This is a genomic window from Streptosporangium sp. NPDC004379 (assembly GCF_042873875.1).
Taxonomy (GTDB): Bacteria; Actinomycetota; Actinomycetes; order Streptosporangiales; family Streptosporangiaceae; genus Streptosporangium.
In genome coordinates this window covers 54,496-112,166 of the sequence record NZ_JBIAMC010000003.1, presented here as the reverse complement: position 1 = coordinate 112,166, position 57,671 = coordinate 54,496, and the positions used below count along the sequence as shown (strand labels likewise).

Below are 57,671 nucleotides of genomic sequence, written 5' to 3'. Positions count from 1 at the left end.
GCCTGGAGTACTTCGTCAACGAGGGCGACGACCTGTGGGACGCCCCCGACGACGACCTCGTGTCCTTCGGCACCGGGGAGCTGGAACGGCTCGGCCTGGTCACGCCCGGCGCGGTCCGCCAGGGCTACGTGGTGCGGATGCCGAAGGCGTATCCGGTCTACGACGCCGGTTACGCGGACCACGTCGAGACGATCAGGAAGTATCTCGACGTGGAGTGGCCGGAGGTCCACCCGGTGGGCCGCAACGGCATGCACCGCTACAACAACCAGGACCACTCCATGCTCACCGCGATGCTGGCCGTGGAGAACGTCGCCGACGGCGCCCGGCACGACGTGTGGGAGGTCAACGTCGACGCCGAGTACCACGAGGAGCGCTCCGGCCCCGGCTCCTCCCGCGGCGGCGGCCCCGCGGGCACCGGCCGTTCCGCCCCCGTCCTGGTGGAGGCGGCGGCCCCGCGCCCGTGAGCCGCCCCGCCCCGTGAACCACCGGACCCCTGCAAACCCCCTTACATCCGACCGGAGTTCGCATCCATGACACAGCGTTCCACGGTTCCCGACGTCAGTGTGGTCGTCATCACCTACGACGACGCGCCCCGGCTGCCGCGAGCCGTACGATCCGTCCTCAGCCAGACCCTCAAGAACCTCGAAGTGATCATCGTGGACGACTGCTCCGGTGATGACACCCCGGCGGTGGCCGCGGCGCTCGCCCGGGAGGATCCGAGGGTCCGGTATGTCCGGCTGCCGGTCAACAGCGGCGGCTGCGGCGCCCCCCGCAACGCGGGCACGGACGCCGCGGCGGCACCGTACGTGATGTTCCTCGACAGCGACGACGAACTGCCCCGCCACGCCTGCAAGAGCCTGCTGCTGGAGGCCGAGGCGACCGGCGCCGACTTCGTCATGGGCACCGTGGAGCGCGTCGACGAGGCGACCGGGAACACCACCCTCTGGTACCCCCAGCTCTTCGCCGAACGCCGGGTCGTGCACGGCGTCCGCGCCGAGCCGGAGCTGCTGTTCAACTGCCTGGCCACCAACAAGCTGTACCGGCGGGCGTTCCTGGAGGCGACCGGCATCCGCTTCCCCACCGGCATCCACCACGAGGACATCGTCTGGTCCACGGAGCTGTTCTGCCACAGCAAGCTGTTCGCCGTCGTCCCCTGGCCGGTCTACCGGTGGCTGCTCGCCGCCGCCCCCGCGACGACGTCGATCTCCTCCCGGCGGCACGAGCTGGAGAACGTGCGGCAGCGGGTCACGGCGGCCGAGCTCACCGACCGGGTGCTGGCCGTCACCGGCTCCCTCGACCTGAAGGAGGACAAGGACTTCCGTTTCCTCTCCCACGACCTGCGCCTCTACCTGGGCGACCTGCCCCGGCGCGACCCGGAGTGGATCGCCGCGTTCGCCGGGATCGTCGTCCCGTACGTGGACACGCTGGAACCGTCGGCCGTACGGCGGGCGAGCCGGGCCGAGCGGGTGTGCGTGCAGCTGCTGCGCGAGGGCCGCCATGAGGAGGCCGCCGTCGCCGCCGTCGAGCTGGGCGGCAGGCAGATCCCGCCCCGGACCGTCACCGGGCACGGCGGCCGCGTCTTCTGGGGGGAGACGGTCCCCGCGACCGAGCGGGGCCGCGAGGAGCTGGACGTCACCGAGTCGCACCTGGGTGAGCAGCCGCTGGCCTCCGCGCTGCTCAGGCACGAGCTCACCGGCCTGGAGGCGTCCGGCGACCGGGTACGGCTCCGCCTGCGGACCTACGACCCGGGCCGGGTGCTCGACGGCCGCGCGCTGACCGCCCGGCTGCGGATCGGCGGCCGGAAACGGACGATCGCCGCGCTCCCCGCCGAACCCGTGCCGGACGCGTCCGTGTCGGCCGATCCCGTGTCGACCGGGTCTGTGCCGGCCGCGTCTGCGCCGACGGCCGCGCCGTCCGGTGAGCCCGTGTCCGCCGTACCCACCGCGTCCGCCGGACCCGTACCGGGCCGGGTGCGGGAGTGGGAGGTCGTGATCGACCTGTCCGCGCTGGACTGGCCGGAGGAGGCGGTCAAGGCCCAGTCGGTCGAGCTGTCGCTCGGCGAGGGCGGGCGATCCTGCTCCCGGCCCGTGCTGGCCTTCCCCGACCTGTCGTTCACCTCCACCGGCACCCTGTCCGCCGGCCGGCTGGTGCTGGAGGCGTCGGCCGACGTCCCGTTCCGCCTGACCGCGCGCCGGATCGGCCCGGTCCCCCGGCGAGGACGGCTCGCGCGGGCGGCCGAGCTGTGGCGGGACCTCCCGCGGCGGCTGGCCACCCCACGCGACCTGGGCCGCTTCTACCGGCTCGCCGCCGCGCTGACGCCGGTGGACCGGCGGCTGGCGGTGTTCGAGTCGGCGGAGGGCGGCGCGTACACCGGCAACCCCCGCTACGTCTACGAGGAGCTGCGGCGGCGCGGCACCGGGATCAAGGTCGTCTGGTCGCACACCGGCGACACCGCGGGCTTCCCCCGCGACGCCGTCCTGGTCAGGCGCAACACCTTCCGCTACGCGTGGCTCCTGGCCCGCGCCCGCTACTGGGTGGACAGCCACAACCTCCCGTACTGCTACCGCAAGCGGCGGGCCACCCGGTACCTGCAGACCTGGCACGGCCAGGTGTTCAAGAAGATGGGGCTGGACGACCCCCGCCTGCGCGCCCAGCCGGCCATGGCCAGGAGGTACGCCGAGGCGGTGGCGCGCTGGGACGTCCTGCTCACCCCGAGCCCGGACTTCCGCCGCGACTTCGGCGACGCCAGCGGGTTCACCGGCGAGACGCTGCGCGCCGGGTATCCCCGCACCGACGTGCTCGTCCGGCACGACGAGCCCGAGCAGCGCGAGCGGGCGCGGCGGACACGGGAGTTCTTCGAGGTCCCCGAGGACAGGCGGGTGATCCTCTACGCGCCCACCTACCGCGACGAACGGCGCTTCAGCGGGGAGTCGATCCGGCTGGATCCGCAGGTCCTGGCCGCCGAGCTGGGCCGCGACTGGGTGATCCTGGTGCGCGCCCACCCCTTCGACCGCTTCACCGTGCCGGACCCGCTCGGGCACCTCGTCCGGGACGCCTCGTCCTATCCCGAGGTCAACGACCTGATGCTGGCCTCCGACGTCCTGGTGACCGACTACTCCTCGATCATGTTCGACTACGCCTGCCTGGGGCGGCCGATCCTCTACTACGCCGACGACTACGAGAACTACGCGACGGACCGTCGGGGCGTCTGCTTCGACCTGGAGCGCCTCGCCCCGGGGCCGCTGCTGCGCAACCCCGGCGAACTCGTCGCCGCGCTGAACCGGCTCGACACGGTCACCGAGCGGTACGGCGAGCGCTACGCGGACTTCCGTGCCCGCTGGTGCGCCCTGGATGACGGGCGGGCCGCCCGCGCGGTCGTGGACGCGTTCTTCCCCGAGAGCACCCGATCCCCGGAGGCCGCCCGATGAGCCGCGCCTCCTCCGCAGGCCGCGCGCCTTCCGCGGGCCGCCCGACGAGCACCGCGCACTCCCCGGAGGCAGACCGATGAGCACGACGAGCACCGCACGACCGCGCCGCGTCTTCTTCGTCAGCACCGACGGGGACTCCATGGGCGGCTCCCAGCGGGTCCTGCACACCCTGGCCCAGGGACTCGCCGAGCGCGGGCACGCGGTGACGCTGGTCAGCGTCAACCCCTCCCGGCAGCCGCAGTCCTACGTCGCCGACCCCGCCTACCGGCACGTCACGCTGTACGGCACGCCCGCCCCGGAGGCGCCCGCCCGCCGGCTGCCGTTCCCCCGGCGCGGCGGGGCCAGGCCCCGGCGCTCCCCGGACGAGGTGGCCGCCGCGAAGGCGAAGCTGGCCGGACTGGCCGAGGAGGTCACCGGCGGCTACATGGTCGTCGCCTCGCCGTGGGCCGCCCACTGGATCTCCGACGTGCCCATGCCGCACCTCGCCATGATCGGCCAGTACCACCAGACCTACGAGGACGCGGCCGGCACCCCGCACCTCCGGCTGATCAGGAAGCACTACGCCCACTACGACAAGTCCCTCTTCCTGTGCGAGGAGTACGCCGCGGCGTTCACCCGCCACCGGCTCGCCAACTGCGGGGTCATGCCCAACCCGGTCGGCGTCTTCCCCCGCGAGCCGGCTCCGCTGGACGCTCCGAGGATCGTCTCGGCGGGACGGCTGGTCAGGCCGAAGCGGATCGACCTGCTGATCGACGCCTTCGCCGCCGCGGCCCCGTCCGCCGCCGAGCCGTGGGAGCTGCGGATCGTCGGCGACGGGCCGGTGCGGGCCGCCCTGGAGGAGCAGGCCCGCGCCACCGGCCTCGGCGACCGGATCGTCTTCCGCGGCCAGGTGGCGGACGTCGAGGCCGAGTATCTCGACGCGTCCGTCGTCACGCTGACCAGCGACGCCGAGAGCTGGGGTCTGGTGCTGGCGGAGGGCGCCGCCTGCGGCCTGCCCGCCGTGGCCTGCGACGTCTCGGCCGGGGTGCGCGCGCTCGTGGCCGACGGGGACAACGGTCTCCTGACCGGGCCCGGTGACGTGCGGGGCTTCGCCGCCGCGCTGGAACGCCTGATGTCGGACGGGGAGCTGCGCCGGAAGATGGGCGCCCGGGGCCGGCAGCGGATGCGGGAGTATCTCCTGCCGCGCGTCCTGGACCGGTGGGAGGCGCTGTTCGACGAGATCGACCGCTGACGGAGGAGGCGGACCGGGCGGACGCCGAAGACACGACCCGCCCCGGCGACGGGGGAACCGAGCCTCGCGAATGCCATTCCCCAACCGCGGATCATGCCGATATTACGATGCTGGACGGGTATTCAGCTTGGCATGTGCGGAAGGTATGGTGAGGGCTTGTGACGACGTTCCGGATCAGCGAGGCCGCGGCACTGCTCGGGGTCAGCTCCGACACCGTCCGCCGGTGGGTGGACGCGGGCCGGCTGCGGGCCGAGCGGGACGAGCACGGCCACCGGCAGGTGAACGGCACCGATCTGGCCGCCTTCGCCCGCGATCAGGTCGAGGCGGTCGAGGGCGGCCGTTCGTCGGCGCGCAACCGCTTCCGCGGGATCGTCACCGAGGTGATCCGCGACGCGGTGATGGCGCAGGTGGAGATCGCCGCCGGGCCGTTCCGGGTGGTGTCGCTGATGAGCCGCCAGGCCGCGGACGACCTGGGCCTGGAGGCGGGGGTGGTGGCGGTCGCCGTGATCAAATCCACCAACGTCGTCGTGGAGATCCCCGGTCACGAGCGCGTGGCCGGTCACCTGTGAGGAGCCCCCCTTTGGTGTTCAGGCCGGTGTTCAGGCGTCTTCCCCGATGGGCGATCGCCCTGCCCGTCGCACTCGCGCTGGCGGGTCTGTCCGGTTGCGGCTCCGGCCGGCCGGCCGCGTCCACCGCACCGGCTTCGCCGGCTCCGGCCGCCGGTGACGGGGCCGGGGAGGTGACGGTGTTCGCGGCGGCCTCGCTGACCGGGACGTTCACCGAGCTCGGCAGGACCTTCGAGGCCGCGCACCCGGGTACGACGGTGAGGTTCAACTTCGGCTCCAGCGCCACGCTGGCGCAGCAGATCGTCCAGGGGGCGCCGGCGGACGTGTTCGCCGCGGCGAGCCCGGCCACGATGAAGACGGTCACCGACGCGTCGCTGGCCGGCTCGCCGACCACGTTCGTGCGCAACAGGCTGCAGATCGCCGTGCCGAAGGACAACCCGGCCGAGGTGGACGACCTCGCGGACCTCGCCGACGCGAAGGTGAAGGTCGCGCTCTGCGCCGAGCAGGTGCCCTGCGGCGCCGCGGCGGTCAAGGCGCTGGACGCCGCCGGGCTCAAGGTCACCCCCGTCACCCTGGAACAGGACGTCAAGGCCACCCTCACCAAGGTCGGACTGGGTGAGGTGGACGCGGCGCTGGTCTACCGGACCGACGTGATCGCCTCGGCGGGCAAGGTGACCGGGATCGACTTCCCGGAGGCGGACAAGGCGATCAACGACTATCCGATCGCGACGCTCACCAGAGCGCCGGCCGGTGGTCCGGCCAAGGAGTTCGTTGACCTGGTGCTGTCGCAGCAGGGCAGGGACGTCCTGACCAGGGCCGGTTTCGAGGCGCCCTGATTCGCATGGCCGCCACCGAGCACCTCGGGCCGGTGGAGCCGCACCGCGGCTCCACCGGCCGCCCGGCGACGTCGTCCCGCCGGATCTCCGGCCGCCCGCCGTGGATGCTCCTCCTGCCCGCGCTGCTCGGGCTGGCGTTCCTGGTGCTGCCGCTGGCCGGACTGCTGGTCCGCGCCCCGTGGTCCACGCTGGGCCGGCGCCTGGCCGAGCCGCACGTGCTGGAGGCGCTGCGGCTGTCGCTGGTGTGCGCCACCGTCGCCACCGTCTTCTGCCTGCTGCTCGGGGTGCCGCTGGCCTGGTTGCTTGCCCGGGTGGACTTCCCCGGCCGGCGTCTGGTCCGGGCCCTGGTCACCGTGCCGCTGGTGCTGCCCCCGGTGGTGGGCGGCGTGGCGCTGCTGCTGGTGCTGGGCCGCCGTGGGCCGGCCGGGCAGTGGCTGGAGAGCGCCTTCGGGATCACGCTGCCCTTCACCACCGCCGGGGTGATCGTGGCCGAGGCGTTCGTGGCGATGCCGTTCCTGGTCATCAGCGTCGAGGGGGCGCTGCGCGGCGCCGACCGGCGCTTCGAGGAGGCCGCCGCGACGCTGGGGGCCTCACGCTGGACCGTGTTCCGGCGGGTGACGCTGCCGATGGTCATGCCGGGCGTGGTGGCGGGGGCGGTGCTGTGCTGGGCGCGGGCACTCGGGGAGTTCGGCGCGACGATCACGTTCGCGGGCAACTTCCCCGGCACCACCCGCACCATGCCGCTGGCCGTCTATCTCGCCCTGGAGACCGAGCCGGAGGCGGCGATCGTGCTCAGCCTGGTCCTGCTGGCCGTCTCCGTCGTCATCCTGGCCAGTCTGCGCGACCGGTGGGTGAGCGCGTCATGAGCCTGCGAGCCCGCCTGGTCGTCACCCGGCCCGCCTTCACCCTGGACCTGACGCTGGAGGTCGCGCCGGGCGAGGTGGTCGCGCTGCTCGGCCCGAACGGCGCGGGCAAGACCACCGCGTTGCGCGCCCTCGCCGGGCTCACCGGGCTGTCGCGGGGCGAGATCGTCCTCGACGGCCGGGCGCTGCACACCCTGCCCGCCGAGAGCCGCCCGGTGGGCGTGGTCTTCCAGGACTACCTGCTCTTCCCGCACCTGACGGCGCTGGACAACGTCGCCTTCGGGCCCCGCTGCCAGGGCGTGCCCAAAGCCGAGGCCCGCCGCGCCGCCACGGCCCTGCTGGAACGGGTCGGCCTCGCCGATCACGCCGCCGCCAGGCCCCGGCAGCTGTCGGGCGGGCAGGCCCAGCGCGTCGCACTGGCCCGCGCGCTGGCCGTACGGCCGCGCCTGCTGCTGCTGGACGAGCCGCTGGCCGCCCTCGACGCCCACACGCGGCTGGAGATCCGCTCCCGGCTGCGCCGCCACCTGGCCGACTTCGACGGCGCCACCGTCCTGGTCACCCACGACCCCCTCGACGCGATGGTGCTGGCCGACCGCCTGATCGTCATCGAGAACGGCGTGCTCGTCCAGCAGGGCGCCCCGGCCGAGGTCGCCCGCCGCCCGCGCACCGACTACGTCGCCCGCCTGGTCGGGCTCAACCTGTACCGGGGCGTGGCCGAAGCGGGCCGGGTCAGGGTCGGCGAGTTGCCGTTGCACACCTCGGAGCAGCTGGACGGGCCGGCGTTCGTCGCCTTCCCGCCCACCGCCGTCGCCCTGTACCGGAGCCGCCCCGACGGGAGCCCGCGCAACCTGTGGCAGGCCGTGGTCGGCGGCATCGAACGGCACGGCGACAACGTCCGCGTCCACCTCGACGGCCCCGTCACGGCCTTCGCCGACATCACCCCCGCCGCCGTCGCCGACCTCGACCTGACCCCCGGCCGGCGGGTCTGGGCCTCGGTCAAGGCCACCGAGACCCACGCCTACCCGGCATGAGCACCCGATCGGGCGACGGCCCACGACCGCGACGCCGTCCGCTCCGGCGGCGCCGCGGGCTCACCGGGGTGACAGCAGGGCCCGTACCTCCCGCAGGAGCGTGGGGAGCAGCAGCACCCCGGCGATGATCGGCGTCACCATGAACCGGAAGTCCTGGGCGGTGTTGGTGAGGAGCACGCAGAGCTGCTGGGCGCAGATCACCGCCGCCACGGCGGCCACCGTCCGGTTCCCGGTGCGCCGACGGGCCAGCGCGGCCGCCGCGTAGCAGAGGTGGCACCAGAGGGCCCCCCGCCACAGCAGCCATTCCAGCCGGTGGGCCCCGGCCGCGTCCAGGGCGGTCAGCGCGGCGGTCCGCAGCCCCTCGGAGAGCGGCCGGGCGCGCATGACCGCGGCGACCGGCGTGCCCTCCCACGCGGGTGGGAGCACCGGGTCGCGCAGCGAGAACCGGTAGAGCTCCCCGCCGGGGTCGCCGGCGGTCGAGCCGATCCGCCAGGCGAGCGCGGCGCGGCAGAGCCGGGCGTCCAGGATGACGCCCGGCGCGCGGACCAGCAGGTCGCGCCAGAGGTCCATGACCTCCGAGACGTGCCGCTCGGCCTCCCGGCCGTCGAAGTCCGGGTCGAAGTAGACGCGTGTCACGGTGTGGCAGGTCGCCCCGCGCAGCCAGGTCTCGATCGGGGCGATCCTGGTCAGCAGTTCCCGCTGCCCGCGGTCGAACAGCCCCGGACGCTCTGCGTAGGCCACGGCGAGGTCGCCGAAGACCGTCTGGTACGCGAAGACACGCGGCGGCGGGGCGATGCCGAGGGCCGGGTAGCCGGTGACCGTCAGCAGCGGTGGCACCGCCACCGCGACGGCCGCGACCGCCGCGGTCCACCGGCGCGCGACCGGCAGCAGCGGGACCAGCAGGGCGGCGGCGATCAGCGTCACGACGAAGCCGTTGTTGCGGAACAGGCCCGCCCCGAGGAGCTCCGCGCCCAGGGCTGCCAGGCGGGGGTCCCAGGCCCGGCCGCGCGGGCGCCGGCCGTCGGGGGCCGTGCCGCCGTCGGGGGCCGCGCCGCCGTCCGGGACCGTGCCACCGTCCGGGGCCATGCCGCTTTCCGGGACCGTGCCGCCGTTCGGGGCTCCGTCTCCCTTTCGGGACGCCGCGCGCGGGCGGGCCGCGATCCTGGCGGCGGTCCCGGCGGCGAGCAGGACGCAGATCGTGAACGGCACGTCCTTCCACATGGTCACGGTGAAGGCCCCGAGCGGCGGGAGCAGCGCCGCGCAGCCGACCGCCGCGACCAGCCACCGGCGGCGCGGGCCGTACGGCCGGAGGGCGCCGGCGAGGTGGGTCAGCGCGGCGGACATGGCGGTCGTCTGCAGGAGGGTCACCGGAGAAAGATCACCGGCGACCCGCAGGGACAGCCGGAGCAGGGCGTCGTAGGCGACCGAGTGGGTGGCGATCCAGGGCCCGGTGGTGACGTGCCGGACGTAGGAGACGGTGTCGGGGCTCATCAGCCCGGGATGGAGGGCGAGCCACCAGCCGAGCAGCACGAGCTGGCCGGTCGCGTAGCAGGCGAGCGGGAACCACAGGTCCCGGGCCGGCGCGCCGCCCCCGCCGGCCCCGCGGCCGTCCGGCCCGCTCTCCCCGGCCGGACGCGGCCCCGCCGTAGTGATCGTCATCGTCTTCCCAGCGCGTCGGGGCGGGGGGCCGTGCCCATCATCGGGTACGCCGGGGGCGAGTTCGGGCCGTTATACCCGGCCGTGACCGCATGAGTTGTCAAGTTTGCCGTTCGGCGGGGAAGGGCTCGTCCGCCCGTCGCCTCCCGGCATATCCGCCCACCGAATCACCACAAAGCACGTATTCGATGACATAAATCAAGGCTTTTCACAGGACATCGTGACGCATAGACCCCAGAAGCCATCGGGAGCCTCGATAAGATTCCCATTCAACCGACGTCAATTTGACCCGGAGCTCCCCTCATGAAGTCTCCTGCCCGCATGTTGCTGGCCACGTCATGTGCGCTGGCCCTGACCTCCGTTCCGGCCGTCGCCTGGAGCGCGGCACAGAGCGGTTCCACCATCACGATGAGCCCGGCGAGCACGCCGAAGCCCTCGCCGAAGCCGAAGTCGACGGCCAAGCCGAAGCCCGCCCCGGTGGACTGCGCCAAGGTCAAGTGCATCGCGCTGACCTTCGACGACGGCCCCGGAAAGTACGCCGACAAGCTGCTCGACACCCTCAAGAAGTACGACTCCAAGGCGACCTTCATGCTGGAGGGCCAGTACGCGAAGTCCCGTCCGGCGTTCGTCAAGCGGATGGTCGCCGAGGGCCATGACATCGGCAACCACAGCTACACCCACCCGCACCTGCGCGACCTGTCCGAGGACCGGATCCGCGAGGAGCTGAACAAGACCGTCGAGGTCGTCAAGAAGGCCTCCGGCAAGGCGCCGACCATGATCCGCCCGCCGTACGGCGAGCTGGACAACCGGGTGGTCGAGATCGCCAAGGAGATGCAGCTCCCGGTCGTGCTGTGGAACGGCGGCTCCCGCGACTGGGCCACCAAGAACGAGAAGGCCATCTACGACGAGGTGCTCAAGAACGCCAAGCGCGACGGCGTCATCCTGATGCACGACTGGGTCCCGCAGACCGTCACGGTGATGCCCAAGCTGCTCGACGCGCTGAAGAAGCAGGGCTACCACATGGTGGGGGTCTCCTCCATGCGCGGCGTGAAGGACCTGAAGCCCGGTGACATCTACCCGGCCGGCAGCGAGAAGGACGCCGACCTCTCGTCCGACGCGCCGCTCGGCGACAGCGGCGAGTACGCCGAGTCGCCCGCCGACGGCCTCTGAGACCACCTCCGGGCCACCCGCCTGCCCAGCCGCTGCATGGGCACCTCCACGTAGCGGTAGCTGAGCAGGCTCAGCACCACCGCCGCGGCGATCGTCGCCACCGACACCGCCGCCTGCACCGCCGGCTGCATGGCCCGGACGTCCCCGAGGACGGCCGAGACGGCCTTCAGCAGGGGGTGGTGCAGCAGGTAGAGCGAATAGCTGATCAGGCCCAGCTTGACCAGCGAGCGGGGGAGGCGGCGTTCGCGCAGGGCCATCGCGCCCGCGAACGTCGCCCCCGCGAGCGCGATCGTGGTGAACCACACGCCGGGCTGGACCCACCACCAGCCCGCCTGCGGCGACCACACCGGGGCCAGCGCCACCGGTACGGTGGCCGCGGCCACCGGCCAGAGCGGGCCGGTGCCCTGCTCCCAGCGGCGGATCGCGGTCCCGGTGAACATCACGGCCAGGATCGCCGCCCCCAGCCACGGCACGAAGCCGCTGAAGATCGTCAGCAGCACGGCCGTCACACCGAGCACCCAGGCGGCGATCGTCCGGAATCTGCCGCTGATCAGGCAGAACATCCCCACGGCGAACACCGCGCCGGCCGCGTAGGCGGGCCAGGGGCCCTTCAGCAGCGGCCCCGTGAGCACCAGCCCGGCCGCCACCGCCACGACGCCGAACCCTATGGCCAGGGACCCGCTCCGGCGGTGCAGGCCGCCGGTGAACAGCGCGGTGACCAGGAGGTAGAAGACCATCTCGTAGGAGAGCGTCCACATGGTGTCGGCCAGGCCACCCATGTGGAGCACGTCCAGCAGCATCGTGGCGTGCCCGAGCACGCCCGCCAGGTCGCGCGGCACCTCCTCGCGGACCGGCAGCCACACCGCCATGACCAGGACGATGGCCGTGACCAGCAGATAGACCGGGTAGAGCCGGAACCCCCTGCCGATCCAGAACGCCCGGACGTCACCCCGGCCCTCCAGCGACACCGGGATGATGTAGCCGCTGACCAGGAAGAAGACCAGGACGCCGTACATCCCGAGGTTGAACCAGTAAGGTCGCAGGGCGGGCATGAACCACGGCAGCAGGTGCTCCAGCAGAACCGCGACGGCGGCCAGGCCGCGCAGCGCGTCCAGCCATGCGAGCCGGGCGCCCGAGGCGGGTCGCGGGGGCGGGGGAAGGGCGGCGCTCGTAGACACCCATCCCAACTTACCGGCTCACCAGGCGTAGAAGGATAAAACCCGCAATTCCCAGGTATGACCTGCGATGTTCACGAATTCCCGGTGACTTCTTCCCCGCCCGGAGTGGTGACCGTTCCCGGGGTGCCCGGCGGCCGTCCCCGGGCCGGACCTGCCGGGAGCCGGTGATCCGGCGACCGGGCGACGGGCCCGACAGGCAGACGGACACCGACGGACGGGCGGATACCGGCGGCAGACGGATAGCGGGCCCGCCAAGTACCGGTGCGTGACGGATTCCGCGATCCGCCGATCTCCGTAACTTTGTGACCTGCAAGGACAACCGCAGGAAACACGGAGGAGAACGAGATGAACGACATCGCCAAGCTGGTCGAGCGCTACCTGGCCACCTGGAACATGACCGACGCCGCCGAGCGCCGCGCGGAGATCGACACCGTCTGGGCCGAGGAGGCCCGCTACGTCGACCCGCTCGCCGACGTCACCGGCCGCGACGCGATCGACGCCGTCATCACCGCCGTCCAGGGGCAGTTCCCCGGCCTGGTCTTCACCCTCGCCGGCGACGTCGACGCCCACCACGACGTGGCCCGCTTCACCTGGCACCTCGGCCCCGAGGGCGGCGAGGCCATCGTGGTCGGCTTCGACGTCGCGGTCCTGACGGCGGACGGCCGCATCCGGGAGGTCCACGGCTTCCTCGACCGGGTCCCCGCCGTCTGACCCGGCCCGCCGGATCCACCGGTTCGGGGGCACCGCCCAATGGCCGCCGGCACCCCGCCCACGGGCCCGGCACACCCCCGCCGGACCCCCTCACGCCCCCGCCGGACCTCCCCCCCGCGCTCCCGCCGGACCTCCCGGACGCCCCCGCGCTCCCGTCTCCCACGTAGAAAGGCACACCCGCCATGACCACCATCGGCGCCCCCACCACCGCCACCGACACCGCCGGCCTCCTGCGACTGGCGATGCGTCTGGACGCCGTCGTCACCGGCGTCAACGGCCTGGCCTATCTGGCCCTGGCCGGCCCGATCAACGACCTGCTCGGCCTGCCGGTCGGCCTGCAGCGCGGCATCGGGGCCTTCCTCGCCGTCTACGGTGTGGCGGTCTGGCTCGCCGCCGTCCCCGCCCGGATCTCCCGGACCGCCGCCGGAGCCGTCATCGCCGTCAACCTCGTGTGGACCGTCGTGAGCGTCGCGGAACTGGCCATGGGCGGTCTCGGCGTCACCACGCTCGGCGCCGTCTGGGTCCTGATGCAGGCCGCGGTCGTCGGCGGCTTCGCCGCCCTGCAGTTCCTCGGCCTCCGCAGGGCACGGTGAGCGACCGAGTGGACGGCCGGGCTCCCCTCACCCGGCCGCCCACCCCACGGGCACCCCGTGGACGGGTACGGCGCGGCCCCGCGGAGCAACGCTCCTCCGCGGGGCCGCGCCGTGTCCGCCTACTCCCACTCGATGGTGCCCGGCGGCTTGCTCGTCACGTCGAGGACGACGCGGTTGACCTCGCGGACCTCGTTGGTGATCCGCGTGGAGATCCGGGCGAGCACGTCGTAGGGGACGCGGGACCAGTCGGCGGTCATGGCGTCCTCACTGGAGACCGGGCGCAGCACGATCGGGTGACCGTAGGTGCGGCCGTCGCCCTGGACTCCCACCGAGCGGACGTCGGCCAGCAGCACCACCGGGCACTGCCAGATCTCCCGGTCGAGCCCGGCGCGGGAGAGCTCCTCGCGGGCGATGGCGTCCGCCTCGCGGAGGGTCTCCAGGCGCTCGCGGGTGACCGCGCCGACGATCCGGATGCCGAGCCCCGGCCCGGGGAACGGCTGGCGCCAGACCATCGCCGGGGGCAGCCCCAGCTCCTCGCCGGCCCGGCGGACCTCGTCCTTGAACAGGGTGCGCAGCGGCTCCACCAGCGTGAACCGGAGATCCTCGGGGAGGCCGCCGACGTTGTGGTGGGACTTGATGTTGGCGGTGCCGGTGCCGCCGCCGGACTCGACCACGTCGGGGTAGAGGGTGCCCTGCACGAGGAAGTCGACCGGGCCGTCGGCGAGGATGGCGCGCTGCTCGTCCTCGAACACCCGGATGAACTCCCGGCCGATGATCTTCCGCTTCTCCTCGGGGTCGGTGACCCCGTCGAGCGCCTTCAGGAAGCGCTCCTGGGCGTCGACCACGCGCAGCTTGACGCCGGTCGCGTCGACGAAGTCGCGCTCGACCTGCTCGGCCTCGCCCTTGCGCAGCAGGCCATGGTCGACGAAGACGCAGGTCAGGCGGTCGCCGATGGCCCGCTGCACCATGGCGGCGGCCACCGCGGAGTCGACCCCGCCGGACAGGGCGCAGATGGCCCGGCCCTCCGGGCCGATCTGGGCGCGGACCGACTCGACGGCGTCCTCGACGATGTTGAGCATCGTCCAGGAGGGACGGCAGCCGGCCGCGTCGAGGAAGTGCTTCAGCACCGCCTGGCCGTGCTCGGAGTGGAGCACCTCGGGGTGGAACTGCACGCCGTACAGGCCCCGCTCGGGGTGCTCGAAGGCGGCGACCGGCGTCTGCGGGGTGGCGGCGGTGACGACGAACCCCTCGGGGGCGGCGGAGACGCTGTCGCCGTGGGACATCCACACGGCCTGCGCGACCGGCAGCCCGGCGAACAGCACGCCCTCCTGCCGCACCTCCAGCGGGGTGCCGCCGTACTCGGCCAGGCCGGTGCGGGCCACCGTGCCGCCGAGCTGCTGGGCCATGGCCTGGAAGCCGTAGCAGATGCCGAAGGTCGGCACCCCGGTCTCGAACAGGCCGGCGGGGACGGCGGGGGCGTTCTCGGCGTAGACCGACGAGGGACCGCCGGACAGGATGACGGCCTTCGGCTTCTTGGCCATCATCTCCTCGACCGGCATCGTGCTCGGGACGATCTCGGAGTAGACGTGGCATTCACGCACCCGTCGCGCGATCAGCTGCGCGTACTGCGCGCCGAAGTCGACGACCAGGACCGTGTCGAAATCAGACACCAAGACCCCCAAAGAAACCACAGCGGTGGGTTCAGTCTATCGGCGCTCGCCGGCACGCCCGCGCCGAGCCGGAAAAGGGGGTCCGGGGGTCCGCGGAAGCCGTACGGGGTCCGCCGGCGGTACGGAGCACGGGGCCCGCGCCGAGCCGGAGAAGGGGCTTCCGGGGTTCCGGGGACGTCCCCGGACGTCCCCGGACGTCCGAGCGTGTGGTCAGAGGATGTCGGGAAGCAGGCCCAGCGGCGGGGAGCCGAGGTCGAGCATCGCGGTGTGGAAGCGCTTGAGCGAGAACTCCGCGCCCCAGGCCGCCCGCGCCCGCTCGCGCAGGTCGAGGATCTCCAGCTTGCCCCAGGTGTAGCGGCCGTAGGTCGGGTCGAAGGTGGCCCGCGCCGCCTCCGACATCGCCGCCGGTCCGCCGATGTGGGTGTCGGCCTCGAAGCGGCGGGCGCCCTCCTCGACCGTCATCGAGCCGGTGTGCACGCCGATCGCGCAGGCCAGCCGGGTCACCCGGATCAGCGCCTCCAGCCACACGCCGATCTCGAAGCGCGGGTCGTCGGGCGCGAAGCCCTCCTCGACGCACAGTTCCTCGGCGTAGTGCGCCCAGCCCTCGGCGAACGCCATCGACATCAGCGTCCGGCGCACGTCGGAGGGCGCGTGGCGCAGCGCCCGGCCGTGGGAGAAGTGGCCGGGCGCGACCTCGTGCACGTTGATCGCGGGCAGCGTGGTCGCGCTGAAGACCTCCAGCCACTCCTCGATGTCGCGCTCCGGCCAGGTGGGGTCCGGCGGGGTGATGTGGTACCACGAGGGGCCGTCGGGCTCGCCCGGCGCGGCCCAGCTCATCATCGCCATGGCCCAGCGCCGTGACTCGGGCGCCAGGCCGACCAGGCACTCGCCGTCGTGGTAGGGCACCAGGTCCCTCTCGCGGGTGAAGGCGACCGCCCGCTCGGCGCCGGTCCGCGCGGCGTCCATCACCCCGTCGATGCCGGGGTGGTCGCGGACCAGCTCGCGCGCCGCCTCCAGCGGGGAGCGGCCCGCCGTACCGAGCTTCGCGCACGACTCGGCGAGGCGCTCCATGAGCCGGTCGCGCTCGGCGTCGGCCCGCGCGGCCAGGACGCCGAGGTCCACCGGCAGGCCGTCACCCGCGCCCATCAGCAGGGTCAGCCCCTCGGCGCCGAGCGAGGCGTCGGGGTCGCCGGAGCGGGACGCCTCCTCCACGTGCTCCACCAGCCGGGCGTGGGCCTTGAGCGCCGCCTCCCGCACGGAGGCGTCCGCGTCCTCGGGCACCCCGGCGGCCAGGCCCCGCACCGCCCCCAGCAGCGCGGAGGCGACCGGCGCGCTGAGCCGGTCGAGCGAGGCGATCGCGCCCTCGACCGCCTCGGGCCAGCGGGCGAGGTGGGCGAGTCTGGCCGCGGTCCGCTCCGCCTCGGGGGCGTACTCCCGGTCGTAGCAGGCCAGGTCGAGGTTGTTCAGGTGGGCGAGCGGGCTGCGCCGGTGCAGCTCCAGCTCGCCGAACGCCGCCCGGGTGGCCGCCTCGAAGACCTCCAGGTGGGCGGCGTCGTGGGGATCGTCCGGCGGCGCGCCCTCCCCCAGCGCGGCCAGCCCCGCGCGCACCCCCTCGGGGGAGAGGTCCTGCACCACCCCGTCGTACTCGTGCCGCCCGGCCGCCTCCCGGGCCTCGGCCACGGCCATGTCACACACCGCACGCAGGCGGGAGTCGAGTTCACTCATGCAGGCGAAGCTATCCCAGACGGCCTCCCGCGCCGAGCCCCGAATCGAAGGCCCCGCGGACCACGCCGTCTCCCGGCGACCGCCACGAGGCGCGACGCCCTGCCGTCGGCCCCGTTCCCTCCCCGGCCCCGCGCGGACGCCCGTCGGGCACCTCCGGCCTGCCGAGCAGCGCGCGGGCGACCCCGGCCCCCGCGCGGAAGCCCGTCGGCGACCCGCCGGGAAACGGGCGTACGGCGCGGCCCGTGGAAAACCGGTCGAGCGGCGTGGGACGGCGGTGGGAGGATGCCGGAATGCCCCTCCGCATCACCACATTGGCCGAACGTCCCCATTTCCGCGACGAGCTGTGGGACATGCCCACCTCCTGGCCGGAATTCATGCTCTGCGATCCGACGGGGGCGCTGTTCTACGAGGTCTGCGTCGAGAAGTACGCGGAGTTCGTGCTGGTCGCCGACGATGACGACGAGCCGGGGCGGCTCGTGGCCAAGGCGATGAGCGTGCCGTTCGCCTGGCCCCGCGACGAGCTGCCGGACGGCGGGTGGGACGCCGTGATGCTGTGGGCCTGGCACACCCGGATGACCGGCGCGGAGCCCGGCACGGTGTCCGCCCTGGAGATCACCGTCCGCCCCGACCGCCTGGGGACGGGCCTGTCGCCGCTGATGCTGGCCGCCCTGCGCGACAACGCCGCCCGCCTCGGGTTCGGCGAGCTGCTGGCCCCGGTGCGGCCCAACGCCAAGCACCTGGAGCCGCGCACCCCGATGGCGGAGTACGCCGCCCGCACCCGTCCCGACGGCCTGCCGGCCGACCCGTGGCTCCGCGTCCACGTGCGTGCGGGCGGCACGATCGTCAAGGTCGCGCCGCGCTCGATGACGGTGCCCGGCACGCTCGCCGAGTGGCGCGAGTGGACCGGCCTGCCCTTCGACGTCAGCGGCCCGGTCGAGGTGCCCGGCGCCCTCGTCCCGGTCCACTGCGACGTCGAGCAGGACCACGCCGTCTACGTCGAACCCAACGTCTGGATCCGCCACCGCCTCACCGCCCCGGCCTGAGCGCTCGCCCGCTCCACGGCCTCGGTGATCTCCGCATCGGACGGCAGAGGTCCCACCTGCGCGGATGACCTCCCGGACCACCTATCGGTGGCGTACGCTGTCGTCATGGGCGAAGCCGCGTACGAAATTCCCTTGGAGGATCTTCACGCGCATCCGGAGCGCTGGGACGATGCGATCGAGTCCGCCGTGCAGGGACGGGTGATCGCCCTCACCGGCAGGGGAGAACGACTGGCCGCCGTCGTTCCCGCCGACCAGATCGACCTCGTGGATCGTCTGCGAGAGACCATCGAGGTCCTCTCCGACACCGAGGCGGTCCAGGCGATCGTGGAGTCACAGGCGTCGATCGCCGCCGGAGAAGGCGTCCGGGGTGCTGACGCGATCCGCGCGCTTCTCGATCACCGGTGAACGACCAGCCAGAGCCGGCGTCCTTCGAACCGGTGCTGGGCACCGCGGCCCGCCGAGCCATCTCCGACAAGCTTCCACCCGATGTCGCGGCGGGCGCGGTGGAGTTCATCACCGGCGCATTGATGAGAAACCCCTATCGCGTCGGCAAAGAACTCCACGAACCGCTCACCGGCGTGTACAGCGCCAGGATCATGCGAGACTGGCGCGTCCTGTACAAGATCCGTGATGACCTGAACCCACGGGAAGTCCATGTCCTGGACATTCGCCACCGTGGGGACGCCTACCGGCGTCGCTGAGCACTCAACTCACCCAGACCTGCGACGAGTCGCCGAACAGCGGATGGGACGGCGTGATCCTGTGGGCAGGTTCGAGCGGGACGCCGCGGTCGTCGACTTCACCTCCCATCTGCTCGCCGGACTGGCACGCACCGAGGACATCGCGGTGTTGCATCAGGTCCTGACCGAGGCCCTGCCCTGGAGCACGTTCCTGCCTCCGGAAGACATGGACTCGATGCTCACCGAACTGGTGGACACGGCGCGTGGAACGGCGGTTCCGGAGAATTCCACCCCGATCGCGCTCCTGCTCACCCAGTGGCGGCACAGCGCCGAGATATACGCGGATCCGGCCCTGCTCTCCGTCCTCACCCGCGAACCCGGCGGCGACCTCGGCCCACCTGCCAAGGTCACAGACTGATCCTCAAGGCAACGGTCGTTCGCGGTTTCCGGCGAGTCAGGCCGCCCCGTCCCCCGTTCCGGTGATCCGGTCGAGAAGCGCCTCAAGGGTCTTCTCGTCCGTGGACGGGGACATGACCGTGACGCGCAGGTGGCGGACGCCGCCGATCTCGGCCGAGGTCAGGTGGAAGGAGCCGTCGGCCATCAGGCGCTCGCGGATCGCCGCCTGGTCGCCCGTGCCGTACCGGAAGCAGACGATGTTGCTCTGCGGCTCGTACGGGAAGACGAACCCGGGCCGCTCCCGGCCCAGCTCCCACAGACGGCGGGCGGCGGCGTACCGTCCCGCGACGTACTCGCCGAGTCCCCGCTCGCCCCGCCAGGCGAGGTTCAGGAAGATCTTCAGGCCCAGCGCGGCCTTGGCGCACTCCACCGTACGGCCGGCCGAGTCGAAGTCCTGGTCGCCGTAGAACAGGTAGCTCGCCCGCTGCCGGAACGCCGCGTCCAGGTCGTCCTTGCGCCGGGTCAGCACGGCCGCGGCCACCCCTGAGGTGCGCAGCATCTTGTGCGCGTCCCAGATCAGCGAGTCGGCCAGCCCGATCCCGTCGAGCAGGTGCCGGTGCCCGTCCGACAGCAGGGCCGACGCGCCGTGGGCACCGTCCACGTGGAACCAGATCCCGTTGTCCGCGCAGAACCCGCCGACGCCGCGCAGGTCGTCGTAGAGGCCGGTGCCCGTCGCGCAGGCGTTCGCCACCAGGGCCATCGGCCGCCGGCCCGCCCGCCGTACCCGGTCCAGGGCAGCGGGCAGGCGGGCGACGTCGATCCGGCCGAGCGGGTCGGCGTCCAGCGGGACGACGGCCCGCTCCCCCAGGCCGAGGATCGCGGCGGCGCGGGTCAGCGAGTAGTGGGACGCCTCGGGGACGAGCAGCGCGAGGTCGCCGGGAACCCCGCCGGCCCAGGCGTCCGGCGCGGCGGCGGCGCGGGCGGCCAGCAGCGCGGTGAGGTTGGCCAGCGACCCGCCGTGGGTGAGCACCCCGCCTCCGGACTCCCCGAAACCGGCCCTGCCGAGCATCCAGCGCACGACCTCGAACTCGACGGTCGCCGCCGCCGCGCCCATCTCATAGAACGCCATCGTGTTGTTGGTCACGCCGTGCACGAGGTCGGCGAGCGCGGCGGGGAAGTCGGGGGCGGCGACCTGGTGGCCGAGGGAGGCGGGGTGGTGCGGCCGGCTCCCCTCCGCGAGATAGGCCGCCAGGAACTCCGCGTGGCTGTCCGGAGTCATCCCGCCCTCGCGGATCCACCGCGCCAGACCGAGCCGTTCGGCCAGCTCACGCGGCGGGCGGCGGCCCAGGGCCGGTGTCAGGCCCCGCCGGCTCTCGTCCACGTGCACGGCCAGCTCCTCTACGGTCGCCGCGGCGGCCCGCACGAACTCCTCCACATCCCACGTCACACCGGAATACTGGGCCACCCGGTCCGGGATGACCAACCGCGGCCGGATACGCGGACGGTCAGAGGCCGGGCATTACCTGCCTTGAGCAAGGAAGTCTCACCCCGTTGCGGCACGACATCGCACGTTGCACAAATGTTACTTGTTTAAAGTAATTAAATCACCGTATGTTGTGCGGCATGCCACGCCAGAGAAAGGGGCCCATCGAGGGGACCCCTGCCGAGGCGGCCGTTCTCACGACCGTCCTGACGAGCGGCCCCGTCGCCCGAGCCGAGATCGCCCGCCTCACCGGACTGTCCTCACCTGCGATCACCCGTGCCGTGAAGCCGCTGCTGGACGCGGGATACCTCGAATACGACGAGGCGGCCGAACCACTGAGCCCCGACGAGGCACGCCTCGGGCGCCCCAGCCGCCCGCTGCGCATCCGGGCCCTGCACACGGGCAGCGTGGGCATCAAGATCACCGGCGACGAACTCATCGGCGTGGTCTGCGACCTGGCCGGCACCCCTCGCGTCACCAAGCGGCGCGCGCTCGCCCGGCACGTGCCGTACGAGGTCATCGCTCAGGTGGCGTCCCTCCACGGGCAGCTGCTCACGGCCGCGGAGCGGGTGGGTTTCGCGCTCCCACCGCGCCATCTGGGCATCACTCTGTCGGGAGAGGTCGACCACGAGACCGGCTACGTCCGGTACTCGCCCTTCCTGCGCTGGCATCACGTCGACCTGGGCAGGACGCTCTCGGCCGAGCTGGGCCTTCCCGTCGTGGTGGAGAACGACGTCAAGGCGCTGACCATCGCCGAGAAGTGGTTCGGCCTCGGCCGCGGTGTGGCCAACTTCGCCGTGGTTACCGTCGGCGCCGGAATCGGTTGCGCCCTGGTCGTCGACGACGCGCTGGTGCGCGGCGCGCACAGCGTGGCCGGCGAGATCGGTCACCTGCCCCTGGGCGATCGGTCGGTGCTCTGCCATTGCGGCGCCCACGGCTGTGTCGAGGCGCAGGCGTCGACCACCGCCCTGGAGATCGCCTCGCGCAGGGCGACCGGCCGGGACGATCTGACCTTCGGCGACGCGGTCGAGTTGGCCCGCGCCGGCGATCCGGCCGTCATGGCCGTGTTCGCCGACGCCGGCGCCCTCATCGGGCGGGCGCTGGCGTCGGTGGCCAATCTCCTGGGGCCTGAGCAGATCATCGTCGCCGGAGAGGGCGTGGCCACCTACGACCTGTTCGAGACGGCCATCCGCGAGGCGTTCACCGAGCACGCCTTCGGCGCCGCCCTTCGTGTCGCGGTGCACGTCAGAGACCTGCCGTTCGAGGAGTGGGCCCGCGGAGCCGCGGCGACGGCCATCGAGGCGGCGGCGTTCCCGTCATGGGCTCCGGCCACAGGTTCCCGACGCGTCAATGGAGATTCCGTTGCTTGATCATCACTGGGAGACGGCCTTCGGCGACCTGAACATCGGCCTCCGTCTCGACGACGGCACGCTGACGTGGTCGGCGAGCCGCGAGGGCGTCGTGCTGACCTCGCCGGCGCCGATCCGGCTCACCGGCGCCGACGGTGAAGACCTGCTCGCCGGCCTGTCGTTCGTCTCGACGGGCGAGCGTGCCGTACACGAGGACTACGAGCTCATCGTCGGCAAGCGGGTCGGCGGTCACCGGGTCGAGCACCGCGAGCGCACCGTCCGTTTCCGCATCGCCGCGGGCGAGCTGTCGGTCGTGCTGCGCGCCGCCGCCGACGGCGTCGCGCTCCGCCTCGTCCTGCACGGCCTGCGCGGCAGGAACATCCGCGGCGGCGACGTCCACCTCCGCCTTCCGGCCGCGGCTCGCACCTGGCCTCTGACCTACACCCCCTGGTACGAGACCATCCGGTTCTCCTCCAGCCTTGACGTGCTCGAACCCGGCGACTACGGATTTCCCTTCCTGGCCCAGATCGATTCCGGCCTCCACGTCCTGGCGACGGAGGCAGACCTGGACGGGCGGTACGGCGGCGCGCTGGCCCGCTACACCGGCGCCGGGGAGCTCGCCTTCACCCTCGCCGAGGACGTGACCCTCCTCGCCGACGAGGTGGCGAGCCCCTGGCGAGTCCTGATCGCCGGTGACCTCGCCACCATCGTCTCCTCACACCTGGTGGAGGACCTCGCCCCCGCCGCCGCCGAGCCGGCCCCCGCGTGGGCGCGCCCGGGACGGGCCGCCTGGTCGTGGTGGTCGGACTTCTTCAGCGGCGCCCACCTGGACAAGCAGATGCGCATGCTGGACTACGCGGCCGCGCGCGGCTGGGAGTACGTGCTGGTCGACTGCGGCTGGGATCCGGCATGGATGCCGGATCTGGTCTCGGCCGCGAGCACCCGCGGCATCGGGGTGTTCGTCTGGGTCGCCTGGGACCGGCTGGGCACCGACGAGCAGAGACGCCAGCTGGCCGAGTGGGCCTCCTGGGGGGTGGCCGGAATCAAGGTCGACTTCATGGAGTCCGAGGCCCAGTCGCGCTACCGGTGGTACGACTCGGTGATCGCCGAGTGCCGCCGGGTCGGCCTCATGATCAATTTTCACGGCTCGGTCATTCCCCGGGGATGGGCCCGCACCCACCCCCACGTCATGAGCTACGAGGCGGTCCGGGGCGCGGAATACTACGTCTTCTACGGCGAGCCGCTGACCGCCGAGCACAACACCATCCTTCCCTACACCCGCAACGTCGTCGGCTCGGCCGACTACACACCGGTGACCTTCTCCGCCAAGGGCCGCCAGACGACCGAGGCGCACGAACTGGCGCTGGCCGTCGTCCTGGAATCGGGCCTGCTGCACTTCGCCGACGAGATCGACGAGTACCAGGCGCGGCCCATCGCCCAGGCCGCGATCGAGCGCATCCCCGCCCACTGGGACGAGACCCGGCTGCTCGGCGGGCGGCCGGGCGAGTACGCGGTGCTGGCACGACGCTCCGGCGACGACTGGTTCATCGGCGCCGTCGCCGCGGGCCGGAGCGTGGACACCGACATCGACCTGGCCGGCCTCGGCGTCGGCCCCGGCCACCGGATCACGCTCATCGAGGACGACGCCGACGGCGGGCTGACCGAGTCACGACACCCCGACGGCGTCGGCCGGCTCCCGCTGCGCCTGCGGCCCAATGGAGGCGCGCTCTGCGTCGCGGCCCGCGGTGAGCCCACGGCCCGGCGGCGGGATCGGCCCGCCGTCCGCGTGGACTCACCACTGCTGTTCGCCCGTCCCGGCACGGACGCTCGCATCCGTGCCGAGGTCACCGGCGGAGGCGAGGTCCACCTGGAAGTGCCGCCGGACTGGCCGAGCCCCCGGCTCCTCCGACGAGAGCCCGGAGCGGACGGGACCGAGGTCTCCTGGTCGGTCCCCGTACCGGAGTCCTTCTCTCCGTCACGGCTCGCCGTACTCGCCGTGCACGCGGGACGGCCGCGCGCCGCCGAGCGCTCGGTGATCGCGCACGTGCGGGTGGCGCACCCGTTCGGGCCGGGGGAGACCGCGCTGGAACGGGTTCGCCCGACGCGTTCGAGCAACGGGTTCGGACCGGTCGAGGTCGACCGGTCCAACGGCGGCGGCGACCCCGGCGACGGCCGCCCGATGCATGTCGCGGGCCACCACTTCGAACACGGGCTGGGCGTGTGCGCGCCCGCGTCGATCACCTACGCCGTCGGCGGGACCGCGCACACCTTCGTCGCCGGCATCGGCATCGACGACGAGACACCGGGATCGGCCCCCGCGACCTGCCGGGTGCTCGCCGACGGCCGGGTGGTCGCCGAGGTGACGGTGGCCCCCGGAGAACCCGTCCGCCCGCTGGAGGCCGACATCACCGGCGCGCGACTGCTCGAACTCGTGGTCGAGCAGGCCGGCGCCGGTGAGGTCACCCCGCACATCGACTGGATCGCACCGCGCGTCCAGGCCTGAAGGTCAGATCAAGGAAGGTTCTCATGAGCACGAAGTGGACTGCGGTCTCACTCCTCGCGGCGGCCGCGCTCACGCTCTCGGCCTGCGGCGGCTCGGACACCGAGGCCGCCGACGCCGGTGGCATCCGGTTGACCTACGCCATCTTCTCCACCGACCAGCAGCCCGCCATGCAGAAGGTGGTGGACGCGTTCGAGAAGGACCACCCCGGCATCGACGTCGCCGTCCAGGTCATCCCCTGGACCGACTACTGGACCACCCTGCAGAACTCGGCCGCCGGCGGCACCGGGCCCGACGTGGCATGGATGCTGGGCTCCAAGATCGCGCCGTACGCCGACGGCGGCGTCCTGCAGCCTCTCGACGAGACGATCAGCGCCGCCGGCACGAACCTGTCGGCCTACCCCCAGCAGCTCCTGCCGCTCTTCAAGCGCGACGGCAAGACCTACGCGCTCCCCAAGGACTTCGACACCATCGGGCTCTGGTACAACAAGGCCATCTTCGACGCGGCCAAGCTGCCTCACCCGAACGCGGACTGGACCTGGGACGACGTCGTCAAGAACGCCAAGGCTCTGACGGACAAGGGCAAGGGCGTGTACGGCATCGCCGCTCCGGTGGAGGCGCAGGCCGGTTATTACAACACCATCTACCAGGCCGGCGGCCATGTCATCAGCCCGGACGGCAAGACCTCCGGTTATCAGGAGCCGGCCAGCCTCAACGGGCTGCGGTTCTGGACCGACATGATCAAGAACGGCTACTCCCCCGACCTGAAGTCGCTCAGCGACACCGAGGCCGTGGCCCAGTTCATGGGCGGCAAGATCGCCATGTACTACAGCGGATCCTTCTACGCCTACCGCTTCGCCCACGACGACTACACCTCCAAGAACGTCGACGTCACCGAGCTGCCCGCGGGCGTCAAGGAGGCGACCGTCATCAACGGCCTCGGCAACGTGGCCCTCGCCTCCTCCAAGCACCCCCGGGAGGCGGCCGAACTCGCGGTCTTCCTCTCGGGCGAGCAGGCGTCGCGGATCCAGAGCGAAACCGGCACCGTACTCGGCTCCCACTCCGGCACCCAGCAGGCGTGGGTCGACGCGGCGCCCCAGTTCAACCTGCGGGCGTTCCTCGATCAGCTGCCCAACGCCGTGGTGTACCCGGTGTCCGAGAACACCGACGCCTGGTCCAGCCGGGAGAGCGAACTGCTGACTCCGGCCTGGAACGGCGAGACCTCGGTCGAGGAGGCCGCGAAGTCCCTGGCCACAGCCATGAACGAAGCCCTGGCGCAGGAACGGCAGTAGAGACGGTTCCCCATGACGCACCTCGACACCCGGAAGCCCGGGACGGGCCGGCGGTCTCCGGACGGCAACGCGGCCCGTGAACCGGAGGTCTCCCGCCACCCCGACAACCGCTGGGCCGCTCTTCTGCTGGCCGGACCGCTGCTGGGGCTGGCGGTCTTCTACCTGTGGCCGCTGGCCCGCACCCTGGTCCTCTCCTTCTCGGAAGGCAACCCGTTCCAGGGTTACCGGATCGAGGGCCTGGGCAACTGGGCGCAGGCGCTGAAGGACCCCCACCTCCCGCGCGCCCTGGGGAACACCCTTCTCTACGCCGGGATCGTGCTCCTGGGCGTGCCGCTCGCGATGGTGACCGCCGCCCTGATGCACCAGAGCGGCCTGCGCGGCCGCGGCCTGTACCGCACGCTGTACTTCCTTCCCGTGGTGACCATGCCCGCCGCCGTCGCCATGGTGTGGCGCTACATCTACAACGGCGATTTCGGCCTCCTCAACCAGGTCCTCGGCTTCTTCGGCGGCCCGCACGAGGCATGGGTCGCCGATCCGGACACCGCCCTGTTCGCCGTGGCGGTCGTCGGCGTCTGGACCACCTTCGGCACGAACCTCGTCATCCTGGCGGCGGGGCTGGACGCCGTCCCCGCCTCGGTGGTGGAAGCGGCCGGAATCGACGGCGCGGGGCCCGTGCGGGTCTTCCGCCACATCACCGCACCGCTGCTGTCGCCGTCGGTGTTCCTGGTGTCGACCCTGTCGGTCATCGGCTCACTGCAGATGTTCGACCTGCTCTTCATCATGATGGGGCGCAACAATCCCGCGCTGCGCGATTCGAAGACCATCGTGTACCTCTTCTACGAAGAGGCGTTCGTCCGCAACGACCGGCCGCTGGGAGCGGTCATCGCCATCATCGCCCTGGCGATCACCCTCGTGGTCACCGCGGTCCAGTTCCGGCTCCAGCGGCGGTGGGTGCACTATGGCTGACCGCCGTAGGGCCGGCGCCGGGCGCCTGCTCACCCATCTGATCCTGCTCGCGGGCGCCGCCGTGATGGTGTTCCCGTTCGTATGGCAGTTCCTCACCTCGCTCAAGACGCTGAGCGAGTCGACGAGCGCGCCGCCGACGTTGCTGCCCCGGCACTGGCGCTGGGACAACTACGCGACGTTCTTCGATCTGATGCCCGTCATGTCGATGACGGCCAACAGCGTCATGACCCTGGTACTGCGGGTCGCGGGCCAGCTGCTCTTCGCATCACTGGCCGCCTTCGTCTTCGCCAGGCTGCGCTTCCGCTTCAGAAAGCCTCTGCTGTCGGCCTTCCTCATCGTCCTCATGGTCCCGCCGCAGCTGTTCGTCATCCCGCAGTACGAGGTGATCCGCCAGGCGGGGCTGCTCAACACCGTGCCCGCACTGGCACTGCCGGGGATCTTCAGCGCCTTCGGCGTGTTCCTGCTGTACCAGTTCATGCGGACGATCCCGGCCGAGGTCGATGAGGCGGCAAGACTCGACGGGGCCAACCCGTTCCAGATCTACCTGCGGATCGTCCTGCCGATGTGCAGGCCCGCGCTGGCGGCGCTGACGATCATGACGGCGCTGTTCTCCTGGAACGACCTGCTCTGGCCGCTGATCGTCAACACCAGGCCGGACATGATGACCCTGCCCGTCGGCCTGGCGACCCTGCACGGGGTCACCATGACCGACTATCCCGTGCTGATGGCGGGCTCCCTGCTGGCCATCCTTCCCATGGTGCTGTGCTTCGTGCTGCTCCAGCGGCAGTTCATCCAGGGGATCGCCATGTCGGGCAGCAAAGGCTGACGCCGCGCACCGTCGACCGCCATACGGAATCGCCACGCAGAAAGGACGCCCATGCCCCTTGTGACCTACCTGGCCGACCGGCGAATGTGGCTGTTGCGGACCCCCGGGTCCTGCTACGCCTTCGCACTGGACGCCGATGACCGACCGTGTCACGTTCACTGGGGCCCCCCGCTGACCGCCGAGCAGGCGCTCACCGTACCGCCCGCACCGCGCCGCGACACCAGTAGTTTCACCCAGCCGGGGTACGGCGAGCTGGAAGGCCCGGGTTTCGGCGCCCCCTCCCTCCGGCTGATCTACGCCGATCACGGCGAGGGCGTGGAGTGGCGCCATCTCGACCACGAGATCGACGGGGGCCGCCTGTCCGTCCGCTTCGCCGACCGCCACCACCCCCTGGAGATCACCCTCCACTACCGCGTGCACGACGACGGCGACGTGATCGAACGCTGGACGACGCTGCGCCACACCGGCGCGGACGACGCCGAGCCCATCACACTGGAGCGCTGCGACTCGGCGGCGTGGACGCTGCCACCGCGCGACGGTGTCCGGCTCAGCCACATGGTCGGCGGCTGGTCGGCGGAGAACCAGGTGCGGCGCGAGGAGCCACCGGTCGGCGAGACCGTGCTGACCAGCCGCCGCGGCACCACCGGGCACCACGCCAACCCGTGGATCATGCTCGATGACGGAACCGCCACCGAGGAGCGGGGCGAGGTGTGGAGCGCGGCCCTGGCCTGGAGCGGAAGCTGGCGAATCACCGTGCAGCGGCCTCCCTTCGACGCCGTCGGCTTCACCGGCGGCTTCGGCCACGAGGGACTGCGCCTACGGCTGGCCCCCGGGCGGTCCTGGCACACCCCGATCTTCGCCGGCGTATACGGCTCGGCGGGCTTCGGCGCCGTCAGCCGGGCCTGGCACGCCTACACCCGGCGGCACGTCCTGCCCCACCCGGACGAACTGCGGCCCGTCGTCTACAACTCCTGGGAGGCCACCGGCTTCGACGTCGACCTCGACGGCCAGGTCCGGCTCGCCGACCGCGCGGCCGCCCTCGGCGCGGAGCTGTTCGTGCTCGACGACGGCTGGTTCGGCGACCGCAGCAGCGACCGCGCCGGGCTCGGCGACTGGCAGGTCAACCCCGAACGCTTCCCCGGCGGGCTGAACAAGCTGATCGGGGCGGTACGGCAACGCGGAATGCGCTTCGGCCTGTGGGTCGAGCCCGAGATGGTCAACCCCGACAGCCGCCTCTACCGTGAGCACCCCGACTGGGTCCTGCACATGCCGCACCGGCGTCGCACCACGCTCCGCAACCAGCTCGTGCTCAACTTCGCCAGGCCCGACGTGGCCGCGTGGGCGTACGACTGGCTGGACCGGCTGTTGTCGGAGCACGGGATCGACTTCCTGAAATGGGACTTCAACCGGGCTTTCACCGAGGCCGGCTGGCCCGGCCAGGACGACCCCGACCGGCTCTGGATCGACCATGTGCGCAACGTCTACGCCATCATGGACCGGCTGCGCGCGGCTCACCCGGGTGTGCGGATCGAAGCGTGCGCCGGGGGCGGCGGCCGGACCGACCTCGGCGTCCTGAGCCGTACCGACCAGATCTGGACCTCCGACAACACCGACGCCGTGGACCGGCTGGTCATCCAGTACGGATTCAGTCAGGTCTATCCCGCCGGCACCATGGTCGCCTGGGTCACCGACAGTCCCAACCCGCTCACCGGCAGGCTGGTGCCGCTGCGCTTCCGCTTCCACGTCGCCATGGCCGGCGTCCTCGGCCTGGGCGGCGACCTGTCCGCCTGGGACGAAGCCGAACTGGCGGAGGCGGCCGAGCTGGTGGCCGAGTACAAGCGCATCCGGCCGGTGGTCCAGCACGGCGCGCTGCACCGGCTCGGCACGCCCGGCGAGTCGCTCAGCGGCGTGCAGTACGTCCACGGTGACGACATCGTGATCCTCGCCTATCGGGTCAGGACCCGTTTCGGCCACCACGCCGCCAGGCTGCGCCCCGCCGGGATGGACCCGGACGCCCGCTACCGCGACGTGGTGACGGGCCGGATCCACCACGGCGCGGTCCTCGCCTCCCACGGGTTGGAGCTGGACCTGCCGCAAGGTGATCACGCCAGCGCGCAGGTTCATCTCGTCAGACAGGATCCGTGATCGGACGGACGGGGAACAGAGCGCGCGGCCCGACCCGGCGGAGGAGCCGGAGGTCAGGTCACGCCGGCGATCGGCAGGCGGAGGGCACCGGGGGCGGCCTCGGGGACGACCGGGCTGCGCGGCGCGACCGGCGTGATCCGGGCGTACGGCGAGCCCGGCGCGGGCCGTGGGTCGGTCTCCCCCCGGTTGGGCCACAGGGCCATGGCCCGCTCGGCCTGTGCGGTGATGGTCAGCGAGGGGTTGACGCCCGGGTTGGCCGAGACGGCGGAGCCGTCCACGACGTGCAGGCCGTCGTATCCGTGGACGCGGTGGTAGGCGTCGATCACGCCGTTCTCCGCGTCGGCGCCGATGACGCAGCCGCCCAGGAAGTGCGCGGTTGCGGGGATGTCGAACAGGTCCAGCCAGGACCCTCCGGGCATGCCGCCGATCTCCTCGGCGGCCCGGCGGGCGAACTCGTGCCCGGCGGGCAGCCAGGTCGGGTTGGGCTCACCGTGGCCGCGCCCGGAGCGCAACCGGCCGCCGAACACGCCCCGGCGGGCGGACAGCGTGATCGAGTTGTCCTTGGCCTGCATGACGAGGGCGATGATCGTGCGTTCCGACCAGCGGCGGTGGTCGAACAGCCTCGGCAGCAGGTGGGGCCTGCGCAGCGCCTCGCCGAGGAACTTCCGCCAGCGCGGCGTCCCCCCGCCGCCGGTGCCACCGCCGGTGTCGCCGTCGATCAGCAGGGAGCGCAGCAGGCCCATCGCGTTGGAGCCGTCGCCGTAGCGGACCGGCTCGATGTGCGTGTGCTCGTCGGGGTGGATGGAGGAGGTGATCGCCACCCCGCGGTTGAGCTTCTCCCCCGGGCTGCCCGCCGGCCGCTCGAAGCCGAGCAGCGCCTCGGAGTTCGTCCTGGTCAGAGTGCCCAGCCGGTCCGACAGGCGGGGCAGCGCGCCGGACGCCTTGAGGCGGTGCAGCAGCCGCTGCGTGCCGTACGTCCCGGCCGCGAAGACCACCTGCCGGGCCGTGAGGGTACGGCGCCGCCACGGCGTCCCGGTCCTGGCGACCTCGACCCGGTAGCCGCCGCCGGCCAGCGGGCGGACCGAGGTGACCGTGGTCTCCGGGTGGATCCTCGCGCCGGCCTTCTCGGCCAGGTGCAGGTAGTTCTCGGTCAGCATGTTCTTGGCGCCGTGCCGGCAGCCGGTCATGCACTCGCCGCACTCGGTGCAGCCCCGGCGGCGCGGCCCGGCCCCGCCGAAGTAGGGGTCGTCCACCTCCACGCCGGGCCGGCCGAAGAAGACCCCGACCGGCGCCGGGTGGAAGGTGTGGCCCACGCCCATCCGGTCGGCGACCTTCCTGACGATCTCGTCGGCGCGGGTGACGGTCGGGTTGACCGTCACCCCGAGCATGCGCCGGGCCTGGTCGTAGTAGGGGGCGAGCTCGGTCTTCCAGTCGGTGATCGACGCCCACTGGGGGTCGCGGAAGAACGGGTCGAGCGGCTCGTAGAGGGTGTTGGCGTAGACGAGCGAGCCGCCGCCGACCCCGGCGCCCGCCAGGACCATCACGCCGGTGCCCTTCTCGCCGCGCAGCACGTGGATGCGCTGGATGCCCTTCATGCCGAGCGCCGGCGCCCACAGGAAGTCGCGGACCCGCCAGGAGGTCTTCGGCAGCGTGTTCCCGTCGAACCGCCGCCCGGCCTCCAGCACCCCGACCCGGTAGCCCTTCTCGGTCAGCCGGAGCGCCGTGACGCTGCCGCCGAACCCGGAGCCGACGACGAGCACGTCGTAGTTGAACATTCCGCGATTTCCCTTCGGGCCGTGACGGGGGACGCCCGGCGCATCGGGCGGGGACGGGGCGGGATCCCGGCGCGCGCCCGTGTGTCCGGGGCACGGGCGCGCCGGCGCGCCCGGCCGGGGCGCCCCGTTTCCGCACGCGGCCCGCCCCCCTACTTCAGGTGCAGCCGCTTCATGGCCTTGAGGAGCCCGGCCAGGGTGTCGGCGTACCTGTCGTACGTCATGCCGAGGATCGGCTCGAAGCCCATCCAGGTCGCCTGGCTGGAGATCGTCTGCGCCTCGGTGTACTTCAGCAGGCCCTCGGCGCCGTGGCGGCGGCCGAGACCGGAGGACTTCATACCGCCCATGGGTGCGTCGTAGGAGGCGTAGGCCGCGCCGTACCCCTCGTTGATGTTGACCGTCCCGGCCTTGATCCGGGCGGCCAGCGCGCGGCCGCGGGCGACGTCGCGCGTCCAGACGGAGGCGTTGAGACCGTAGGAGGTGTCGTTGGCCCGCTCGACCGCCTCGTCCTCGCCGGTGAAGCGGTAGAGCGACACGACCGGGCCGAACGTCTCCTCGCGGCACAGGGTCATGCTGTCGTCCACGTCCGCCAGGATCGTCGGCTCGTAGAACAGCGGGCCGAGGTCCGGCCGGGCCCTGCCGCCGGCCAGGACGACCGCGCCCTTGGCGACGGCGTCGTCCACGTGGGCGGTGACCGCGTCGAGCTGGCGGCGGGAGGTGAGGGAGCCCATCTGGACGCTCCAGTCGAGCCCCGCGCCCAGGCGCATGTTCTTCGCCTGGCGGACGAACCGCTCGGCGAAGGCGTCGTACACGGCGTCGTGGACGTAGAGCCGCTCGACGGAGATGCACAGCTGCCCGGCGTTGGTGAAGCAGGCGCGGACCGCGCCCTGGGCGGCGACGTCGAGGTCGGCGTCGTCGAGCACGAGCATCGGGTTCTTGCCGCCGAGCTCCAGCGAACAGCCGATCAGCCGCCGGGCCGCCGCCTCGGCGATCTTCCGGCCGCCCCGGGTGGAACCGGTGAAGGCGACGTAGTCGGCGCCGTCGAGCAGCGGGTCGCCGATCTCGGCGGGCTCGCCGAGGACGACCTGCCAGATCTCCCGGGGCATGCCGAGGGAGACCAGCAGGTCGATCGTCCACAGCGTGGACAGCGCGGTCTGGGTGTCGGGCTTGTGCACCACGGTGTTGCCCGCGAGCAGCGCCGGGACCACGTCGGTGACGCCGAGCGAGAGGGGGTAGTTCCACGGCGAGATCAGCGCGACGGTCCCCTTGGGCCGGCGCGCCTCGGTGGTCCGCGTCGCGACGGGGAAGATGCCCGCGCGGCGGCGGGTCTCCAGCAGGCCGGGGGCCCGGCGCGCGTAGTACAGCGTGCAGCCGGCGACGTCGAGGACCTCCTCGAAGGCGTGCCTGCGCGCCTTGCCGGTCTCCCACTGCACGACGTCGAGGATCTCCTCGCGCCGGTCGAGGATGGCGTCGTGCAGCCGCATGAACGGCCGGACCCGCTCGGCGGCGGGCAGCGCGGCCCAGGCGGCGCGGGCCTCGCGCGCCCGGGCGTGGGCGGCGCGGACGTCGTCGGCGGTGGAGACGGGCAGCTCGGCGAGGACCTCGCCGGTGAACGGCGCGACGATCTCCTGGGTCTTTCCGGACGAGACCACCTGCCGGGCGACGCGTTCGACCATGGTCGGGTCGAGGGTCCTGGTAGCGCCAAGGGTGACAGCCATGCTCGAAGAATATTCGGGAGCGGCCGCTCTGGCTACCGGTCGGTAAGCCTTCGAACCGGACACGGCCCGGATCCGTCGTAGGGGCATGAGGACATCCACAGGTACGGCCGGCGCCGTATCCCGCGCGGCCTCCCGCCCGGCGTTCCGCGCCGCCCTCACCCCCGCCCGCACCACCCTCACCTCCACCTTCGCCGCGGCCCTCGCCGTGGCCCTGCTCGCCTCGGGGTGCGAACAGGCGGGGCAGGACGCGGGCCGTACGGCGCCGGCCGACCTGGGCAGGATCAGGCTGGTCTCCTACGACGGCTGCGACGACATGCTGGCGGGGCTGCGGTCGGCCGCGGCGCGGAACGTCGGGCCGTGGGGCCTGGGCCCGCCGCAGATCATGTACATGGACGCGCGCTCGGACACCTCCGCGGCCCGCGCCAAGACCGCCGTCCCCGAGCACTCGACCACCAATGTCCACGAGGCCGGAGCCGACGAGCCCGACCTGGTCAAGACCGACGGCAGGCGGGTGGTCGTCGTCAACCGGGGCGTGCTGCGGGTGGTGGACGCCGCCACCAGGAAGGTCACCGGCACGCTGAAGCTGGTGGACGGCGACCAGGGCTGGGCCCCGGCCGACCTGCTGGTCAGCGGCGACCGGGCGCTGGTGCTGTTCTCCGGCGGCGGGATGGTCCCCTTCGGCGCGATGGCCAAGCGGGCGCCGATCCCCGGGCCGCGGTACGTGCTCGTGGACCTCTCGGGCAAGCCCTCGGTGACCGGCACGCTCACCGCGTCCGGGTCGCCCCTGGACGCCAGGATGACCGGCTCGACGGTGCGGATCGTGGTCCGCAGCCAGCCGGAGATCGCCTTCCCCGACCCCGGCCCCGACCTGACGGACGCCGAGCGGATCAGGCGCAACCGTGACGTCGTGGCCAAGGCCCCGGTCGGCGCGTGGCTGCCGGCGTTCGAGACGACGGACGCCGAGGGGCACGTCACCAAGGGCACGGTCGGCTGCGAGCGGGTCAGCCACCCCGACGAGTACACCGGCACGTCGATGCTGACCGTCTACAGCGTCGATCTGGCCGCGGGCGCGAAGGGCATCGCCGCACCGGACCCGATCAGCGTGGCGGCCGACGGCGACACGGTGTACGGCACCGCCTCCAGCCTGTACGTGACCAGCAACCCGCGCATGCTGTGGCCCCGGCCGGTCGAGCCGCCCGTCGAGGACGCGCCGAAGGCCACACCCGCCGCGACGGACCCGGCGACACCGGTGGTCCCGGTGAAGTCCCCGGCTCCCGGTCCGGGAACGGCGACGCCCGCGAACACCGCGCAGGCGCCCCGCGACGAGCCGACCCCCTCCGAGCCGGTCCCCGTGCCGCCCACGGTCACGGCCACGGCCGAGACCGCGTCCGGGACGGCCGCCCCTGAGACGACGGCTCCCGAGCCGACGCCGTCCCTGCCGCCGGAGGAGACCGAGATCCACCGGTTCGACATCGGCGCTCCCGGGGCGCCGCGCTACGTCGCCTCCGGGAAGGTCCCCGGACGGCTGCTCAACCAGTACTCCCTGTCGGAGTACGAGGGGCATCTGCGGGTCGCCACCACCTCGGCCGACCCTTCGGACCCGGCGGCCGGGGAGCGTGACTCCTCCAGCGCCGTGTACGTGCTGGACGCCCGGACCCTGGGGAAGGTCGGCGAGGTCGGCGGGCTGGGCCGGGGCGAGCGGATCTACTCGGTCCGCTTCGCCGGGCCGATCGGCTACGTGGTGACGTTCCGGCAGGTGGACCCGCTCTACACGCTGGACCTGCGCGACCCGAAGGCCCCCCGGGCGACCGGTGAGCTGAAGATCAGCGGCTACTCCGCCTACCTGCATCCGGCGGGCGACGGACGGCTGATCGGCATCGGGCAGGAGGCGAGCGAGAAGGGCCGCACGCTCGGCACCCAGGTGTCGCTGTTCGACGTCTCCGACCCGGCCGCCCCGCGCCTGCTGTCGCGGATGTTCGCCAAGGACTCCGGCTCCGAGGCCGAGTGGGACCCGCACGCCTTCCTCTACTGGCCCGCCACCGGCACCGCCGTCGTCCCGCTGAACTCCTGGAGCGGTGAGCGGCCCATGGGCGGCGCCCTGGTCCTGCGGATCGACGACTCCTCGGTCACCCGGACCGGCACGATCACGCACCCCCGCCCGGGGAACGATGGCAACGGCCGCTTCGCCTACGACCCGGGCATCCGCCGTTCGGTCGTGATCGGCGACGACCTGTGGACGGTCTCGGACCTGGGACTGAAGGTCAGCGCCCTGGACGGCCTCGCCGACCGGGCCTGGATCCCGTTCGGCTGACCCGGCGGCCCGCCCGGACGCCGGTCCACCGGTCCACTCGGATGCCGGGACGGACCGGCGGGCCACCGGAACCGGCCCGGTCTCCGCGTCCGGTGACCCGGCGGCCCGGTGGCATGAGGTCCCGCCGGACTTCGCCGTACCCGTTCCTACGGCGGTCCCTCGTAGCCCGCGGGTGGTCCGGCGCCCTCGTACGGCGGGACCGGTGACGGCCGGCCGTCGAGGAAGGCGAGGACGGCGGCCAGGACCGTGTCCGGACGGTCCCGGTGGAGGTTGTGCCCGGTGCCCGGCAGGTAGATCAGCCGGGATCGGGGCAGCAGGCGACGGTACTCGGCGGCCGACCGCCAGGACAGGTAGTCGCACGACCCCTTGAGGATCAGGGTGGGCGTGGTCAGCCCGGCCAGCGCCGGCCGGGGGTCGCTCCGCGCCGGGGCGCCCGCGGACTGGGGGTACTGCATCGCGTAGAAGCCGCTGCCGCGCGCCGGCCGGTCGATCCGGGCGCCTCGGCAGTGCAGCGCGGGCTCGGCGAGTTCGAGGACCCTGTCGTTGCGGGCGTCGGCCTCGGCGTCGGGCAGGAAGGCGTGGGCCGCGCCGGGACTGACCTGCAGCAGGCCGTACCCGAGGAGGGCGCGCGGGGCGAGCAGTTCGGCGTACATCCTGATCTTCCGCCCGGTGTCCAGGCGGGCACTCGCCAGGTTCCCGCTGGTGTCTGCGGGGTCGGACGCGCCCGGCGAGATGAGCACCAGCCCGGCGACCCGGTCCGGGTGGGCGGCGAGATAGCGTGCGGCGAGCCCGCCGCCGTAGGAGTGGCCGACGAGCACGACCCGGTCGAGGCCGAGGCCGAGGCGCAGCGCCTCCAGGTCGGCGACGTCGCGGGCGGCGGAGTAGCCGCGCGGGTCGGCCAGCCGGGTCGAGGTCCCGGTGCCGAGCTGGGCGTAGAGGTAGACGTCGTATCCGTGCCCGGTGAGCGGGGCGAACACCCGGGCGTTGGCCGCCAGGTCGGGCACGCCGGGCCCGCCGTGCAGCACGATGACCGGCGGGCGACGCGAGGAGGCGGTACGCGCGGGCAGCCGCAGGACCTCCAGGCGGGACCCGGTGGACACCTCGACCCGGCGGGCACCGGGCACCGTGACGGTGGCCGGGGCCGGGACGGGCGGCGGGACCAGAGCCGCCCAGGCGAACACCGCGGCCGGCAGGAGCGAGGCGGCGGCGAACATCGTCCGGCGGGCCGCGCGGCGGCGCGGCGGCGGCATCCGCCGGGCCGCGACGAGGGCCGCGGCGGCGTAGCCGGTCGCCAGGAACACCGCGAGGCCGGCGGCCGTGAAGACCGCCGGGACCGGCGTGAGGGCCGCCGCGGCGAACAGCGCGGCGAGGCCGCACACCGCGGCGAGTGCCGTCGCCCCGGCGAGCGCCGCGCAGGTCACCGTACGCGACGGGCGGCGGCTGGAGCCGTCCGGACCACCGGAACCCGCGGAACCGGCGGGGTCCCCGGGGTCGTCCGGACCGCCGGAGCCCGCGGAACCGGCGGCGCCGCCGGAGTCGCCGGAGTCGTCGGGTCCACCGGGGTCGCCGGCCCCGGCGGGACCGCTGGATCTTCGTAGGGCCACGGCGTCCAGTGGACCACCCCGGGACCGGTCTCCGGCTCCGGGATCTCCCTGAGATCCGGCCGGAACGACCCGGAATCGAGATCCGGCCAGGGCGATGTGGAACCGGGATCCGGCCGGGACGACCCGGGGTCGGGATCCGCCCGGGACGATCCGGGGTCGGGATCCGCCCGGGGGCGGTCCGGAATCCCGTATGGACGTGGCCTTTCCGGCTCTCCGCGCCGGTCCCTTATATCGACATATCGTCTTTTACAAGATCTTGTCAGGAGATAAGAACCGGTGTTGTGTGTGCGCATCACGCGTGCGCCACGTGTGACCGGCCGGCGACGGCCGTCCCCGCGCAGGAGGATCTTTGCCCCCCAGACCCTGGCTACGCGTCACCGCCCTCGCGGCCGCCGCCGTGATCGCCCTTCCCCTGCCCGCCGACGCCCAGCGGGCGCCCTCGGGGCAGACCCCCGAGATCCACGACTTCCAGGCCGAACAGCACGGCAAGCCCGACGTGGACAACCGCCGCGGCCACGTCGCGCCCCCGGCCTCGATGGCCAGATCCGCCCGGACCGCGACGATCAGGTGGAACGCCCTCGGCACCCCGGCCGTCGTCACCGCCTCCGCACCGCTCGCCGAAGGGCTGGACGCCGACCCCGAACGGGCCGCGCGGGACTACCTCAAGGCCAACGAGCCCCTCTTCGGACTGTCCGGCGAGGCCGTGGACGCCCTGGAGAAGGTCGCGGTCAACCCGATCGGGGACGGCCACGCCGTACTGCTGCGGCAGAGGTTCGGCGGCCTGCCCGCGGGCGTGGACGGGCAGGTGGCGATCGGCGTGACGGGCGGGAAGGTGGTCCACGTCACCTCCACCCTGTCACGTTCCACCGCGCCTCCCCCTGCCGCCGCCATCACCGCGCAGCGGGCACTGGAGATCGCCGCCCGGGACGGCGGGATCGACCTGGCCACGGCGACGACCAGGACGGCGACCCCGGTGGCGGTGCCCGCGCCCGACGGGACGCACAGCGCCTTCCAGGTCGTCGTCATCGGCGGCGCCGAGGGCGAGCCCGCCGGGTACACCACGCACGTGGACGCGGTCAGCGGGGAGATCCTGACCCGCGAGAACCTCGTGGACCACGCCTCCGACGACCCCGACCCGCGCTGGGCCGCCTTCACCGCGAACCCGCCGGCCGACTACTCCTCGTCCGACACCCGGGCGACCTGGTGCCACGTCGCCGGTCCCGGCTGCGACCAGGTCACCGGCGACGCCGCGACCGGCCGGGCATGGGACGTCGACCACGCGACCGGCGAGCCGACCCGCACCAGCGTCGGCAACTCGGCCAGGACCGTCGAGAACCGCGCCAGCGACAACCCGTACAGCGTCGGCACCCGGAGCAACGTGACCACGCCGGACCGCAAATATGTCTACCCGTGGACGAACCGGTGGTACACCGCGAAGTGCGACCCCGCCGCCTTCGACCAGCCGGGCGAGGCCGACCTGGAGGCCGCGATCGCGAACCTGCACGTCATGCACAACCGGATGCACGACTGGTCCTACCGTCTCGGCTTCACCGAGACCGCGTGGAACATGCAGAAGGACAACGGCTCCCGCGGTGGCCTCGGCGGCGACCCCGAGCAGGGCAACGCCCAGGCCGGCGCCCGGGTGTTCAGCGTGCGCGACAACGCCAACCAGATCACCGGCCCCGACGGGGTCGCCCCGATCACCAACATGTACCTGTGGCAGTCGATCGCCGGCGCGTTCTACTCCCCCTGCGTGGACGGCGACTACGACATGTCGGTCATCGGCCACGAGTACACCCACGCGATCTCCGGCCGCATGATCGCCGGGCCGACCGCCGGGTGGAGCGGCGCCCAACCCGGCGCCATGAACGAGAGCACCTCCGACCTGTTCGCCATGGAGTACCTCTACGAGAACGGCTTCCGCCCCGCGGGCGAGACGCCGTACGTCACCGGCGGCTACGTCACCGGCGACCAGAAGGCGGGCATCCGCAACTACGACATGTCCCGCTCGCCGCTGAACTACAGCGACATCGCCTACGACATCGTCGGCCAGCAGGTGCACGCCGACGGCGAGATCTGGTCGGCCACCCAGTTCGACGTGCGCGAGGCGTTCCTGCGCCGGTACGGCAAGGGCACCCCCGCGCAGCAGAGGGCGTGCGCCGAGGGCAGGACACCCGTGGAGAAGTGCCCGGGCAACCGCCGCTGGGCGCAGGTCTCCTTCGACGCGCTGCTGCTGATGGCCTCCGGCGCGGTCAGCTACGTCGACCACCGCGACGCACTGCTCGCCGCCGACGCCCTCCGCTTCGGTGGCAGGAACCAGGACATCATGTGGCGGGCGTTCGCCGGGCACGGTCTGGGCGAGGGCGCGGCCAGCAACGGCCAGAACGACCCCGACCCCACCCCGAGCTTCACCGACCCGGCAGGAAAGAACGGGAAGCTCCAGCTCAAGCCGCTGCTCGACGCCAAGGACGCGAAACTGCGGCTCTACGTCGGCGACTACGAGGGCCGCGCCGTACCGGTGGCCGACACCGACCCGGCGACCGAGCTGGGCGACACCGTGGAGATGACGCCGGGCGTGTACGACTTCGTGGTGACCGGCGCCGGGTACGGGCACACCCGGGTGAAGTTCGCGGTGCTGCCCGGTGTGAAGCTGCCGCTGCCGCTTCCCCTGCCGAAGAACCTCGCCTCGGCCGCGCTGGGCGCGACGACGTCCGGCGACGGGGTCAACCAGGACAAGCTGATCGACGAGACCGAGGCGACGAACTGGGCCTCGCTCACCGGCCCGGTCAAGGGCAGGGGCGTCACGGTGGACCTGACCGGGACCGCCCCCGCCACCGTCCGCCGGGTCCAGGTCAGCGCCATGCTGCGGCCCAACGTGAACGACCCGGCCGACCCCGGCGGCCAGAACCGCTTCAGCGCTCTGCGCGCCTTCGAGGTCCTGGCCTGCGACGCCACCGCCGGGGACTGCGCGTCACCGGAGTCCTACAAGGTCGTCTACACCAGCCCGCAGGACGCCTTCGCCACCCGGCTGCCGCGTCCGCGCGGCGCCGACCTGCTGATCAAGTCGTTCCGGATCCCCACGACCAAGGCGACCCACCTGATGCTGCGGGCGGTGTCCACCCAGTGCACCGGCAACCCGCTCTACGCCGGCGAGCAGGACGCCGACCCCAACTCCGCCACCGACTGCGCGACCGCGAGCCCCGCCAGGGACCAGCTCCGCGCCGCCGAGTTCCAGGCGTTCTCCCACTGACCCATCGGCTCACCGCGGCCCCTTGACCAGGCGCCTGGTCAAGGGGCCGTCGCCATCCGCGGCCCACCTCGGTGATCCGGTCCCGGCCCCGGGCCCGGACCCGGTCACGCGCTTCTCGGCACCACCGCGGGCACCACGTCGGGGGCGCCCAGGCGGACCGCGTCGGCCTCCTGGTCGGTGTCCTGCTCCTGGGACAGGCGCTCGGCCTCGACCCGCTTGGTGTAGTACTCCACCTCGCGCCGGATCTGCTCCTCGCCCCAGCCCAGCGGGCCGGCGATCAGCTCGGCGGCCTCCTGCGCGACGGCCAGGCCGCGGTGGAAGGTCTCGATCGAGATGTGCGTCCGCCGGGCCAGCACGTCGTCCAGGTGGCGGGCGCCCTCGTGGGTGGCGGCGTAGACGATCTCCGCCCGGAGGTAGTCGTCGGCGCCGGCCAGCGGCCGCGCCAGCGACGGGTCCTCCTCGATCAGCGTGAGAACCTCACCGATCATGGAACCGTACCGCTGGAGCAGGTGCTCGATCCGCGCGACGTGCAGCCCGGAGGAGGCCGCCAGCCGCTGCCGCGCGTTCCACAGCGCCTGGTAGCCCTCGGCCCCGGCCAGCGGGATCCTGTCCGTGCACGAGCGCGGGACCCGCTGGTCGAGCCCGTGGGCCACGGCGTCCACCGCGTCCTTGGCCATGACCCGGTAGGTCGTGTACTTGCCTCCGGCCACCATGACCAGCCCCGGCACCGGGTGGGCCACCACGTGCTCGCGGGAGAGCTTGGAGGTCTCCTCCGACTCCCCCGACAGCAGCGGCCGCAGCCCGGCGTAGACGCCCTCGACGTCGTCGCGGGTCAGCGGCACGGACAGCACCGCGTTGACGTGTTCCAGCACGTAGTCGATGTCCGCCCGGGAGGCCGCCGGGTGCGCCCGGTCGAGCTCCCAGCGGGTGTCGGTGGTCCCGATGATCCAGTGCCGTCCCCAGGGGATGACGAAGAGCACCGACTTCTCGGTGCGCAGGATGATCCCGGTGAGGGAGTGGATCCGGTCGCGCGGCACGAGCAGGTGGACGCCCTTGGAGGCGCGGACGTGGATCTGCCCCCGTCCGCCCACCAGCTCCTGGATGTCGTCGGTCCACACGCCGGTGGCGTTGACGACCTGCCGGGCCCGCACGTCCAGTTCGGTCCCGGCCTCCAGGTCGCGCACCCGGACCCCGGTTACCCGCTCGCCCTCGCGCAGGAAGCCGATCACCTGCGTGCGGGAGGAGACGTGCGCGCCGTAGGTGGCGGCGGTCCGCAGCGTGGTCATCACGTAGCGGGCGTCGTCCACCTGCGCGTCCCAGTACTGCACGGCGCCGGTGAACGCCGACTTGCGCAGCGCGGGCGAGAGCCGCAGCGCCCTCCTGCGCGACAGGTGGCGGTGGCCGGGCACACCCCGGGTGTACCCGAAGGAGAAGCCCAGCGAGTCGTACATCACCAGGCCGGCCCCGACGTACGGGCGCTCCCAGCCGGTGTGCGTGAGGGGGAAGAGGAACGGCACCGGGCGGACCAGGTGCGGGGCGATCCGCTGCAGCAGCAGGGCCCGCTCCTGCAGCGCCTCCCTGACGAGGTCGAAGTTGAGTTGTTCCAGGTAACGCAGGCCGCCGTGGATGAGTTTGGAGGATCTGGAGGAGGTTCCGGAGGCGAAGTCGCGGGCCTCCAGCAGGCCGACGCTCAGCCCGCGGGTGACCGCGTCGAGAGCGACGCCGGCGCCGACGACCCCGCCGCCGATCACCACCACGTCGAGTTCCCGGGCGGCCATCTGCGCCAGCGCGGTGCTCCGCTCCTCGGGACCTAGGCGTGCCGTGCTCGTTCGCACCGTCATGCTGCATCCCCCTGGGGGTTGGAATGTCACCTTGCGCGGGGTATCTACCCCACAAGACCGGAAAGCACTACCGGTGGGTAGCGTCCGGCGGGTGAGATCAGCGCCACATCCCCCTGCCACGCCCGCCGTACGGCGGGGCCGTACCGGCGGACCGGGCACGAGCCGGGACCGGGCGCGGACCGAGGTCAGGCGCGAGCCGGGACCGGGCGCGGACGCGGGCCGGGCGCGGGGTCAGGCTAGGGGCCAGGCGCAAGCCGGGCATGGGGTCAGGCGCGGATCACCTCCACGCCCGCCTCGGCGAACCGCGCCGCGGCCTCGCCGGGCAGGCTCTCGTCGGTGACGAGGACGTCGACGGCGTCGATCGGGCAGATCCGGGCGAAGGCCCGGTGGCCGACCTTGGAGGCGTCGGCCACCACGACGACCCGGGCCGCCCGGCCGATCAGGAGATCGTTGACCTCGGCCTCGCCCTCGTGGCGGGCCGACGCGCCCGCCTCGGGGTCGATCGCGTCCACGCCGAGGAACGCGATGTCGAGGGAGACCCGTTCCAGCACCCCGGACGCCAGCGGGCCGATCAGCTCGTACGACTGCGGCCTCGCCACCCCGCCGGTCAGGACGATCTTCACGTGCCGCCGCACGGTCAGCTCCGCGGCGATGTTCAGGGCGTTCGTGACGAGGGTGAAGCCGATCTCCGGGTCGGCGCGCAGGGCCAGCTCCCGGGCGACCTCGGAGGTGGTCGTGCCGCCGTTCACACCGACGACCGCGCCGGGTTCCACCAGCTCGGCCGCGGCCCGTGCGATCCGCTGCTTCTCCCCGGCGCGGCGGGCCGTCTTGTAGCGCAACGGCAGGTCGTAGCTGACGCTCTGCGCGACCGCGCCGCCACGCGTGCGGGTGAGCATCTGCTGCTGGGCGAGCTGGTCGAAGTCGCGGCGGACGGTGGCCGTGGAGACGTCGAGAGCCTCGGCGGCCCGTTCCACCGACAGGCTCCCCTCCTGCGAGAGCAGTTCGAGGATCGCGTTCCAGCGCTCATAGCGGCTCACGGTGACCAGCCTGGCACAGCCCGGCGGGAAACTCACCCCTGCGCAAACTTGCTCATTTCTGCTATAAATCAATCACAAACGAACCATGGGAGGCACGCCGTGACGGACGGGACCGCCGGGACCACGCGCACCGAGGCCGAGATCGCATCGCAGCCGGACTGCTGGCGCCGCGTCGCCGAGGTGCCCACGGGCGCGCTCCCGCGCCGGGGCGAGCGGGTGGCCGTCGTCGGCTGCGGCACCTCCTGGTTCATCGCCCAGGCGTACGCGGCCCTGCGCGAGCGGGCCGGGCACGGCGAGACCGACGCCTTCGCCGCCTCCGAGGCCCCGGCGGGGCGCTCCTACGACCGGGTGCTCGCGCTGACCCGCTCGGGCACCACCACCGAGGTGCTGGAGCTGCTGGAACGGCTGAAGGCCGCCGGCACGCCCACGACGGCGATCACCGCCGACCCCTCGACCCCGGTCATGACGCTGGCCGGCGAGGTCGTGGTGCTGGACTTCGCCGACGAGGAGTCGGTCGTGCAGACCCGCTTCGCCACCACCCAGCTCGCCCTGCTCCGCGCCCACCTCGGCGAGGACCTCTCCGCCGCGGCCGCCGACGCCGAACGGGCGCTCGCCGAGCCGCTGCCAGAGGAGCCGGTCTCCGCCGAGCAGCTCACGTTCCTGGGCCGCGGCTGGACGTACGGCCTGGCCCTGGAGGCCGCGCTGAAGATGCGCGAGGCGTGCCGGGCGTGGACCGAGTCCTACCCGGCGATGGAGTACCGGCACGGCCCGATCAGCATCGCCGGGCCCGGCCGGATCACCTGGATGCTCGGCGAGGCCCCCGGCGGCCTGCGCGGCGAGGTGGAGGCCACCGGCGGATCGTTCGTGGAGAGCGCCCTCGACCCCATGGCCGAACTCGTCAGGGTGCAGCGGGTGGCGGTGGCGCGCGCCCGCGCCGCCGGGCTCGACCCCGACCGGCCGATGCACCTGACCCGTTCCGTCGTCCTCCCCGGCTGACTCCCCGGCCGGCGCGAGAAGGGAAGGAGCCCCCGTGGCCGTGCGCCTCATGACGGCCATCGCCGTACCGCCGCGAACCGGGCAGGCCGGGAACCGGAGAGGATAGGACCATGAGCATTACTCTCGCCGACGCCCGTGTCGTGACCCCCGGAGGCGTGCACGAAGGCTGGCTCACCGTGGAGGACGGCCGCATCACCCACGTGGGCCGGGGCCCCGCCCCCGGGCCGGGGCACAGCCTCGCGGGCCGGTACGTCGTTCCGGGCTTCGTCGACATCCACTGCCACGGCGGGGCGGGCGGCTCCTTCCCGAACGGCGACCAGGACGAGGCGCGCCGGATCGCCGATCTGCACGCCCGGCACGGCACCACCACGCTGATGGCGAGCCTGGTCACCGCGAGCCTGGACGACCTGACCCGCGCCACCTCCGCCCTGGCCGACCTGTGCGAGGACGGCCTGCTCGCAGGCGTCCACTTCGAGGGCCCCTACATCTCCCGGGCGCGCTGCGGCGCGCACGACCCGGCCCTGCTGCGCGACCCCTCACCCGGGGAGCTCGCCGGGCTGCTCGCGGCAGGCAGGGGGCACGTCCGGATGCTCACCATCGCCGCGGAGCTGCCCGGCGCGCTGGACACCGTCCGGGAGGCGGCGGGCAGCGGCGTGATCGCCGCCCTCGGTCACAGCGACGCCACCTACGAGCAGACCCTCGCCGGCATCGACGCCGGCGCGAGTGTCGCGACGCACCTGTACAACGCGATGCCGCCGCTGCACCACCGGGAGCCGGGGCCGATCGCCGCACTGCTGGGGGACGAGCGCGTCACGGTCGAGCTGATCAACGACGGGGCGCACCTGCATCCGGCGATGACCCGCCTGGCCTACGACGTCGCGGGGCCCGCCCGGACCGCCCTGGTCACCGACGCGATGGCGGCGGCCGGCATGGGCGACGGCTCCTACCGGCTCGGCCCGATGAAGGTCGAGGTCACCGGCGGTGTCGCCCGGCTCGCCGAGGGCGGCTCCATCGCTGGCAGCACGCTCACCATGGACGTCGCCTTCCGCCGCGCCGTCCAGGAGGCCGGGCTGTCCATGACCGAGGCCGCCGAGGTCACCGCGCTCACCCCGGCGCGGGTGCTCGGCCTCGACGACCGCCTCGGGTCCGTCTCCGTGGGCAGGCAGGCCGACCTGGTGGTCCTCACCGGCGACCTGGAGGTCGCGGGCGTCATGAGGCGCGGAAACTGGATCACCGAACCCCGTTGACGCCCGATCCCACCGGTCCGGGCGTCCCGCCGGAAGGTCCCCGAGCCGGCGCCCGCCCCGGCCGGGGCCGGACGCGCCGCCGAAAGTCCCCGAGCCGACGTCCCCCGCCACCGGGTACGGGCGTCCCGCCGAAAGGTCCCCGATGAGCTCCCCCGCCGCCGGTTCCGGAACGATCCTCACCGTCACGCTCAACCTGGCGCTGGACGTCACCTACGTGACCGGCGGCGTCGACTGGGACGGCGTCAACCGGGTGCGGTCCGTCCACCGCAGGGCCGGCGGCAAGGGGATCAACGTGGCCAGGGTGCTGGCCGCCCTCGGATGCGACGTCCTCGTCACCGGCCTGGCCGGCGGGCCGAACGGCGGGGCCGCCGAAGCCGACCTGTCCGCGGCGGGCCTGCCCGCCGCCCTCACCCCCATCGCCGCCGAATCGCGCGCCACCCTCGCGGTCTGCGACCCGGCTCCACTCCCGTACGGCACGGCCCCGCCCGGCGCCTCCCCGGATGATCCGGCACCTGCGGGTACGGTCCCGAATGATCCGGCACGGACGGGTACGCCCCCGGACGCCCCCGGTGTTCCGCGCGGTTCCGGCTCCGTACGGGAGGACGCGGCCCCGGCCCGGACGGCCGATCCGCGCACGGCCCTGTTCAACGAGCCCGGCCCGGTGGTCACCGATGCGGAGCTGGACGACTTCCTGCGCGGTTACGACCGGCGGCTCCGAGGGGCCGCGGCCGTCGTGATCTCCGGCAGCCTGCCTCCCGGGGTCCCGGCCGCCTTCTACGCCGAACTCGCCGCACGGGCCCGCGAGCGGGGCGTCCCGGCGATCGTGGACGCCGACGGCGAGCCGCTCCGCGCCGCCCCGGCGGGCCGTCCCGCCGTCCTCAAGCCCAATGCCGAGGAGCTCGCCCGCGCCCTGTCCGCCGTGGACCCCCGGACGCGGGACGGCGTTCCAGGGGGCGGCGGGGCGCGGTACAGCGGTTCGGAGGCTCGTGGCCCGGGAACCGGTGTTCCGGAGATCGGTCTTCCGGAGATCGGGCAGGCGCCGGTCGCCGGCGCGCTGGCCGGGGCCGAGGTCCTGCGGCGCGACGGAGCGGAGTCGGTCGTGGTCTCCCTCGGCGCGGACGGGCTCCTGGCGGTGACCCCCGAGGGGGCCTGGCGGGCGGCCATGCCGTACCGGGTGGCGGGGAACCCGACCGGGGCCGGTGACGCGCTCGTCGCGGGGCTGGCGCTGGGCCTGGTGGAGGGCACGCCCTGGCCGGACCGGCTGCGCCGCGCGGCTGCCCTGGGGGCGGCCGCGGTGGCGGCGCCGGTCGCGGGCGACTTCGACGAGGAGACGTTCCGGCGGGTCCACCCCGGCATCCGGGTGGACCCGATCCGCCCATGACCCGTCCCCCGGATCCCGGGCCCTGAAGAACCCCGACCCCCCGAAGAACCGGGTCCCCGAAGAACCGGGTCCCGGCCCCCTGACGAAGGAGTGACCATGCCTGTCGCCGGCATCGGAGACATCATCGACGCCGCCCCGGCGGGCGTCGGCGCGTTCAACGTCATCCAGCTGGAGCACGCCGAGGCGATCGTCGCCGGCGCGGAGGACGCGGGCATGCCGGTCGTGCTGCAGATCAGCGAGAACTGCGTCCGCTTCCACGGAGCACTGGCCCCGATCGCGGCCGCGTCGCTCGCGGTGGCCCGCGCGGCGGCGGTCCCCGTCGCGGTGCACCTCGACCACGCCACCGACCGCGCGCTGGTGGAGGAGGCCCTGGAGCTGGGCCTGGGTTCGGTGATGTTCGACGCCTCGGCGCTGCCCGACGAGGAGAACGTGGCGGCCACCGCCGAGGTGGTCGCGCTGTGCCACGGACGCGGCGTCTGGGTGGAGGCGGAGCTCGGCGAGGTCGGCGGCAAGGACGGGGTGCACGCGCCGGGCGTCAGGACCAGGCCGCACGAGGCGGTGGACTACGTCGCCAGGACCGGCGTCGACGCGCTGGCCGTGGCGGTGGGCAGCTCCCACGCCATGACCGTCAAGGACGCCGTCCTCGACCTGGAGCTGATCGGGAGGCTGCGTGCCGCCGTACCGGTGCCGCTGGTGCTCCACGGCTCCTCGGGCGTGCCCGACGAGACCCTGCGCGCCGCCGTACGGCAGGGAATGAAGAAGATCAACATCGCCACGCACCTCAACGCGGCCTTCACCCGCGCGGTCCGCGAGCACCTGGCGGCCGACGAGAAGGTAGTGGACACCCGCAGGTACCTGGGGTCGGGCCGTACGGCCGTCGCCGCCGAGGTCACCAGGCTCCTGGGCGTCCTGGCGGGCTGAGCCCGGGTGTCCCCGGCCGGCTTTCCGGAGGGCCGGGGTCACCGGGTTCTGCAGAGGCCGGGGTCACCGGGCTCTCCGGAAGGTCTGGCGGCGGAGGCACGGCACCTCCGCGCGCCGGAAGGCCGCCTCGGGGCCCGGGCACCGGGCGGACCGATCAGGGCCAGTCCCAGCGGACGCCGACCGTGCCGGGTCCGAACGGCCCGGTCACCAGGTGGGCCGCGTGGTGCGCGTTGAGGGTCAGCTCCGTCTCCACCCGCTCGTACCCGTCCGATGCGGAAGCGTGGGCGTCCGGCCCGTGCTCTCCCGGCCCGTGCTCTCCTGACCGATGGGCTCCCGGCCCGTGGTCGTCCGGCCCGTGCTCTCCTGACCGATGGGCTCCCGGTTCGCGCTCGCCCCGGCCGGGGGTGTGACAGGTGAAGCGGCGCACGCGGGCCGGGAGCGCGGCCGGGGAGAAGGCGACCCGCAGGACGTACTGGTCGGCGGGGAGCCGGAAGATCCGCTCGTACTCGGTGGTCTCCACGCCGCTCGGGTCGGCGAGCTCGTAACGGATCACCTGGGTCTCGCCCGCCTCCAGCGCCCGGCCGAACAGCAGTTCGGCCACCACCAGCGCGGTCGCACCGTCGCGCCGGATCCGGCCGACCCGGCAGTCCTCCAGCGCCCTGATCCGCACGCGCTCCACGTCGCATCCCAGGTCGCCCCGGTAGACCATGATGAACCGGTCGGGATCGTCCCGGCGGGCCCGCACCACCTGAAGCGTCTCGCGCCGCGTGGCGCTGCGGTCGGCCCCGATCTGCAAGGTCTCGTACATCGCGGTGACGTGCAGGCGGCGGTCGTCGGCCACCCCGTCCAGGTCGTGGAGCAGCGCCGACAGGGTGTGCGCCGATCCGGCGGGCGGGGCGGCGGGCCCCCCGTCGTCCTCCGGGGACCGCGTGCCCTGCCCGCGGCCCCGGGGGCGCGGCGGGCCGAGAAGCCCCATCAGGGATCGCGGCGGCAGGGCGAGGATCTCCTCCAGCCCGCGTACGGCGCGCAGCGACTCGGGCCGCTCCGGACGACGCAGACCCTGCTGCCAGTAGCTCAGGCTCGTCATCCCGACCCGTAGCCCGCGCTCCTCCAGTCCCCGGCGGAGCCGCTCCAGGGTCAGGCCCCGCGCCTCCACCGCGGCACGCAGCGCTGCGTGGAACGGCCCCTCGCTGAGGGCGACGCGGAGCCGTGGGTCATCGGGCACAGGGGAATGTTCACAGATTTTCCGTCATACGTCATTTTCGCGCCCGTCACTCACGTTTGTCCGACGTCGCGCGTTCCACGGCCGCCACGCGGCCGTACCCCCGGCGCCGCGGCCTCAGGGCGCCGGGGGCGGGACGTCAGCTGCCCTGCGGGGCGACGACGACCTCGACGCGCTGGAACTCCTTCAGGTCGGAGTACCCGGCGGTGGCCATCGTGCGCTTGAGCGCGCCCATGAGGTTCATCGAGCCGTCGGCGACCGAGGAGGGGCCGTGCAGGATCTGCTCCAGCGTCCCGACCGTGTCGAACTTCACCCGCTTGCCCCGGGGCAGCTCGGGGTGCTGGGCCTCGGAGCCCCAGTGGAAGCCGCGTCCGGGGGCCTCGGCGGCCCGGGCCAGCGGCGAGCCGACCATGACCGCGTCCGCGCCGCAGGCGATGGCCTTGGCGATGTCACCGGAGGTGCCCATGCCGCCGTCGGCGATCACGTGGACGTAGCGGCCGCCCGACTCGTCCATGTAGTCGCGGCGGGCCGCGGCCACGTCGGAGATCGCGGTGGCCATCGGGACCGCCACGCCCAGCACGGTGCGGGTGGTGTGCGAGGCGCCGCCACCGAAGCCGACCAGCACGCCGGCCGCGCCGGTCCGCATCAGGTGCAGCGCGGCGGTGTAGGTGGCGCAGCCGCCCACGATCACCGGGACGTCGAGCTCGTAGATGAACTGCTTGAGGTTCAGCGGCTCGGCGCGTCCGGAGACGTGCTCGGCGGAGACCGTGGTGCCGCGGATCACGAAGATGTCCACGCCCGCGTCGATGACGGCCTTGTGGTACTGGACCGTTCGCTGCGGGGACAGCCGGACGGCCGTGGTCACCCCGGCCTCGCGGATCTCCGCGATGCGGCGGCCGATCAGCTCCTCCTTGATCGGCGCGTTGTAGATCTCCTGGAGCCGCCGGGTGCCGGCCTCACCCGGGAGTTCGGCGACCTCGGACAGCAGGGACGCCGGGTCGTCGTAGCGGGTCCACAGCCCTTCGAGGTCGAGTACGGCGAGGCCGCCGAGCCGGCCGACCTCGATCGCGGTCGCGGGCGAGACGACGCTGTCCATCGGGCTCACCACGACGGGCAGCTCGAACCGGTAGGCGTCGATCTGCCAGGCGATCGAGACCTCCTCCGGGTCGCGGGTACGCCGGGACGGGACGATGCCGATCTCGTCCAGCGCGTAGGCACGACGGCCGTTCTTGCCGCGCCCGATCTCCACCTGAGTCATATGCCTGTCTTTCCCATTTCGTGCGGGTGCGGCGCACCCGATCGGCGTGAGCCGTACCCGCCGTCCCGGCCCGCCCGCTCGGCGCGCCTGGTACGAGTCGGTCGTTTCGTCGTCCGCCCCGGGCCTCCGCGGCCGTACCCTCTACCGGCGGTGGTAGTTGGGGGCCTCGACCGTCATCTGGATGTCGTGGGGGTGGCTCTCCTTGAGGCCCGCCGCGGTGATCGGCATGAGCTCGCACCGGACGTGCATCTCCGCGATCGTGCGGCACCCGGAGTACCACATGCCCTGGCGAAGGCCGCCGACGAGCTGGTGGGCGACCGCGGCGACCGGGCCGCGGTAGGGGACCTGGCCCTCGATGCCCTCGGGGATGAACTTGTCCTCGCCGCCGACGTCGGCCTGGGCGTAGCGGTCCTTGCTGAAGGAGGCGCCGCCGCGCTCGCGGTTGCGGACCGCGCCGAGCGAGCCCATGCCGCGGTAGGACTTGAACTGCTTGCCGTTGATGAAGATCAGCTCGCCCGGCGACTCCTCGCAGCCCGCCAGCAGCGAGCCGAGCATGACCGTGTCGGCGCCGGCCGCGATGGCCTTGACGATGTCGCCGGAATACTGCAGACCGCCGTCGCCGATCACCGGCACCCCGGCCGGTCCGGCCGCCAGGGACGCCTCGTGGATGGCCGTCACCTGCGGGGCGCCGACGCCGGCGACCACGCGGGTGGTGCAGATGGAGCCCGGCCCGACGCCGACCTTGACCGCGTCGGCACCGGCGTCGACCAGCATCTGGGCGCCGGCGCGGGTGGCGATGTTGCCGCCGATCACCTCGACGCCGCTGTTGGCCTTGATCTTGGCGATCATGTCGGCGAGGCCCTTGGAGTGGCCGTGCGCGACGTCGACGATGATCACGTCCACCCCGGCCTCGATGAGGGCGGAGGCCCGCTTCTCGGCGTCGCCGCCGACGCCGACGGCCGCCCCCACGACGAGCCGCCCGTCGGCGTCCTTGGTGGCGAGGGGGTACTGCTCGCTCTTGGTGAAGTCCTTGACGGTGATGAGCCCGCGGAGCCGCCCGGCGGGGTCGACCAGCGGCAGCTTCTCGATCTTGTTCTTCCTGAGCAGGTCGAACGCGTCGTCCCTGGAGACGCCGACCGGCGCGGTGACCAGCGGCATGGGGGTCATGACCTCGCGCACCGGGCGGCCGTGGTCGGTCTCGAAGCGCATGTCGCGGTTGGTGACGATGCCGACGAGCACGCCGTCGGCGTCGGTCACCGGGACGCCGGAGATGCGGTAGGTGCCGCACAGACGCTCGACGTCGGCGAGGGAGTCGTCCGGCGAGCAGGTGACGGGGTTGGTCACCATCCCGGCCTCGGAGCGCTTGACGAGGTCCGCCTGCTGGGCCTGGTCCTCGATGGAGAGGTTGCGGTGCAGGATGCCGATGCCGCCCTGGCGGGCCATCGCCACCGCCATCCGGGCCTCGGTGACCGTGTCCATCGCCGCGGAGATCAGCGGGATGCTCAGCGTGATCCCGCGTGACAGGCGGGTACGGGTGTCGGCCTCACCCGGCTGGAGGTCCGAGAAGGCGGGCACGAGGAGCACGTCGTCGAACGTGAGTCCCGGTTCGGTGAACTTGGCCATCTGCAACCCTTCTGCATCGGCGCTCTCATGGCTGGGGAAAGGCGCCGGCCCCCGTACGCAAGTTTAGGGTCTGGCTTCCGAGCAGGGGACGCGGGGCGCGAAACCCGGACGCGGACGCGGGGACCCGGGACGCCGCCATGCGCGGGCGAGGTCTCCGGGTTCACGGGTTTCCGGGCGCGGGGCGCGGGCCCCGGCGGGTCCGGCGCGGACGCCGCACGATCCACCGCGGATGTCACGTCCCGGACGGCTCGGACGGTTCGGGACCTGCCCGTTGCATCGAGGTCATATGGTGGGATAGTGCTCGACGATGTCCCACGCGACCCGTTCGCGGACGACCCCGACGATCCGGCGGCGACCCTGGGGGAGCCGGGCGACGCCGAACCGCTGACCTCCGCCGAACGCGACGAGGCCATGACCGACCTGGCCGACGTGGAGGTCTTCCGTTCCCTGCTCGAACCGCACGGTGTGCTCGGGCTGGTCCTCGACTGCCCGGAGTGCGGCGAGCAGCACTACTTCGGCTGGGAGCTTCTGCGCGGCAACCTGCGCCAGATGATCGAGAAAGGCTGGCCGCAGGTGCACGAGCCCGCCTATCAGCCCGACCCGAGCGACTACGTCACCTGGGAGTACGCCAGGGGCTACGTCGACGGTGTGATCGACACCGAGGAACGCCGCTGATCGACGTCGTCGACCAGCGCCGCGAGCAGGGCGATCGCCGGATCCGCGGTGGGGACGGCCTCCCTGCGGGAGAGCGCCTCCAGCAGGGCTTCGGTCCCGGCCACGGCCGCGCCGTCGTACGAGCGGCCGTCGTCCGGCCCGCGCTCGCGCGCCGGACGGAACGGGTGGACGGTGGTCATGCCCGCGCTCGATCGAGGTGCTCACCGGCCCGGCCGGATCCGCGCCGGGGACGGCGCGGCCCTCGCCGGGCACCACTCGACGGGTTCGGGGTCAAGCCGTCGACTCCAGCTCCGCCATCGCCCGGAGGCGAGCCAGCGCCCGATGCTGGGCGACGCGAACCGCTCCTGGTGACATGCCCAGTACATTACCCGTCTCCTCGGCGGACAGGCCCGACACCACCCGCAGGATGAGCAGCTCCCGCTGGTTGTCGGGGAGCCTGGACAGCAGCCTGCGCGCGTGCTCGGCCTCGATGTAGCGCACCACGGTCTCCTCCGGGCCGGGCCCGTCGTCGGGCCCGTCCGGCAGGTCCTGCGTGGGCACGGCCGAGCGCACGGAGCTGCGCAGGGCATCGGCCACCTTGTGGGAGGCGATGCCGAAGACGAAGGACGCGAAAGGGCGTCCCATGTCGCGGTAGCGGGGCAGCGCGGAGAGCACCGCGATGCACACCTCCTGGGCCACGTCGTCCGCGATGTGATACTGACCGGAAACCCGGCCCAGACGAGCGCGGCAATAACGGACGACCATTGGCCGTAACTGTGCGATCAGACTTTCGATCGCCGTTCGGTCACCTTGAACTGCGAGGCTTGTCAGATCCTTGAGGTCATCCCTGTGGGCGCTCCCTTCAGACCTCGTCGCAAGCCTTACCCCTCTTTTGGCGTCGGCGACGCATCCCTCGGTCACGTTACGCATGATGCCCGTATCGCTCGGGCCTGTCCCCATGACCAACGGCTACGGATTGGTCACATTGACGCGCCGATAACCCGGTGTAATCAAACGACGACAGTAAGGGTCACGCGATGAAAATATATTTCATAGAGCGGCCTAATATGTCAGTGATTTCCCATAAGGGTGTTTCTCTTACCCGCTCACCGCGGTGACGCTTTGGGGCCCCTTTCGGTTTACCCGGAAACGCGTACGGCCCGCGTCCCGAACGGGACACGGGCCGTACCGGCCGATCATGAGGATCAGTGGCCGTGACCGTGGCCGTGGCCGTGACCACCGGCGGCGGCCGGGGCCTCCTCCTCGGGCTTGTCCACCACGAGGGCCTCGGTCGTCAGCAGCATGCCGGCGATGGAGGCGGCGTTCTGGACGGCCGAACGGGTGACCTTGACCGGGTCGATGACGCCCTGGGCGATCAGGTCGCCGTACTCGCCGCTCGCGGCGTTCAGGCCGTGGCCGACCGGGAGCTCGGAGACCTTGGAGGTCACGACGTAGCCCTCCATGCCGGCGTTCTCGGCGATCCAGCGGGCCGGCTCGACGAGCGCCCGGCGGACCACGTTGACGCCGGTCGCCTCGTCGCCGCTCAGGCCCAGGTCGTCAAGGGCCTTGGAGACGTGGACGAGCGCGGAGCCGCCGCCCGAGACGATGCCCTCCTCGATCGCGGCGCGCGTCGCGGAGATGGCGTCCTCCAGGCGGTGCTTCTTCTCCTTGAGCTCCACCTCGGTGGCCGCGCCGACCCGGAGCACGCACACGCCGCCGGCGAGCTTGGCCAGGCGCTCCTGCAGCTTCTCGCGGTCCCAGTCGGAGTCCGCCTGCTCGATGGCGACCTTGATCTCGCGGACGCGGTCCTCGATCGCCTGCGCCTCGCCGGCGCCGTCCACGACGGTGGTGGCGTCCTTGGTGATCACGACGCGGCGGGCCGTGCCGAGCACCTCGAGGCCGACGTGCTCCAGCTTGAGGCCGATCTCCTCGCTGACGACCTGACCGCCGGTGAGGATGGCGATGTCCTGGAGCATGGCCTTGCGGCGGTCACCGAAGCCCGGAGCCTTGACGGCGACGGAGGTGAAGGTGCCGCGGATCTTGTTGGTCACCAGGACCGCCAGGGCCTCGCCCTCGACGTCCTCGGCGATGACCAGCAGCGCCTTCTTGGTCTGCGCGACCTTCTCCAGAAGCGGCAGGAAGTCCGCGACGGAGGAGATCTTGCCCTGGGTGATCAGGATGTAGGGGTCCTCCAGGACCGCCTCCATGCGCTCCTGGTCGGTCACCATGTAGGGCGACAGGTAGCCCTTGTCGAACTGGAGGCCCTCGGTGAACTCCAGCTCCAGGCCCATGGTGTTGGACTCTTCGACGGTGATGACACCGTCCTTGCCCACCTTGTCGAACGCCTCGGCGATCAGGTCGCCGATCTTGGCGTCCTGGGCGGAGATCGTCGCCACGTGGGCGATCTCCTTCTTGTCCGCGACCGGACGGGCGGACTCGACCAGCCTGTCGCTGACGGCCTTGGCCGCGAGGTCGATGCCCCGCTTGAGGCTCAGCGGCTGGGCGCCGGCGGCGACGTTGCGCAGACCCTCGCGGACCATCGCCTGGGCCAGGACGGTCGCGGTGGTCGTGCCGTCACCGGCGATGTCGTTGGTCTTCGTCGCGACTTCCTTGGCGAGCTGCGCGCCGAGGTTCTCGTACGGCTTCTCCAGCTCCACCTCGCGGGCGATGGTGACGCCGTCGTTGGTGATGGTGGGAGCGCCGAACTTCTTGTCGATGACGACGTTGCGGCCGCGCGGGCCGAGGGTCACCTTGACGGCGTCGGCGAGGGCGTTGACACCGCGCTCCAGCGAGCGGCGGGCGTCCTCCTCGAACGACAGGATCTTGGGCATGACAGTCCTCTCTGGGGGCACACGGGAGCATCGAAGCCCCGGGCGCTCTCGCGACCCGGGGCTCGATGCGTCATCTCGGAAGCGTCGGAAGCGATGGACTACTTCTCGACGATGGCGAGCACGTCACGGGCGGAGAGCACCAGGTACTCCTCGCCGTTGTACTTCACCTCGGTGCCGCCGTACTTGCTGTAGAGGACGACGTCGCCCTCCTTGACGTCGAGCGGGATGCGCTTGTCGCCGTCCTCGTCCCAGTTGCCCGGGCCCACCGCGAGGACCCTGCCCTCCTGGGGCTTCTCCTTCGCGGTGTCGGGAATGACCAGGCCGGAGGCGGTGGTCTGCTCGGCCTCAAGCGGCTGGACCACGATGCGGTCGCCGAGCGGCTTAACGGGAACCTTGGTGGCGGTCGTCACGTCGGACCTCCCCTTCAGATTTGAATGATCTAGAAGAGGCGACCAGCGGTCTGCCGTCGCGGGTGTCAGACCAGCCTCGTCGCACTTGCGTTGGCACTCTCACCGGGAGAGTGCCAATACGGAACAGTATGCAAGGAGGCCTTGACAGTCAACACGAACCGCCCGCCGACGACCCCGGCGGCCCCGATGAGGGGACAGGAACCCCCAACGGGGGCACCATCAGAGGGAGGAGAGGCGCCGGACATTGACGGGAAGTAATGAGATGGTCACGAACAGCGAAGAGAATGACGCTACGGTGGACGACGTGACCAACACGCTCAGCAAGCAGAGGGACACCAGACGTGAGGGCGGCGATCTGATCGCCGGCTGGCCCAGCCCGCCCGCAGGCGGATGGACCGCCGACGATCTCGACCGCCTGCCCGACGAGGGCCCGAACGGCGAGCCGGACTTCTTCAAGCACGTCGAACTCGTCAACGGAGAGCTCGTCTTCATGTCCCCCCAGAAGCGCTTCCACGAGTCCGTGATCTACGGTCTCCGCACCGCTCTCAACGCGCAGGCGCCCCATCACCTCAAGGCCGTGACGCAGATGGACCTCCTGCTCGGCAAGAAGCAGCGCCCGTGCCCGGACGTCGTCATCGTCGACGCCGAGGCGGCGAAGGACCGCTCCCGCACCGCCTACACCCCCGACGAGACGCATCTCGTCATCGAGGTGGTCTCCCCCGAATCCAGATTCCGTGACCACGAGGTCAAGCCGAAGCTCTACGCCGAGACCGGCATCCCGAATTTCTGGCTGGTGGAGGACAAGGGCGGTGATCCGGTGATCCACGTCTACCAGCTGGACCCGGTCAACCACCTGTACCTGATCACCGGTATCCACCACGACCGCCTCAAGACCGGCGAGCCGTTCGACATCGACCTCGTCCTGACCTGCCTGCCCGACTGAGTGGATCGCCGCGACGGCGGCCTCCGGCCAGGCGGTAGCGTCGGGCGGTGTGGACCTCGACGCATTCCGGGAACTGCTGACGCCGCGCGGCCAGGAGGCCCTCGCCGCGGCCGCCGAGGCCGCGGGTGACGGCCCGGTGGCCGCGGTGACGCGGCTGCGCCGGACCTACGACGCGACCCTGACCTCCGCGGCGCTCACCCAGGCGGCGCTCAGGGAGCGCGCGCGGGAGAAGTTCGGCTCCGACGCCGCCGTCATGTACTTCACCCCGCACGGCCTGGAGCAGGCCACCCGCCGCGAGGTGGCCGACCACCGTGCCCGGCGCGTCCCGGCCGGCTCCCGGGTGGCCGACGCCTGCTGCGGGATCGGCGGCGACCTGCTGGCGCTGGCCAGGGCGGGCTGCGTCGTGGAGGCCGTGGACGCCGACCCGCTCACCGCCGCCGTCGCCCGGGCCAACGCCGACGCCCTGGGCCTCGGTGACAGCGTCACGGTCCGCGCCGCCGAGGCCGCCACGCTCGACCCGGCGGCCTTCGACGTGCTGTTCGCCGACCCCGCCCGCCGTACGGCGCGGGGCCGGACGTTCGACCCGATGGCCTACTCGCCGCCCTGGCCGGAGGTCCTCGGCATGGTGGCGAAGGCCCCGGCGGCCTGCCTGAAGGTCGCCCCCGGCATCCCGTACGAGTTCATCCCGGCCGGAGCCGAGGCCGAGTGGGTCTCCTGGCGCGGCGACGTCAAGGAGGCCGCGATCTGGTGCGGCGGCCTCACCCGGGACGCGGGGCGCAGGGCCACGATGCTGCCGTCCGGCACGACGCTGACGCCCGAGCCGGGCGCGGATCCCGCGCCGGTGGGCGCGGTGGGCCGCTACCTCTACGAGCCGGACGGCGCGGCCGTACGGGCTCACCTGGTGGCGGAGGTGGCCAGGCGGGTCGACGGCCGGCTGCTCGACGAGCGCATCGCCTACATCACCGGCGACGCCGAGGTGACCACGCCGTGGGCGGCGCGGTACGAGGTGCACGAGATGATGCCGTTCTCGCTCAAGCGGCTGCGGGCGGCGCTGCGCGAGCGCGGGGCGGGCGTCGTGACGGTCAAGAAGCGCGGCTCGGCGGTCGACGTGGAGCGCCTGCGCAGGGATCTGCGGCTCTCCGGCGGCGGCTCCGCGACGGTGGTCCTCACCCGGATCGGGGAGCGGCCGTTCGCCCTCATCTGCAGCCCCGCCTGACCCGCGGCCTCCGGGGCGCGGCTCCGGCCCGGAACGGCCCGGGAACGGCCCGCCACCCGCGCTCCGGATCCTCCCGGGCGCGGGCGGGGCCGTACGGT

Annotated in this window: 47 protein-coding genes (2 of these 47 only partly in view); 29 read left to right on the top strand and 18 right to left on the bottom strand. The window is 72.7% G+C overall.

The window, feature by feature from the left end:
• From ACFYSC_RS07795 to ACFYSC_RS07765, 7 genes are all read left to right on the top strand, one after another.
• Positions 1–464: the final stretch of an NAD(P)/FAD-dependent oxidoreductase gene (locus tag ACFYSC_RS07795; RefSeq protein ID WP_389958174.1), read on the top strand. The gene continues 1,027 nt to the left of window position 1, outside the view; the window shows 464 of its 1,491 coding nt (coding positions 1,028–1,491); its start codon lies beyond the left edge, outside the window; the stop codon is at positions 462–464.
• Positions 465–530: 66 nt separating this feature from the next.
• Entirely contained in the window at positions 531–3,428 is a 2,898-nt protein-coding gene (locus tag ACFYSC_RS07790; RefSeq protein ID WP_389958172.1) for a CDP-glycerol glycerophosphotransferase family protein, read from the top strand.
• A 76-nt stretch (positions 3,429–3,504) separates the two neighbouring features.
• On the top strand, positions 3,505–4,659 hold the full coding sequence (locus ACFYSC_RS07785) for a glycosyltransferase (RefSeq protein ID WP_389958169.1): 1,155 nt from the start codon (positions 3,505–3,507) through the stop codon (positions 4,657–4,659).
• Between the two features lie 158 nt (positions 4,660–4,817).
• On the top strand, positions 4,818–5,228 hold the full coding sequence (locus ACFYSC_RS07780) for a helix-turn-helix transcriptional regulator (RefSeq protein WP_362942463.1): 411 nt from the start codon (positions 4,818–4,820) through the stop codon (positions 5,226–5,228).
• An 11-nt stretch (positions 5,229–5,239) separates the two neighbouring features.
• Positions 5,240–6,061: a molybdate ABC transporter substrate-binding protein gene (modA, locus tag ACFYSC_RS07775; protein WP_389958166.1), complete on the top strand. Its 822-nt coding sequence runs from the start codon at positions 5,240–5,242 to the stop codon at positions 6,059–6,061.
• Between the two features lie 5 nt (positions 6,062–6,066).
• On the top strand, positions 6,067–6,927 hold the full coding sequence (locus tag ACFYSC_RS07770) for an ABC transporter permease (protein WP_389958164.1): 861 nt from the start codon (positions 6,067–6,069) through the stop codon (positions 6,925–6,927).
• The gene (locus tag ACFYSC_RS07765; RefSeq protein ID WP_389958161.1) at positions 6,924–7,955 is read left to right on the top strand and encodes an ABC transporter ATP-binding protein; all 1,032 of its coding nucleotides are present in this window, start codon (positions 6,924–6,926) and stop codon (positions 7,953–7,955) included. The genes ACFYSC_RS07770 and ACFYSC_RS07765 overlap by 4 nt, the downstream gene beginning before the upstream one ends.
• 60 nt (positions 7,956–8,015) lie before the next feature.
• Here the strand turns inward: ACFYSC_RS07765 and ACFYSC_RS07760 are convergent, their stop codons facing one another.
• A complete protein-coding gene (locus ACFYSC_RS07760; protein ID WP_389958158.1) occupies positions 8,016–9,614 on the bottom strand; it encodes a hypothetical protein in 1,599 nt (532 codons plus the stop codon).
• Between the two features lie 318 nt (positions 9,615–9,932).
• Between ACFYSC_RS07760 and ACFYSC_RS07755 the strand changes: the two genes are divergently transcribed.
• Complete coding sequence (locus ACFYSC_RS07755) at positions 9,933–10,781, top strand: polysaccharide deacetylase family protein (protein ID WP_389958156.1); 849 nt, start codon at positions 9,933–9,935, stop codon at positions 10,779–10,781.
• On the opposite strand, the gene ACFYSC_RS07750 is transcribed toward ACFYSC_RS07755, so the two are convergent.
• Complete coding sequence (locus ACFYSC_RS07750; RefSeq protein WP_389958153.1) at positions 10,685–11,959, bottom strand: acyltransferase family protein; 1,275 nt, start codon at positions 11,957–11,959, stop codon at positions 10,685–10,687. The two genes, ACFYSC_RS07755 and ACFYSC_RS07750, sit on opposite strands and share 97 nt — an antisense overlap.
• A gap of 345 nt (positions 11,960–12,304) precedes the next feature.
• Here ACFYSC_RS07750 and ACFYSC_RS07745 point away from each other — a divergent pair, with 345 nt between their 5' ends.
• Together ACFYSC_RS07745 and ACFYSC_RS07740 are read left to right on the top strand one after the other, a co-directional pair.
• Positions 12,305–12,670: a nuclear transport factor 2 family protein gene (locus ACFYSC_RS07745; protein WP_389958150.1), complete on the top strand. Its 366-nt coding sequence runs from the start codon at positions 12,305–12,307 to the stop codon at positions 12,668–12,670.
• A 182-nt stretch (positions 12,671–12,852) separates the two neighbouring features.
• Positions 12,853–13,263, top strand: a complete 411-nt coding sequence (locus ACFYSC_RS07740) for a hypothetical protein (RefSeq protein WP_389958147.1) — start codon at positions 12,853–12,855, stop codon at positions 13,261–13,263.
• A 119-nt stretch (positions 13,264–13,382) separates the two neighbouring features.
• Here ACFYSC_RS07740 and guaA read toward each other — a convergent pair whose 3' ends face one another.
• Both guaA and ACFYSC_RS07730 read right to left on the bottom strand, forming a co-directional pair.
• Positions 13,383–14,954 carry a glutamine-hydrolyzing GMP synthase gene (gene guaA / locus ACFYSC_RS07735; protein WP_389958144.1) on the bottom strand — a complete coding sequence of 524 codons (1,572 nt, stop codon included), beginning with the start codon at positions 14,952–14,954 and terminating at the stop codon, positions 13,383–13,385.
• Positions 14,955–15,143: 189 nt separating this feature from the next.
• Positions 15,144–16,658 carry a DUF885 family protein gene (locus ACFYSC_RS07730; RefSeq protein WP_389958142.1) on the bottom strand — a complete coding sequence of 505 codons (1,515 nt, stop codon included), beginning with the start codon at positions 16,656–16,658 and terminating at the stop codon, positions 15,144–15,146.
• A 290-nt stretch (positions 16,659–16,948) separates the two neighbouring features.
• On the opposite strand from ACFYSC_RS07730, the gene ACFYSC_RS07725 reads away from it, so the two are divergent.
• The 4 genes from ACFYSC_RS07725 to ACFYSC_RS07710 all read left to right on the top strand — a co-directional run bounded on the left by ACFYSC_RS07725 (position 16,949) and on the right by ACFYSC_RS07710 (position 18,799).
• Positions 16,949–17,701 (top strand): N-acetyltransferase, encoded by a 753-nt coding sequence (locus ACFYSC_RS07725; protein WP_389958139.1) that lies wholly within the window; start codon positions 16,949–16,951, stop codon positions 17,699–17,701.
• A 105-nt stretch (positions 17,702–17,806) separates the two neighbouring features.
• Positions 17,807–18,106, top strand: a complete 300-nt coding sequence (locus ACFYSC_RS07720) for a hypothetical protein (RefSeq protein ID WP_389958137.1) — start codon at positions 17,807–17,809, stop codon at positions 18,104–18,106.
• The gene (locus tag ACFYSC_RS07715; protein ID WP_389958135.1) at positions 18,103–18,402 is read left to right on the top strand and encodes a type II toxin-antitoxin system RelE/ParE family toxin; all 300 of its coding nucleotides are present in this window, start codon (positions 18,103–18,105) and stop codon (positions 18,400–18,402) included. The genes ACFYSC_RS07720 and ACFYSC_RS07715 overlap by 4 nt, the downstream gene beginning before the upstream one ends.
• Positions 18,403–18,463: 61 nt before the next feature.
• A complete protein-coding gene (locus ACFYSC_RS07710) occupies positions 18,464–18,799 on the top strand; it encodes a hypothetical protein (protein ID WP_389958133.1) in 336 nt (111 codons plus the stop codon).
• A gap of 36 nt (positions 18,800–18,835) precedes the next feature.
• Here the strand turns inward: ACFYSC_RS07710 and ACFYSC_RS07705 are convergent, their stop codons facing one another.
• Positions 18,836–20,224, bottom strand: coding sequence for a pyridoxal phosphate-dependent decarboxylase family protein (locus ACFYSC_RS07705; protein WP_389958130.1), 1,389 nt, complete (start codon positions 20,222–20,224; stop codon positions 18,836–18,838).
• 176 nt (positions 20,225–20,400) lie between these two features.
• Between ACFYSC_RS07705 and ACFYSC_RS07700 the strand changes: the two genes are divergently transcribed.
• Genes ACFYSC_RS07700 through ACFYSC_RS07675 form a run of 6 tightly spaced genes read left to right on the top strand, consistent with a single transcriptional unit; the run spans position 20,401 to position 29,338 of the window.
• Entirely contained in the window at positions 20,401–21,630 is a 1,230-nt protein-coding gene (locus ACFYSC_RS07700) for an ROK family protein (protein ID WP_389958127.1), read from the top strand.
• Positions 21,623–24,112 (top strand): glycoside hydrolase family 97 catalytic domain-containing protein, encoded by a 2,490-nt coding sequence (locus tag ACFYSC_RS07695; RefSeq protein WP_389958125.1) that lies wholly within the window; start codon positions 21,623–21,625, stop codon positions 24,110–24,112. Before ACFYSC_RS07700 ends, ACFYSC_RS07695 begins: the two co-directional genes overlap by 8 nt.
• Positions 24,113–24,135: 23 nt before the next feature.
• Positions 24,136–25,401: an ABC transporter substrate-binding protein gene (locus tag ACFYSC_RS07690; RefSeq protein WP_389958122.1), complete on the top strand. Its 1,266-nt coding sequence runs from the start codon at positions 24,136–24,138 to the stop codon at positions 25,399–25,401.
• A 12-nt stretch (positions 25,402–25,413) separates the two neighbouring features.
• The gene (locus ACFYSC_RS07685) at positions 25,414–26,367 is read left to right on the top strand and encodes a carbohydrate ABC transporter permease (protein WP_389958119.1); all 954 of its coding nucleotides are present in this window, start codon (positions 25,414–25,416) and stop codon (positions 26,365–26,367) included.
• Entirely contained in the window at positions 26,360–27,193 is an 834-nt protein-coding gene (locus ACFYSC_RS07680) for a carbohydrate ABC transporter permease (RefSeq protein ID WP_389958116.1), read from the top strand. Before ACFYSC_RS07685 ends, ACFYSC_RS07680 begins: the two co-directional genes overlap by 8 nt.
• Positions 27,194–27,244: 51 nt before the next feature.
• Positions 27,245–29,338 (top strand): alpha-galactosidase, encoded by a 2,094-nt coding sequence (locus tag ACFYSC_RS07675; protein ID WP_389958114.1) that lies wholly within the window; start codon positions 27,245–27,247, stop codon positions 29,336–29,338.
• 53 nt (positions 29,339–29,391) lie between these two features.
• On the opposite strand, the gene ACFYSC_RS07670 is transcribed toward ACFYSC_RS07675, so the two are convergent.
• A complete protein-coding gene (locus tag ACFYSC_RS07670) occupies positions 29,392–31,113 on the bottom strand; it encodes a GMC oxidoreductase (protein WP_389958112.1) in 1,722 nt (573 codons plus the stop codon).
• 149 nt (positions 31,114–31,262) lie between these two features.
• Positions 31,263–32,828, bottom strand: a complete 1,566-nt coding sequence (locus ACFYSC_RS07665; RefSeq protein ID WP_389958110.1) for a succinic semialdehyde dehydrogenase — start codon at positions 32,826–32,828, stop codon at positions 31,263–31,265.
• 85 nt (positions 32,829–32,913) lie between these two features.
• Between ACFYSC_RS07665 and ACFYSC_RS07660 the strand changes: the two genes are divergently transcribed.
• The gene (locus ACFYSC_RS07660) at positions 32,914–35,139 is read left to right on the top strand and encodes a beta-propeller domain-containing protein (protein ID WP_389958108.1); all 2,226 of its coding nucleotides are present in this window, start codon (positions 32,914–32,916) and stop codon (positions 35,137–35,139) included.
• A gap of 146 nt (positions 35,140–35,285) precedes the next feature.
• On the opposite strand, the gene ACFYSC_RS07655 is transcribed toward ACFYSC_RS07660, so the two are convergent.
• Positions 35,286–36,743: an alpha/beta fold hydrolase gene (locus tag ACFYSC_RS07655; RefSeq protein WP_389958105.1), complete on the bottom strand. Its 1,458-nt coding sequence runs from the start codon at positions 36,741–36,743 to the stop codon at positions 35,286–35,288.
• 349 nt (positions 36,744–37,092) lie between these two features.
• Here ACFYSC_RS07655 and ACFYSC_RS07650 point away from each other — a divergent pair, with 349 nt between their 5' ends.
• Positions 37,093–39,993 (top strand): M36 family metallopeptidase, encoded by a 2,901-nt coding sequence (locus ACFYSC_RS07650; protein WP_389958102.1) that lies wholly within the window; start codon positions 37,093–37,095, stop codon positions 39,991–39,993.
• A 104-nt stretch (positions 39,994–40,097) separates the two neighbouring features.
• Here the strand turns inward: ACFYSC_RS07650 and ACFYSC_RS07645 are convergent, their stop codons facing one another.
• Together ACFYSC_RS07645 and ACFYSC_RS07640 are read right to left on the bottom strand one after the other, a co-directional pair.
• Positions 40,098–41,834 carry a glycerol-3-phosphate dehydrogenase/oxidase gene (locus tag ACFYSC_RS07645; protein ID WP_389958099.1) on the bottom strand — a complete coding sequence of 579 codons (1,737 nt, stop codon included), beginning with the start codon at positions 41,832–41,834 and terminating at the stop codon, positions 40,098–40,100.
• A gap of 266 nt (positions 41,835–42,100) precedes the next feature.
• The gene (locus tag ACFYSC_RS07640) at positions 42,101–42,871 is read right to left on the bottom strand and encodes a DeoR/GlpR family DNA-binding transcription regulator (RefSeq protein ID WP_389958097.1); all 771 of its coding nucleotides are present in this window, start codon (positions 42,869–42,871) and stop codon (positions 42,101–42,103) included.
• A gap of 99 nt (positions 42,872–42,970) precedes the next feature.
• On the opposite strand from ACFYSC_RS07640, the gene ACFYSC_RS07635 reads away from it, so the two are divergent.
• The 4 genes from ACFYSC_RS07635 to ACFYSC_RS07620 all read left to right on the top strand — a co-directional run bounded on the left by ACFYSC_RS07635 (position 42,971) and on the right by ACFYSC_RS07620 (position 47,416).
• Entirely contained in the window at positions 42,971–43,867 is an 897-nt protein-coding gene (locus ACFYSC_RS07635) for an SIS domain-containing protein (RefSeq protein WP_389958095.1), read from the top strand.
• A gap of 110 nt (positions 43,868–43,977) precedes the next feature.
• Positions 43,978–45,114, top strand: a complete 1,137-nt coding sequence (gene nagA, locus ACFYSC_RS07630) for an N-acetylglucosamine-6-phosphate deacetylase (protein ID WP_389958093.1) — start codon at positions 43,978–43,980, stop codon at positions 45,112–45,114.
• 142 nt (positions 45,115–45,256) lie between these two features.
• Entirely contained in the window at positions 45,257–46,495 is a 1,239-nt protein-coding gene (locus tag ACFYSC_RS07625) for a PfkB family carbohydrate kinase (protein ID WP_389958090.1), read from the top strand.
• Between the two features lie 96 nt (positions 46,496–46,591).
• Complete coding sequence (locus tag ACFYSC_RS07620; RefSeq protein ID WP_389958087.1) at positions 46,592–47,416, top strand: ketose-bisphosphate aldolase; 825 nt, start codon at positions 46,592–46,594, stop codon at positions 47,414–47,416.
• 154 nt (positions 47,417–47,570) lie between these two features.
• On the opposite strand, the gene ACFYSC_RS07615 is transcribed toward ACFYSC_RS07620, so the two are convergent.
• The 3 genes from ACFYSC_RS07615 to guaB form a co-directional block, all read right to left on the bottom strand.
• Positions 47,571–48,641, bottom strand: coding sequence for a hypothetical protein (locus tag ACFYSC_RS07615; RefSeq protein WP_389958084.1), 1,071 nt, complete (start codon positions 48,639–48,641; stop codon positions 47,571–47,573).
• A 136-nt stretch (positions 48,642–48,777) separates the two neighbouring features.
• Complete coding sequence (locus tag ACFYSC_RS07610; RefSeq protein WP_389958081.1) at positions 48,778–49,896, bottom strand: GuaB3 family IMP dehydrogenase-related protein; 1,119 nt, start codon at positions 49,894–49,896, stop codon at positions 48,778–48,780.
• A gap of 141 nt (positions 49,897–50,037) precedes the next feature.
• Entirely contained in the window at positions 50,038–51,519 is a 1,482-nt protein-coding gene (gene guaB / locus ACFYSC_RS07605) for an IMP dehydrogenase (protein WP_389958078.1), read from the bottom strand.
• Between the two features lie 297 nt (positions 51,520–51,816).
• On the opposite strand from guaB, the gene ACFYSC_RS07600 reads away from it, so the two are divergent.
• Positions 51,817–52,194: a DUF5319 family protein gene (locus ACFYSC_RS07600; RefSeq protein ID WP_179819626.1), complete on the top strand. Its 378-nt coding sequence runs from the start codon at positions 51,817–51,819 to the stop codon at positions 52,192–52,194.
• On the opposite strand, the gene ACFYSC_RS07595 is transcribed toward ACFYSC_RS07600, so the two are convergent.
• The 4 genes from ACFYSC_RS07595 to groES all read right to left on the bottom strand — a co-directional run bounded on the left by ACFYSC_RS07595 (position 52,155) and on the right by groES (position 55,414).
• Positions 52,155–52,373: a hypothetical protein gene (locus ACFYSC_RS07595; RefSeq protein WP_389958074.1), complete on the bottom strand. Its 219-nt coding sequence runs from the start codon at positions 52,371–52,373 to the stop codon at positions 52,155–52,157. The genes ACFYSC_RS07600 and ACFYSC_RS07595 overlap by 40 nt on opposite strands.
• Positions 52,374–52,464: 91 nt before the next feature.
• On the bottom strand, positions 52,465–53,103 hold the full coding sequence (locus ACFYSC_RS07590) for a sigma-70 family RNA polymerase sigma factor (RefSeq protein WP_189246777.1): 639 nt from the start codon (positions 53,101–53,103) through the stop codon (positions 52,465–52,467).
• Between the two features lie 275 nt (positions 53,104–53,378).
• A complete protein-coding gene (groL, locus tag ACFYSC_RS07585) occupies positions 53,379–55,004 on the bottom strand; it encodes a chaperonin GroEL (RefSeq protein ID WP_362942339.1) in 1,626 nt (541 codons plus the stop codon).
• A gap of 98 nt (positions 55,005–55,102) precedes the next feature.
• Positions 55,103–55,414 (bottom strand): co-chaperone GroES, encoded by a 312-nt coding sequence (gene groES / locus ACFYSC_RS07580; RefSeq protein ID WP_362942336.1) that lies wholly within the window; start codon positions 55,412–55,414, stop codon positions 55,103–55,105.
• A 304-nt stretch (positions 55,415–55,718) separates the two neighbouring features.
• Between groES and ACFYSC_RS07575 the strand changes: the two genes are divergently transcribed.
• Positions 55,719–56,357: a Uma2 family endonuclease gene (locus tag ACFYSC_RS07575; protein WP_389958069.1), complete on the top strand. Its 639-nt coding sequence runs from the start codon at positions 55,719–55,721 to the stop codon at positions 56,355–56,357.
• A 49-nt stretch (positions 56,358–56,406) separates the two neighbouring features.
• A complete protein-coding gene (locus ACFYSC_RS07570) occupies positions 56,407–57,573 on the top strand; it encodes an SAM-dependent methyltransferase (RefSeq protein WP_389958067.1) in 1,167 nt (388 codons plus the stop codon).
• A 97-nt stretch (positions 57,574–57,670) separates the two neighbouring features.
• Here the strand turns inward: ACFYSC_RS07570 and tsaD are convergent, their stop codons facing one another.
• Position 57,671, bottom strand: a 1-nt sliver of a protein-coding gene (gene tsaD / locus ACFYSC_RS07565; protein ID WP_389958064.1) for a tRNA (adenosine(37)-N6)-threonylcarbamoyltransferase complex transferase subunit TsaD. The gene runs 1,031 nt beyond the window's last position; just 1 of its 1,032 coding nucleotides falls inside the window; the start codon falls outside the window, past its right edge — the gene reads right to left on this strand; its stop codon straddles the right edge of the window (only 1 of its three bases is visible, at position 57,671).

Coding starts and splice junctions, on each gene's coding strand:
- ACFYSC_RS07790 (WP_389958172.1), top strand. CDS start 531: ATGACACAGCGTTCCACGGTTCCCGACGTCAGTGTGGTCGTCATCACC.
- ACFYSC_RS07785 (WP_389958169.1), top strand. CDS start 3,505: ATGAGCACGACGAGCACCGCACGACCGCGCCGCGTCTTCTTCGTCAGC.
- ACFYSC_RS07770 (WP_389958164.1), top strand. CDS start 6,067: ATGGCCGCCACCGAGCACCTCGGGCCGGTGGAGCCGCACCGCGGCTCC.
- ACFYSC_RS07765 (WP_389958161.1), top strand. CDS start 6,924: ATGAGCCTGCGAGCCCGCCTGGTCGTCACCCGGCCCGCCTTCACCCTG.
- ACFYSC_RS07760 (WP_389958158.1), bottom strand. CDS start 9,614: ATGACGATCACTACGGCGGGGCCGCGTCCGGCCGGGGAGAGCGGGCCG.
- ACFYSC_RS07755 (WP_389958156.1), top strand. CDS start 9,933: ATGTTGCTGGCCACGTCATGTGCGCTGGCCCTGACCTCCGTTCCGGCC.
- ACFYSC_RS07745 (WP_389958150.1), top strand. CDS start 12,305: ATGAACGACATCGCCAAGCTGGTCGAGCGCTACCTGGCCACCTGGAAC.
- ACFYSC_RS07740 (WP_389958147.1), top strand. CDS start 12,853: ATGACCACCATCGGCGCCCCCACCACCGCCACCGACACCGCCGGCCTC.
- ACFYSC_RS07730 (WP_389958142.1), bottom strand. CDS start 16,658: ATGAGTGAACTCGACTCCCGCCTGCGTGCGGTGTGTGACATGGCCGTG.
- ACFYSC_RS07725 (WP_389958139.1), top strand. CDS start 16,949: ATGCCCCTCCGCATCACCACATTGGCCGAACGTCCCCATTTCCGCGAC.
- ACFYSC_RS07720 (WP_389958137.1), top strand. CDS start 17,807: ATGGGCGAAGCCGCGTACGAAATTCCCTTGGAGGATCTTCACGCGCAT.
- ACFYSC_RS07700 (WP_389958127.1), top strand. CDS start 20,401: ATGCCACGCCAGAGAAAGGGGCCCATCGAGGGGACCCCTGCCGAGGCG.
- ACFYSC_RS07690 (WP_389958122.1), top strand. CDS start 24,136: ATGAGCACGAAGTGGACTGCGGTCTCACTCCTCGCGGCGGCCGCGCTC.
- ACFYSC_RS07685 (WP_389958119.1), top strand. CDS start 25,414: ATGACGCACCTCGACACCCGGAAGCCCGGGACGGGCCGGCGGTCTCCG.
- ACFYSC_RS07680 (WP_389958116.1), top strand. CDS start 26,360: ATGGCTGACCGCCGTAGGGCCGGCGCCGGGCGCCTGCTCACCCATCTG.
- ACFYSC_RS07675 (WP_389958114.1), top strand. CDS start 27,245: ATGCCCCTTGTGACCTACCTGGCCGACCGGCGAATGTGGCTGTTGCGG.
- ACFYSC_RS07670 (WP_389958112.1), bottom strand. CDS start 31,113: ATGTTCAACTACGACGTGCTCGTCGTCGGCTCCGGGTTCGGCGGCAGC.
- ACFYSC_RS07665 (WP_389958110.1), bottom strand. CDS start 32,828: ATGGCTGTCACCCTTGGCGCTACCAGGACCCTCGACCCGACCATGGTC.
- ACFYSC_RS07660 (WP_389958108.1), top strand. CDS start 32,914: ATGAGGACATCCACAGGTACGGCCGGCGCCGTATCCCGCGCGGCCTCC.
- ACFYSC_RS07645 (WP_389958099.1), bottom strand. CDS start 41,834: ATGACGGTGCGAACGAGCACGGCACGCCTAGGTCCCGAGGAGCGGAGC.
- nagA (WP_389958093.1), top strand. CDS start 43,978: ATGAGCATTACTCTCGCCGACGCCCGTGTCGTGACCCCCGGAGGCGTG.
- ACFYSC_RS07625 (WP_389958090.1), top strand. CDS start 45,257: ATGAGCTCCCCCGCCGCCGGTTCCGGAACGATCCTCACCGTCACGCTC.
- ACFYSC_RS07620 (WP_389958087.1), top strand. CDS start 46,592: ATGCCTGTCGCCGGCATCGGAGACATCATCGACGCCGCCCCGGCGGGC.
- ACFYSC_RS07610 (WP_389958081.1), bottom strand. CDS start 49,896: ATGACTCAGGTGGAGATCGGGCGCGGCAAGAACGGCCGTCGTGCCTAC.
- guaB (WP_389958078.1), bottom strand. CDS start 51,519: ATGGCCAAGTTCACCGAACCGGGACTCACGTTCGACGACGTGCTCCTC.
- ACFYSC_RS07595 (WP_389958074.1), bottom strand. CDS start 52,373: ATGACCACCGTCCACCCGTTCCGTCCGGCGCGCGAGCGCGGGCCGGAC.
- ACFYSC_RS07590 (WP_189246777.1), bottom strand. CDS start 53,103: ATGCGTAACGTGACCGAGGGATGCGTCGCCGACGCCAAAAGAGGGGTA.
- groL (WP_362942339.1), bottom strand. CDS start 55,004: ATGCCCAAGATCCTGTCGTTCGAGGAGGACGCCCGCCGCTCGCTGGAG.